Here is a 57,671-nt window from a genome sequence, read left to right as displayed (position 1 = left end):
CTGTCTGGGCGGAGTTGGGGCTGGCGTGGTTAAAACGGTCCCGGAAAAAGATATGCATCCCTTCCCGCCAGTCCATGCCCAGGACAGCCGCCGCCAGTACCATCAGCCCGGCAGAAAGCCTGGCCGGAAGGAAGTTGGCCAGGTCGTCAAGCTTTGCCGCCGCCCGGCCAAAATACAGGTACGCTTCGTTTTTGTACCCCACCATGGAATCCATGGTGTTCACGGCTTTGTAGACCCATCCAAGGACGGGGCCGCCCAGGGCCAGATAAAAAAGCGGGGCGATGACCCCGTCCGAGGTATTTTCCGCCACAGTCTCCACCGCAGCCTTTGTGACGCCTGCCTCTGAAAGACGCTCCGTATCCCGGCCCACGATCATGGACACCGCCCTTCTGGCTCCGGGAAGATCTCCTTTCTTCAGCTCCTGATAGACCTTCATGCTTTCTGTCTGAAGGGATCTGGCTGCCAGAAGCTGGTAGCAGAGGACCGCCGATACAGCCAGGTACAGCCAGACCGAAACCTCCCGGCACAGGGCCAGGAGAGCCCACAGGGCTCCTCCGGTGATCCCGCATACCGCCGCAACCAGAAAAAGGCCTCCCAGAAGAAGCCCTTTTTCCGTTTTTTTACATATTTTCCTTAAAACCGCTTCCAGCCGTCCAATGAGCCAGCCGATGAGACGCACCGGATGGTAAAGGAACTGTGGATCTCCCAGGACCCAGTCCAGCAGAAACCCCAGGGCTGCAGCCCAGGCCCAGATCATTCTGTCCATAAATTCACGTTTTTCCTTTATTTCAGATATTTTTCGTTATTTTTATATGTGATATAAATGGTATACAGAGTCAGCCCTAAAAAGATCACCAGGCATAAGGTGGGAAGGAAGATCTTTTCGTAATACATGGCGAACACGGCCAGATCCAGTCCCCAGAGGATCTTCGTAAAGCCCTCCACCTTGCACCAGGCGGCCCTTCCCTCATCCTCAATAAGGATCTTGGACCGGATGGGAACGTAGATCCCTCCTGTTACCAGAGCGCCGTAGATCAGAAGACCCAGACTGATGATCAGTAAAAATGGAGCTATCATGTTTGCTACCTGCCTTTCTCTTATTTCGTATCCTTAAAGTATACTATATAATTGAAATTTTCGCAACATCTGTCAGACAGAAATGGCCGTTCTCCTCCCCAGTCCGGCAGAGATACCCCGAAAGGCAGCCGGTCTGCCAGGAATAATATTCCCGCTCCGGCCGGCCAAAGGCCTCCAGCACGGCCATGATGGAGCCGCCGTGGATCACGAACACCGCCGTGCCGTCTGTTTTTCCCATAAGGGCACGTACCTCCTGCCGGAAGGCATCTGCGCACCGGCCCTTGAACTGCGCCACAGCCTCGCCTCCCGGGAACCCGTCTGTTCCGCCGGAATCGATGAACCGCTGGTAATCCGCATCCCCGGAAAGCTCCCTGTAATTTTTGTACTCAAACCGGCCAAAGTCACATTCCGAAAGGCCGGGCACCAGACGGACGGGAACGCCCGAAAAGTCCTTTTCTGGAAAAACCAGGGCTGCCGTCTCCAGGCACCGTCTCATGGGGCTTGCGTACACCGCCGCCACCGGGCCCAGAAGCCCGTAAAGAAGCTGCTTCCGCTTCGCTGAGATCTGCCGCAGCCCCTGTATGGCTGCCTCCGTAAGCCCCTCGTCGGTCCTTCCCACATACCGCTTTTCCAGATTGCCCGCCGTCTCCCCGTGGCGGAGAAGAAGGATCCTCATAAAACGCCTCCTGTCTATGAGATCGCCAGATGGCAGACCGCCGCCGCCAGTACCATAAAAAGCTCACAAAGCTGTAAAAAATACCCGGCCAGGTCCCCGGTGACGCCGCCGAACTCCCGGAACACCATCCGCCTGTAATATAAAAATGCCAGGACGGCCCCAAGGACCGCCGCCGCCCCGCAAAGGCCGCCCAGAAGGATCATGGCCCCGGCGGAAACAGCCATATAAAATACCATGGAGGCCGCCACCAGCCGTCTTCTGGAGTCCTTCATGAAATCCGCCAGCATCCCGTGCTCCCTGGCTCCGGGAAATACCGCTGCCGCCAGGCCGCTCAAAGCCCTGGACAGGACGAATCCGGCAGACACAGCTGCCGCCCCCCGGACTGGAAGCTCCGAACAGCCGCCGCAGTATAAAAGCAGGTACAGCCCGCCTCCGGTGACTGCAAAGGCCCCCGCATGGGTATCCTTTAAGATCTGAAGCTTTTTCTCCCGGTCTCCCCAGGAGGCCCTGGCGTCACAGGTGTCCAGAAAGCCGTCCATATGGATGCCCCCCGTTGCCAGAAGCGGCACGGCCGTCAGAAGCGCTCCCTTAAAAAGAGGCCCTGCCCCTGTCCTTTCCATAAAAAGATATACCAGGAAAAATACGGCCCCTGCCAGGACCCCCACCAGGGGAAAGAAGCACATGGCCTTTTTCCGGTCCTCCTCCTCCCAGATAAAATCCGGCACCGGGAGCCTGGAATACATGGAAAAGGCAATCAGAAGGGCCTTCATGGCCGGCCTCCCTTTTTGGCCCCATAGTCCACATAGGATTCCACATGGATCTCCGAAAACGTACTCATGTTTTCATAGACCATGGCTCCCATTTTTAAAAGAGGCAGAAGGGCCACAGCCCCGCTTCCCTCTCCCAGGTGCATCCCGCAGTCCAGAGGGGCCTTTAATCCCAGCTGGTCCATCACCAGACGTCCCGCAGGCTCTGAAGAGACATGAGAGGCCAGGAGGAAGTCCTTCACGTCCCGGCACATGAGCACCGCCAGAAGCGCCGCCGCCGATGAGATAAAGCCGTCGATCACCGCAGGAAGCCTGTACACGGCGGCTCCCAGGAACAGTCCGGCCATGGCGGCGATATCAAAGCCTCCCAGCTCCGTAAGAAGAAGGAGCGCGTCCCGGGGCTCTGCGGAAGCCTCCCAGGAAAAGTCCTTATACCTGGGATACTGCCGGAAAAACCGCTCGCAGGCCGCCTCCACGGCCTTCTGCTTTCTTAAAAGCCCCTGATCCGAGAGACCGGCCCCCCGTCCGGTGACCAGCCTGGGAGGGGCTCCCGTAAGGACCGAGGCCAGGGCGCTGGCCGGGGTGGTGTTCCCGATGCCCATTTCTCCGGAGGCCAGGATCCCATAGCCCATCTGCTTCAGATCCCGGGCCAGGAACGCCCCCGCCAGGAGCGCTCTTTCGCACTGGTCCCCGGTCATGGCCGCCTCTCTCACCAGGTTCCGGCTTCCGGCTCCGGCTCTCCGGTTTAAGAGCACAAAGGGGGCCGGGGCCTCTTTGCCGGAGCCGTCCCAGAGCCGTCCTTCTCCTGTCATGCCCACGTCCACCGGAAACACGTCGGTTCCCGACACCCGGCACATACAGGTCACCGAGGTCTGGCCTTTTGTGAAATTCTCTGCCACGATCCGGGTGACCTCCTGGCCTGTCTGGGTCACGCCCTCCTCCACCACTCCGTGGTCGGCGCACATGACTGCCAGGGCGCTTTTTTCCAGAGGGATCCGTTCTGCGCTTCCCAGGATCCCGGCGATCTTTATAATGTCCTCCTCTAGGATCCCCAGGCTTCCGATGGGCTTTGCCACTGAATTCCACCGGAGCCTGGCCGCCTCCATGGCCTTCTGGTCCGCCGGGCGGATCTCTGAAAGAATCTCCAGAATTTTTTTCATATCTGCCACCGCCTTATGTTCTATGTGATCGTCCGCACTCCCCGTCCCGCCGCCGGGCCGCCAGCTCCAGAAACCGCACCGGCTCATGGCCGTAAAAATAAAGATGGGGAAATCCGGCGTAAAGGCTTTCCGTTCCATAGCCGCAGGACCATTCCCGGGTCCCCACCGGCTTTTTAAAGGAAAAGCAGTCTCCGTTTTCCGGACTGTCCCAGTGATGGAATTCGTGGGCCGGAACGCTGGTCCCGACAGACCCCAGGACACTGTCTCCCATGGCCGTCATGATCCCGTAGCCGAATCTGGAAAGCCGTCCGCTGTCCCGGCTTCCCCCTGGAAGCACACCGCACATGGGCCAGGAGATGCCGTCCGCATCCGCAAGCTCCTGCTTCAGATACAGGTATCCGCCGCATTCGGCGATGCAGGGCATCCCCTGGGCCAGGAGCTCCCGGACGCTGGCCCGCATGGAAGCGTTTTCTGAAAGCTCCTTTCCGTAAAGCTCCGGATAGCCGCCTCCCAGGTAAAGGCCGTCGGCCTCCCCGGGCACCTTTTCGTCATGGATGGGGGAAAAGAACCTGAGCTCTGCGTTCATGGCCTCCAAGGTCTCCAGATTGTCCTGGTAATAGAAGCAGAAAGCCTCGTCCATGGCCACGGCGATCACCGGCTTTTCTCCGTTTTCCTTCCGTATCTGGGGAAGCCTCCGCCTCCGGGCCGGAAGCGGTTCCGCCTCCTTTGCAATGGACAGGATGGCTTCCAGGTCGATCCCTGGCCGGAGCGCTTCAGCCAGCCTGTGGATCTCCTCCCGGAACCCTGGGATCTCCTCCGGCCGCAGAAGTCCCAGGTGACGGCTTTTCAGCCGGAACTCCTCTCCCAACGGCGGCACAAAGCCCACGGCCCGGATCCCCAGCTCTTCCTCTGCCGCCCGTTTAAGGGCCGGGTACAGCATGGGGGACAGCCGGTTGAACAGGACTCCCTTTATATGGCTGTCCGGCCGGAAATTTAAAAAGCCCCGGACAGCGGCCAGGGTGGAAAAGCTTCTGCCCTGGGCGTCGGCCACCAGGATCACCGGCGTATGGGTGCGCTCCGCCACCTCATAGGAGCTGGCCCGGTCCGTACTGCCGCCCAGGCCGTCGTAATAGCCCATGACGCCTTCGATCACCCCCAGGCGGTCCGGCCCGCCATGGAGGCCAAGAAGCTGGATCAGCTCCTCCCGGCTGGAAAAAAAACTGTCCAGGTTATAGGAGGGCACGCCGGCCACCCTCCGGTGGAACATGGGATCGATATAATCCGGGCCGCACTTAAAGGCAGATACCCGGTGCTGTTCCTTTAAAAGCTCCAGGAGGGCACAGGTGATGAGAGTCTTTCCCTGGCCGCTTTTCTCCGCCGCTACCATAAATCTTGGAAACTGCACCTTTTCCATCACTGGTCCTCCCTTCCGGAAAACGCCACGATCCAGACTGGATTGGCCCCCAGCATCAGATGACTGTTTCCTGCTTTTTTCGACCGGGCGGCTGTTACCATGACGATCTCCGGATCTGTCACCGGAAGATCCCTGGGAAGGTCCATGACCGCAGCCAGGGATTCCGGGGTAATAAGGTTCGCCACAAACCGGGTGGTACCATTTTTCCTCAGTACAGTCTCCACGATCCGGCCCATGCTGCCTCCGCTGCCGCCGATGAACACATGGGTGGGGGCAGGAAGCTCCTCAAGGGCCTCCGGGGCAGTCCCGGCCACGATCTCCATGTTGGACAGGGAAAACTGCTGCCGGTTTTTTTCCAGCAGCTCCAGGGCCTCTGGATCCCGCTCAATGGAAAAGACCCGGATCCCGGAGGACAGTCTGGCGCATTCCACCGAAACTGAGCCCGTTCCGGCTCCCACGTCGTAGACCACGGCATTTTCTGTAAGAGCCAGTTTTGAAAGGGACACGGACCGCACTTCCAGCTTTGTCATGGGTGTTTTTCCACGGAGGAAGGCCTCGTCGGGAAGGCCATGGGTCAGAGGCCGGGGGAGAGTCCTCCCTGCCGCCGGATTTTCTGCCAGCACCACCGTAAGCCCGGAGACCTCCCGTTCCCTCATGGTCTCCGGCGTCCCTTCAGAGATCCTCTCATTCGCCAGGGAGAGGTTTTCTCCCACCGTGAGCCGTACCTGGGAAAGGCCCGCATGGAGAAGTCTTTCACATATCTCCTTTAAAGCACTGCTTCCTCCGCAGAGGATGAACACCCGTTTATGAGCCCCCACGGCTCCCTCCAGGTCAGCGTCCCGGCCATGAAGGCTTAAAAAGCAGACGTCCTCCCAGCCCGTTCCGATCCTGGAAAAGAAGTATCCGGCGGAGGAGATCCCCGGGATCACCTTCACCTCAAAGCCGCCATCCCTATTGAATACCTCCAGAAGCCCTCTGGCCCCGCTGAAAAAGCCCGTGTCTCCCGACAGGGCCACGGCCGCCGTATCATACTCTGGATGGTCCTTTAAAAAGCCCAGAATCCTCTCCGGCTGATATTCCCTTAAGACTGGCTTCTGGAAGCCCCTGAGACCGTCGGCCATCCGTCCGGCTCCCGCCAGAACCTGGCTTTCGTCAAAGGCCCGTCTGGCCGCCTCTGTGAAAAGCCCTGGATCTCCCGGTCCCATGCCCACCAGAAATACCTTCCTCTTGTCCATGGACAGGCCAAAAAGCTCCAGAGCCTCCCGAAGGGAGATCCCATCCTCCTTTGGTCTTCCAATTACAATGAGCCCGGCTCCGGCCTGTCCGGCGGCCGATACCTTATCCTCAAAGCCTCCGGCGGTCCCAGACTCCTTGGTGACCATCCAGGCCGCTCCCACGGCATGGAGCATGGCCACGTTCATTTCCACGGAAAATGGCCCCTGCATGGCCACCAGATGATTCCCGTAGAAGCCCAGATCTCCGCAGTCAGACACCACCTGAGGCAAGGACAGCACCCGGGCGTAGATCCGTTCCTCCCAGTCCGGAAGCGCTTTATATTTAGAAAGCTCCTTGCTGCCAGTGGTCACCAGCACATGGCCCTGGGTGCCCTTTAAAAACTCCACGGCCTCCTCCACAGAATCCACGAATACAGGGCTGTGTTCCGTTCCGGCCCCCCCCGCCCTCCAGGACCCCGTATGCTCCCGCAGGATCCGGAAACAGGGGATCTTGCAGACGGCGCAGGCAGCCTTTATGTTTTCCGACACGATCCGGGCAAAGGGGTGGGTGGCGTCCAGCACAAGATCACAGGAAAGCTTGGACAGCTCCTCCCGGATCTCCTCCTGGTCCATCCGTCCTTCATGGACGAGGATGTTCTCTGCCTCCGGCAGACCCTCTCCCCCGTATTCCGTAGCCACAAATACATGGACCTTTACCGGGCCTCCGGCCAGACGCTCTGCCAGGAGCCTCCCCTCTGTGGTCCCGGCAAACAGGGCGGCGGTCCCGATATCATTTACAGGCAGACGGCTCATAGGCGGTATCCTCTGGGCGTTACCATGGATCCGGAAAGCTCCATGGTCTGGCTGTTTCCCACAAAGACGGTAGTAAACATATCCGCCTCATAGCCAGAGAGCTCCCCCAGGGTCATCACCTGGCTTTCTTCGCCCTCTCTTCCGATATTTTTCACCGCCCCGCAGACCGTGTCCGGGCTTTTTTCTTCCATTAAGATCTCACAGGCCCGCCGCAGGTAGCCGGCCCGTTTTTTGCTGGAGGGATTATAGATGCAGACACAGAGGTCTCCCATGGCCGCGGCCCGCAGCCGCTTTTCAATGGTCTCCCAGGGAGTCAGAAGGTCGCTGAGGCTGATGACCGCAAAATCATGCATCAGCGGAGCCCCCAGGACCGCCGCTCCAGAGGAGGCTGCCGTGACCCCGGGAACGATCTCCACAGAAACCTCCGGGTATTCCCTCCCAATCTCCAGGATCAGCCCCGCCATGCCGTATACTCCGGCATCGCCGCTGCAGATCATGGCCGTGGTCCTGCCCTTTGACGCCTCAGAAAACGCCAGGCGGCACCGCTCGGTCTCCCGGCGCATGGGCGTGGCCAGGAATTCCTTTTCTGGATAATACTGCTCTGCTAACTCCACATAGACCGTGTAGCCCACGATAACGTCGCATTCCCTTAGGACCCGGTCCGCCCGGATGGTCATGGAGTCGTGGTCTCCCGGCCCCATGCCCACAACGTACAGCTTTTTCATGCGTCTGTCCCCTTTCTGAATCCTGTGGTAAAGTCCGGCGCATAGAGCCTGGAGTCCGCATAGCCGTTTTCCTCCCTGGTCCCCAGCACGTCGCCGATGAGGATCATGGCGGTCTTTCGGATCCCTTCCCGCTCCGCCGTTTCCTTAAGGGTCGATACCGTACAGCGGACGGCTTTTTCCTCCGGCCATGTGGCCTTATAAACAATGGCTGCCGGAGTGTCCGACCTGTACCCGGCCTCCTTAAGCTCCTCCTCCATCTCCTCCAGAAGCCCGGCGCTTAAAAACACCGCCATGGTGGAGTGATGGGCCGCCAGAGACCGGAAGCTCTCTCTTTCCGGCACAGCCGTCCGCCCGGCCATCCGGGTGATGATCACCGTCTGGGACACCTCCGGAAGGGTCAGCTCCGCTCCCAGGCTGGCGGCGGCTCCGTTAAAGGAGCTGACTCCGGGGCAGACGTCATAGGCGATCCCCATTTCCTCCAGCCGGTCCATCTGTTCCCGTATGGCCCCGTAAAGCGACGGATCCCCCGTATGGAGCCGCACGATGGTCTTTTTCTCTGCCTCTGCCCGCTCCATGACCCCAAGGACCTCCGGAAGGGTCATCCGGGCGCTGTCATGGATCTCACAGCCCTTCTTTGTCCCCTTAAGGAGCTCCGGGTTCACCAGGGAGCCTGCATAGATCACCACGTCCGCCTCCGAGAGCAGCCTGGCCCCCCGGACTGTGATCAGATCCGCCGCGCCGCAGCCGGCGCCCACAAAATGTACCATGGTCTCCTTCTCCTTTATGAAAACAGCACCTGCTCTGCCAGGGCCGCCGCCTCTTTGATACAGTCGTCGCAGCTTTTGATCACCTTGCCGGTCTCGATCCCCTTTAATTCCTTGCAGATCGCCGTTCCGTTGGCCTTTTCAAAGCCGCCCAGGATGGCCCTGGAAAGCTTATAGGACTCTGCCTTGCTGTCGGGCTTTTCCAGATTTCCCGTGCTCCGCTTCATCCCGGCCAGGATGCAGGCTCCCGCCACAGCCCCGCAGGTTCCGTCCATACAGCCCATTCCCAGGCCCAGGGCCTCTGTCATCTTAAACATGGTCTCCTCGTCCACGCCCACCAGGTCGCAGTAGGTGCAGGCCACCGCCTGGGCACAGTTGTATCCTTTTTTATGTCTTTCAATGGTCTTTTCCACCCGAGTATCCATTTCTTTCTCTCCTCTGATTTATTTTTACACTTCGATCTCAAACCCTGTATAGATCTGCTCTGCCATGTCCCCCAGCTCTTCCTTCAGGATCTCCATGGCCCTTTCCCCGGTGCAGTGGCCCGTGCAGATCCGCCGGATCCCGGTCTTTTTGATCCGGTCTGCCAGCTCCCACACCTCCTGGTCCTCGGACCGGAACAGGTGGAAGCCGCCGATAAGGCCGTAGATCTGCTTTCCAGGGAACGCAGCCTCCGCTTCCCGGATGATCACATCTGCGCCGCCGTGGGAGCAGCTGTTGAAGATCACCAGTCCCTCCTTCGTATCAAACACCAAGCTCTGCTCGTGGGAGAAATCGTCAGGCTTCCACCGGCCGTTCTTCTTCACATACATCCCGGCCTTCTTGCCTGTACTGGCAAGGCCCGGCGTCCGGTGGGCAAGAAGCGTCACGCCGGGGATCACCTCCAGGTCTCCGTCGGCATAGACGATCCGGTCCTTATACGTTTCCAGATATCCCCGGCGGATCCCGATGTATTTCTTAAACAGGAAATTTTTCCTGCTGTAACAGTTTTCCTCTGCACTCTTCTGTAAATAAAATTTTGCCGTGGGATTCCTCTTAAAGAACTCTCCAAGGCCGTCTGAATGGTCATAGTGGGCATGGGACAGGACTCCGAACTCCACATCCTCCAGGCGGACCCCCATCTGGTCTGCATTTTCTGCAAAGGCCTCTGTGGTCCCTGTGTCCAGGAGGATCCTGTGGCCGTTGTATTCGATATAGATGGAAAGCCCCCACTCGGCCTTCCACTGGTTTTTTGTGATATTATCCACCAGAACTTTTGCTTTCATAGATACGTCCCCTTTCTGCGCTCTAGTCCCGGCTCCGCTCCAGGATCTCCTCCATGGCCCGGCAGAACAGCTCCAGCCCCCTCTGGTCCTCTTTTGTAAACCGTCCCAGCCTTGGGCTGTCCATATCCAGGACGCCGTAAAGTTCACCGTTTCTATGGAGCGGGATCACGATCTCGGAATTGGAGGCGCAGTCACATGCAATATGTCCGGGAAACTGGTGGACGTCCTCCACCCGCACCGTCTGGTCCTTTTCTGCCGCCGTTCCGCAGACGCCGCGGCCCGGCAGGATCCTGGTACAGGCCGGTTTTCCCTGGAACGGCCCCAGGATCAGGCTCCCGTCCCTCCACAGATAAAATCCGGCCCAGTTGAGCCCCTCCAGGCTGTGGTATAAAAGCGCAGAGGCGTTGGAGAGATTTGTGATCTCATACTCCACATCCTCTGCCAGGGCCAGGAGCTGGTCCCTTAAAAGCGTATAATCCGTCATAGTCCTCTCCTTTTTATATTCCATTATCCGGCCCGTCTTCTCCCGCCGGCTCCTCTCCGGCAGCCAGCACAAGGAGATCCCGGGCGTTTTCAGTGGCTCCCAGGAGCGTTCCTGCGGCGTCGAATACCAGGATGCCCGTTTCCAGGGTCTCCGGGACCCGCCGCCTCATATACCAGTCCATGCGCTCCAGAAGCGCTCCCATGGTCTCCTTAAGGATACCGGCCGCCTTAAGCTCCTCCAGGGCCTGCTCCGTCGTATTGGCCTCCTGGATCCTTTTTAACGTTCCAGTCCCGGCTCCGGCCCGCAGGGCGCAGGCCACAAGCGTCTCCATCCGGCCGTCCCCTTCCTTTGAATGGGTGTTCATGATGCCGCAGCCCAGCTTCACCAGCTTTCCCAGGTGGCCCGCCAGGAGAAGACCGGAAAAGCCCAGCTCTCCGGCCATATCCAGGGTCCTGCCCACAAAATTGCTGCACACCACCGCCGGTATTTTTCCGATCCCCTCCCGCTCCAGATAGGACCAGAGGAACCTCTCCCCCATGTTTCCGGGCACAGCGGCTGCAAACCGTCTTCCCTCAGACCGCAGCACCTGCATATGGGCCCGGATGGTCTCTATGAGGGCTTCCTCGCTCATGGGCTCCACAATGCCGCTGGTGCCCAGGATCGAGATCCCCCCGGTGATCCCAAGAACTGGATTAAAGGTCTTTTCCGCCGTCTTCTCTCCTCCGGGAACAAAGATCAGGATCTTCACTGTCCGGTCCAGCCCGGCCTCCTCTAAGACCTCTGCAACAGCAGTCTCGATCATCCTCCGGGGAACGGAATTGATGGCCGCCGCTCCCACCGGCTGGTCCAGGCCTGCCTTTGTCACCCGGCCCACGCCTTCTCCTCCGTCAATGATCACCCGGGCATTCCCTGTGTTTTCCGGCAGGAACCGGGCCTGGGCAAAGACCAGAAGGCCATCGGTCACATCGGGATCATCCCCGGCGTCCTTTTTTACTGCACAGGAGGCGGCGCCGTTCCCTGCTTTTTTCTCCATCAGCGGGACCCGCACCATCTGGCCCGCCGGGGTCATAAGCTCCGCCGTTTCCGGCCATATGCCAGAGATCAGGAAGGAGACGGCTCCCTGGGCTGCCAGGGCCGCGCAGGTGCCGGTGGTATACCCCCGCCTCAGCATTTTTTTATCCTTATAAACGAGAGCTTCCATGGTCCCAGTCCTCAAGAATTGCTGATAAAAGGCCGTCGGCCGTATAGTCCCTGGCGATCTTCATGCGCCGGATCCCAAAGGCGCTTAAGGCCTCCGCCGTGGCCTTCCCGATGCACACCGGGCAGGGACCTGTTTCCAGGAGCCTTCTTTTTTCATCCGCAAGCTCTCCAAAAAAGCCACGGACGCCGGAACCGCTTTCAAAGGTAAGGTAATGGAGCCTGGAAAGCTCCGAAAGCGCTTCCCTGCCCACTGGCTCCGCCTCCACGTCGTAGACAGGAACATCCAGGACAGAGATCCCCCCCTGGCACAATGCCTCCCTCAGGATGGGGGAGCCCATTCTGGCCCTGGGGATCAGCACAGATTCTCCGGGACGGATCCGGCTTAAGAGCCCCCGGGCCAGGGCCTCTGTGGTATATTCCTCCGGCATATAGTCCGGGAAAAAGCCCTGCTCCTCCAGGGCCTTTCCGGTGCCGCTGCCCACCACGGCAAATTTCACATGGCCCAGGGCCCTGAGATCCATCCGGCCCTCCCTCATGGCCTCAAAAAAGATCCGGACGCCGTTGGTGCTGGTAAAGACGATCCAGGAGACCTGATCCAGCCGGTCCAGGTGCCCGGACAGTCCCTCTTTATTTAACGGTACGATCCTGGAGATTCCTGCCCGGACCACCGACGCTCCCTGGGATACAAGCTTTTCTGAAAGCTTGTTCCACATGCCGTCCGTCCCGGTGATCCCCACCAGGGCTCCGCTTAGGGGAAGCTCTTTTTTACAGGTCATGGAAAAAGCGGCCACCGGGCCCACCACGATGATCCCCGGCGGTTTCAGACCAGCCCTTCGTACAGCCTCTGGAAGAGACGAAAGCGCCGCCCGGACGCACCGGCTGTCCGGCAGGGTCCCGTTGGTGACCACCGCCGCCGGAGTCCGGGGATCCTTTCCGTATTTTATAAGATTTTCCACGATCTTTTCCAGGTTAGAGAGACCCATGAGAAAAATGAGGGTCCCCGGAAGGCGGGCGTACTGGTCAAAGCCTCCGGTAAGACTGTCCCCGTCTCCGGCTCCCACCGCCGTATGGCCTGTGATCACATGGAAGCTCTGGCCTACCCCACGGTGGGTCACCGGGATCCCGGCGTGGGAAAGGGCCGCAATGGCCGACGTCACGCCGGGGACCACCTCATAGGGGATCCCATGGGCAGAGAGGCTATGGATCTCCTCTCCGCCCCGGCCAAAGACAAAGGGATCTCCGCCCTTCAAACGGATCACCCGCTTTCCCTTTAACGCCCACTCCACCAGGATCCCGTTGATCTCCTCCTGGGTCCTGCTGTGACGGCCAGATTCTTTGCCCACATAAATCTTTTCGCAGCCCGCCGGTACCAGCTCCAAAAACTCCCGGGAGGCCAGCCGGTCGTAGACCAGGACCTCCGCTGTTTCCAGAAGCTCTTTTCCCCGGAGGGTCAGAAGCCCCGGATCGCCTGGTCCGGCTCCCACCAGAAATACCATCCCCTTATTCATGATCCAGTCCCTCCGTAACCGCCGCAGCCAGGGCCTCATATTCCTCAGGCGCTCCGGAGATCTCCCGGCGCAGGATCCCGTTCTCCGTCCCCTTCATGAGCTTTATGTGGAAGCTGCCATTTTCTGAATAGCTGTATACGCCCACGGCCCCGGTGCATCCGGCTCCCAGGCGCTTTAATACCAGCCGCTCTGCCGCCAGGGACCGGAAGGCAGCTGGATCGTTGATGGCCGCAAACACATGGGAAAATTCCGTATGCTCCCGGCTTTCCACCGCGATGATCCCCTGGCCTCCGGCTGGGATGAATTCTTTCTCCGGCAGCCGTTCAAACGAAAACTCCGGGTCTGAAAGCAGGCCCATACGCTTTAATCCCGCCGCTGCCAGAAGGATGGCGTCATACTCTCCCTCCCGGAGCTTATTGAGCCTTGTCTGGATATTTCCCCGTAAAAGGGCGCAGCGGGCGTTCCTCATCTCCCGGATCTGCACCTGGCGGCGGGGGCTTCCGGTCCCCACCAGAAGCGGCCCGTCCGGAAGCGGCCTTCCCTTTACAGTCACCAGCACGTCTCCGGCGTCCTCCCTGGGAAGCGCTGCCGCAATGACCAATCCCTTAGCCAGCTCCTCCGGCATGTCCTTGGCGCTGTGGACCGCTCCGTCGATGCGTCCCTCCAGAAGGGCCCTTTCAAATTCTGAGATAAACGCTCCCTTTCCGCCAAATTCCACCAGAGGCCGGTCCAGGATCCGGTCGCCTCTGGTCACAATGGGGACCAGCTCCGCCGTAAGCTCCGGAAAAGCCCGTTCAATGGCCTCCGCCGCTAATCTGGCCTGGGCCATGGCCAGAGGGCTTTTCCTGGTTCCCAGGCGGATCACCTTTTTTTCCTTATTCAACGGCCGGTCTCTCCTTTCTCCTTCACGATCACCAGGGAATAATACCCGGCGTCCTCCGGGATATCCTGGGCCCGGCCAATGAGCCGTTCCCCTTCCATCCCGCAGTTTTCTGCCATCAAAACCTCATACTCCCCGGAGACCAGGGCCTTTTTCACGGCTCCCATCTGTTTTCCGGATTTCATTAGCACCCGGGTGCCGGGGAGGGAAAGCCCCTCCTCCAGGGGAAAGGAGCCCGGAAGGATATGGATGGGCGTACTGCCATCCCCCAGGCTCACAGACAGCCTGGCTGCCGCCGCACAGAAGGAGGTGACCCCGCTTACGATCTCTGCCTCATAGCCCATGGCAGTGAGCCGCCTGTGCAGATACATGTATGTAGAGTAGACGGCCGGGTCTCCCAGGGTAAGGAATACCAGATCCCGGCCCTGGTCCAGGTATCCTGCGGCCTTTTCTGCCAGGCGGTCATGGCTCTCCTTTAACCGTTCCGGATCCCTGGTCATGAGAAATGGAAACGGGACCACTTCTTTTTCCCGGATCTCCTCCACCGCTCCGGCGGCGATCTGGTAGGCCTTACAGGTCTCCTTATGCTCCGCCGGGATCCCGATGACTCCGGCGTTTTTTATGAGCCTTGCAGCTTTTATGGTCAGAAGCTCCGGATCCCCCGGGCCCACTCCGACACCGTATATCTTTCCAGCCATAACTTCTTTATACTCCTTTAAAAAGGAACCGGTCCAGGAGCCGTTGGCCCTCCGGAACCAGGATCCCTGTTTTTTCAGCTTCCTTTTCACAATATGGACGGGACCTTACCGCCTTCCTCCGGCTGTCGTAAAGAAGATACGGCACCGGCCCTGCCGTGTGGATCTTAAGCGCTGCCGGGGTCGCGTGGTCCGGCAGTACCAGGATCCGGAACTCCTCTCCGCTTTCTTTTAACCCCTGGTAAATGGGCCCGGCCACCAGCCGGTCCAGATTTTCAATGGCCCGGATCTTTTCCTCGAAGCTCCCCTTATGCCCGGCCGCGTCCGGGGCCTCCAGATGCACATAGCAGAAATCCATTCCCGCCTCCAGAAGCGCCTTTAAGGCCGCCCGGGCCTTTCCTCCATAATCCGTATCCAGGCTTCCATCGGCCCCGGGCACGGAAAGGAGCTTAAGTCCTGCGGCCAGGGCCAGTCCTTTGATGACGCCCGTGGCAGTGACTGCTGCTCCGGAAAGTCCGGTCTTTTCAGAAAAATCCGGCAGCTCACAGGCGGTCCCGGTACCCCAGAGCCAGAAGCAGGCGCGCTCCCGGGGAAACCTTGCCCTTAGCGCCAGATAACTGTCCTCGGAAAACTTCCTTAGCGCTCTCTGCTCCGGCAGAAAATCCCCGATCCGTTTTCCCATCATCTCATGGGGCGGAACAAGCCCACAGCCGCCTGCGGCATCATTCATGAGGCCAGGGGACTTTAAGAGCCCGTCCTTCCACAAAAGGAGGCACTTCCCGTTTCTTCCCGGGACCAGAGACAGGGCAGACTCTTTTCCCATGGCCTCCTTTACGGATATGTAAGCCTCTTCTTCTTTTCCCGCCAGGGCCCCCGGACCTCCCATCTGCATTTCTTCAAATGCCGGGCCGTCTCCCGAAAGACCCGTCAGATCGCAGCGGAATGCCAGGTCATGAACTCCCAGGCAGATCCCCAGGGCCAGGGCCTCCAGGGACGCCCGGCCACGGTAATACCGTTTTCCTTCGTATCCCAGGATCGAGAGGTTTGCCGTATCGCTTCCGGGAGCCATCCCCTCCGGCACGGTCCTCACAAGGCCCGTCTCTCCGCCGCCGCAGAGCCGGTCAAGGACCGGGGTGCGGGCCAGCTCCAGAGGCGTTCTCCCTCCGGGACAGGCTTCCGGCAGGTCTGCCATCCCGTCTCCCAGGATCACTGCGTATTTCACCAGCGCACCGGTCCTTTGCCGAAGACGGTTCCCTCAAAGTTTCCCTTATATTCCCTGGGAAGCTCCGTTCCCTCCTCCAGGGCCCGGTAAAGCTCCGTCACCATCCGTACTCCAAAGGGGACTGTTTTATAAAATTCCAGCTCCAGGTAATCGGCCACGGTCTTTAGACCCCGGACCGGCCGTCTCCGCATCAGCATGCCGTGGACCTGGTCGTAATGGCCCGCAGCCCGCAGTCCCAGGCATATGAACGTCTTGACAAGCTCTCCGGAATTAACAAAGATCCGCATGGCCGCCTTGAAGCTCATGATGCACTCCCCCACGGTCTCCCGGCTTTCCGAAAGGACCCGGGAGGCGGCCAGCCTGGTCATGGAGGTGTTTTTCACATGGGAGGTCACATCTGCCCGCAGGGGCGTCATCCCTTCCCGGACCAGGAGCCTCCGGTCCAGCTCTGTCTCGATCTCTCCGTGAGTGAAAATGGTGCTGTCATCCGTATGGTTTACATATTCATGAAGGCTGTGATCCAGGGCGAAATGACAGGCAAAGCCCAGCAGGTACGCCTCGATGGCTGCCTTTTTTTCCGGATCCTTCTCCTTTTCCCAGGCCTTTATGCCATGGAAAAACAGCACCCGGGCCGGCTCCTCGTGGAGCCAGAAGCCCTTATGGACGATCCGGTTATCATTTAATGAACGGTAAAAGAACAGGATGTCCGGCCCAAAAAGCCCCAGATAAAAGCAGTCCTTTTCCCTCCGGACCGCCCTCCGGATCCCCGGATCCAGCTTCCTGTAAACCAGACGTCCAAACAGATCATGGGCAAATGCTGCCGGCATATGGAACACCCCTTTCTTAGATCTATTCTGAAAGGGGCCGCTGCAAAAGGAAAGCCCAGAAACCACTCTTTTGCAACAGCCCCGTTTACTTCCTTATTTAATTACTTTCATTCCGCCCATATACGGCTGAAGGGCTTCCGGAATCCTTACAGAGCCGTCGGCCTGCAGGTTATTCTCCAGGAACGCGATGAGCATTCTCGGCGGAGCCACCACAGTGTTGTTGAGGGTATGGGCAAAGTATTTCTTTCCGTCTGCGCCGTTAACACGGATCCGCAGTCTTCTGGCCTGGGCGTCTCCTAAGTTGGAGCAGCTTCCCACCTCAAAATACTTCTTCTGTCTCGGAGACCATGCCTCCACGTCCACAGATTTTACCTTTAAGTCTGCCAGGTCGCCGGAGCAGCACTCTAAGGTACGCACCGGAATATCCAGGGAACGGAACAGGTCCACGGTATTCTGCCACAGAACATCGAACCATTTCTTCGACTCATCGGGATGGCATACCACGATCATTTCCTGCTTTTCAAACTGATGGATCCGGTAAACGCCTCTCTCCTCGATGCCATGGGCTCCCTTTTCTTTACGGAAGCAGGGAGAATAGCTGGTGAGGGTCTTGGGGAGCTCCTCCTCGGGAATGATGGTGTCGATGAATTTTCCGATCATGGAGTGCTCGCTGGTACCGATCAGATACAGGTCCTCGCCCTCGATCTTATACATCATGGCGTCCATTTCAGCAAAGCTCATAACGCCGGTGACCACGTCGCTGCGGATCATGAACGGCGGTACACAGTAGGTGAAGCCCCGGCCGATCATAAAGTCCCTGGCATAGGAGATCACTGCGGAGTGAAGCCTTGCGATGTCTCCCATTAAATAGTAGAAGCCGTTTCCAGCCACTCTTCTTGCGGAATCCAGATCAATGCCGTTAAATTTCTCCATGATCTCCGTATGGTACGGGATCTCAAAATCCGGGACCACCGGCTCTCCGTATTTCTGGACCTCCACATTCTCGGAATCGTCTTTTCCGATGGGAACGCTGGGATCGATGATATTGGGAATGGTCATCATGATCTTTTTGATCCTGGCTTCCAGATCCTTCTCCTTCTCCTCCAGCTCTGCCAGATGATCAGAGGCTTCTGTCACCTGCTTCTTCACTTCCTCGGCCTCTTCCTTCTTTCCCTGGCCCATCAGAGCTCCGATCTGCTTGGAGATCTTGTTTCTGCTGGCTCTCAGGTCATCGGCCTCTTTCTTTACTTTTCTGTTTTCTTCGTCCAGGGCGATCACTTCGTCCACCAGTGGCAGCTTGGAATCCTGGAATTTATTCCGGATATTCTGTTTAACGATCTCCGGGTTTTCTCTGACGAATCTCAAATCTAACATACTGACTGTCTCCTTCTGCTGATTTATCTCCCGCATCCGAACATGGACGCAATTTTACGCTTATGTCCAAATATACCACAAATTACTGTGAAAAGGAAGGGGCATTCTATTTTTTCACCAGTTTCCCCAGAATTTCCTCAAAGCAGACTCCGTTGGCATGGGGGATATCCAGCTCGTCTGAAATATGGATGCAGTCCTTTACAAACCTGGCCGCCTGCTCCACCGCTTCCTTTAAGGAGGCCCCCCTTAACAGCGCCCCGGCTGCTACCGACGCGAACACGTCTCCGGTTCCCGGTCTCTGGCCGCCGGCGCATTTCACCTTCACAAAGGAGGGCGCGTCCATGCCCCGGTCCAGGACCACGTTGGTATAAAAATTTCCCTCCCGGACTCCGGTGATGACCACGGATCTGGCTCCCATGAGCCGCAGCATCATGGCCATGTTAAGGAGCTCCTTTCTGGTCCAGCCCTTGTCCTTATAGGGCGTTCCCGTAAGGATACAGGCCTCCGTCACATTGGGGGTCGCCACATCCGCCCGGCTCACCAGGAGCTTCATTTCCTCGCACATTTCCTCCGTATAGGTGGCATAAAGACGGCCATGGTCCCCCATGACCGGATCCACCAGCACCAGCGTATCATCTCCGCTTAAGCGCTCCACCATGTCGATGACCATGGCGATCTGCTTTTCAGAGCCTAAAAACCCTGTGGCGATACCGTCAAAGGACAGGCCCAGCTGCACCCATTTATCTGCATAGTCCTGCATTTTTTCCGTATAATCGTCAAAAAAATACACGGGAAATTCTGTGTGGCTGGACAGGATGGCCGTGGGCACAGGACAGGCCTGATGGCCCATGGCCGATAAAATGGGAAGAGCCACTGTAAGAGAACAGCGGCCATATCCGGACAGATCATTGATCACTGCGATCTTTTTCTGTTTGTGTGTAAATGTTTCCATGATTGCGTTTTCCTTCTTTTTTCCCCATGATACTCCCGAAGTGGATCGTTCTGAATATCCAGTTTAGGGTTTTTAAACCAGTCCAGTCTCCCTGTCCCTGGACTCCACGCATAAAAGGAGTCCGGACCGGAAGGTCAGCACCGCCTTTTCCTCCAGTACCTCGTTGCTGATACAGAGACTTGGATTTTCCAGGATGGAGATATCCTTTTCCTTTAAGGGATATTTAAACCCCGTAAGTGTGATCCCCTTTACGGTCTCCGTCACCGGAAGGAAAGAGACATACCTTCCGTAAAGATCCTCCCTTTCAAATACCACCTGGAGATCCAGCTCTGCATCCGCCAGGAAGATCTTATTAAAGGCGTCGTAAATGGTCACCCGGAGGCCCTTTTTCCTCCCCTGGGCCAGGAGCTGGATGTTGGACAGCTCATGATCCAGGCGGCCTCCCGTGGCTCCCAGCATATCCACAAGGACACAGCCGGCCTCCAGGGCGTCCCGGAAGGCCAGCTCCGTATCCGTCTCATCCTTTTCCGGCTGATGGACGTCTGCCCTTACACCAGAGCGTTCCTGGTATTCCAGGAGGTGCTCCCTTCCCAGGGTATCAAAATCCCCCACCAGAAGATCCGGACAAAGGCCCAGGGCCTCGCAGGCAGCCAGGCCCGCGTCCACGGCGATCACAAGATCATAGGTGCGCCCCAAAAGGAACCGTCTTCCAAAGGACAGGTCCAGGGGGCCGCCGGTGACCATAAGACAGCGCTTCATCTGCTTCACCGTTCCTGGTACCGGGAAAAGATCTCCAGAAATTCCCGGGTATTGGCCGCCGCATCGTTTTTAAACACAGCGGAACCGGCCACGATCACGTTGGCTCCCGCATCCAGAACGTCCCGCACGTTGGCGGCGGAGATCCCTCCATCCACCTGGATATCCGTGGAAAGCCCGGCTTCATTGAGCATAGCCCGGAGCTTCCTTATTTTTTTCAGGGTATAGGGGATGAACTTCTGGCCCCCGAAGCCCGGGTTCACTGACATGATAAGGAACATATCGGCTTCCTTTAAAACGCAGGAGAGGGTCTCCACCGGTGTCGCCGGGTTCAGAGCCACAGCCGCCTTGCAGCCGCACTCCCGGATCTGGTTCAGAGTCCGGTCCAGATGGCGGCAGGCCTCCTGGTGGACGCAGATCAGATCGGCTCCGGCCTTTTTTATATCAGCCACGTACCGGCCCGGCTCCTCCACCATCATATGAACATCGAACACCTTGTCTGTCACTGGCCGCAGCTTCTGGATCACCGGCATTCCAAAGGAAATGCTGGGCACAAAAGCCCCGTCCATGACATCCAGATGGATATACTCCGCTCCCGCATCGGCTACGGTCCTTACTTCCTCTCCCAGCCTGGAAAAATCGGCTGCCAGTATGGATGGCGCTAAGATATACATATTAATATCTCCTTTTATTCTTTAGTTCTTCATAGATCAGCCGGTAATTTTCATACCGGGAGACGGCCAGCTTTCCTTCCTTTACGGCCTCCTTGACGCCGCACTCCCGTTCGCCCACATGGACGCAGCCCAGGAACCGGCAGTCCGGCACAAAATCCTCAAATTCAGGAAAATATCCCGAAAGCTCCTCTGGCTTCAGGGACTCCACATAAATAGAGCTGAAACCGGGAGTATCCATGACGAAGGTTTCCGGCTCCACAAAAAACAGCTCTGAATGCCTGGTGGTATGACGGCCCCGGCGGATCTTTTCGCTGATGGCCCCGGTCTCCATGGCAGCCTCCGGCTGGATCTGGTTGGTCAGGGAGGATTTCCCCACTCCCGACGGTCCCGCCAGGGCTGTGGTCTTTCCCTTAAGGAGCTCCCGGACCATGCTCACGCTCTCTTTGTCGTTGGCGCTGGTAAAATAGACTGAGTAACCGGCGGCCTCATAGATCTGCCTGAGCTCCCGCTCCCTTTCACCGGTTCCCAGGTCCATCTTATTAAAGCAGATGACCGCAGGCACTCCCTGCATTTCCATGGTCACCAGGAACCGGTCCAGGAGATTTAAATTTGGCTCCGGATCCGTCACCGCAAAAACGATCATGGTCTGGTCGATGTTTGCCACCGCCGGGCGGATCAGCTCGTTTTTCCGTTCCAGGATGTCTGTGATGTTTCCGGTCTGTTCCTTTTCATCCAGAACTGTAAATTCCACATCATCCCCCACCAGGGGCTTTATCTTTCTGCTACGGAATACGCCCTTGGCTTTACATTCGTACACCTGGGAGATTCCATCATGGACGTAGTAAAACCCGGCAATCCCTTTTATGATCTTTCCTCTCATGAACCTCTCTTACACCTCTGTCTCCACAAAGTTTACGTTGTAGGAAGTGAGGACAACGTTGTTGGTCAGGTCCACGATCTCCACTTCCCCAGTGGATACGCCGTCTGCTCCCCGGATATGGTCCAGGCGGATATCCAGCATGGTGCTGGCGGAATATGCCTTGGGCTCTGCCAGCTTTGTGTACGTCACCTTTCCGTTGACGGTCTGCTTTAACCGGATCAGGATCTGTACCTCCGATGATTCCGCTCCAGGTCCAAAGGAGATCATAAGGGGATACGTTACCTGGAGAGAGGCCAGGAACTGGGTCTTTGGCGGCTCCGGCCCCAGGCTCACCACCAGATCCACGGCAGTTCCCAGCTCCGCATCCGTGTCCTTTTCGATGCCCTGGCTGATCACCTGACCCGCAGGCACAGACGCGTCATGGGCCCTGGAGATCTCACCCGTGAGGAGCCCGGCCTCGGTCAGTAAGGCTGCCGCCTCGTTTTCGGTCTTTCCATAAAGATCCGGCACCGGCGTTACCTCCACCTCCGGCCCTGTGCTCACGTAAAGCGTCACCGAATCGCCCAGAGCCGCCTTGTCCTCCGGCTCCATGCGGACGATCTTTCCCGCCTCCACATCCTCGCTGGTCTCTTCCACCACCACGGCCTTTAAGCCCTTGGCTTCCAGAAGGCGCACCGCCGTTTCCAGGGTCATATCCGCGATCCCTAACTCCGACAGCAGGATCTTATCGGATCCGCTGCTGATGGTGACCACCACCTTGGAGTACCGGGATACCACCGAATCCGGCGCGTCAGCCTGTTCCATGACCACGCCTTTCTCCACCGTATCGGAGTTCTTCATGACCACCTGCATAGTAAGATCCAGGGCGTCCAGCTTGGCCTCTGCCTCCTCCTGGGTATCTCCCACCAGCTTCGGCATCTTTACCTCCTTCTGGGACAGGGTGGTCTCCTTCTCCTCCGTATGCTCTGTTTCCTGCCTTCCATCCGTTTCTGTCTCACGGGAGACCTGGGTCTCTGTGGGATCCTTGTCTGAGGGGCTGGTGAACAGGCCTCCCAGCCGGGAAAAGAATACGATGACCACCACCACCACTAAAAGTGCGGCCACCACTCCCAGGCCGGTCAGGACCTTTTCCAGCTGGGTGGTCTCGCTGTCCTCGTCCTGCTGGCGGAATGGGGCTTTCTGCCTGCCGCCGCGGCCCTCCGGAACCTTCCTGGCCTGATTTTCTTCATGGTCCGGTCCGGTCTCTCTCCACTCTCCGGGATTCCTGGGCTTTTTCTGTTCCCGCTGCCCGTCGCTCCTGGTCTTTATGAGATCCAGCTCCTTCCGGCTGATGGGCCTGGTCTCCGACAGCGGATCCTCTTTGAGGATCTCGGCGCCCACCTGGGGATCATCTGCGTTCAGAAGGGCCCGCCGCAGATCGCTGATCACTTCAGCCGCATTCTTATACCGGTCCTCGGGCTTTTTCTCTGTACATTTTAAGATGATCCTCTCAAAGCTGGGAGTCACACCTGGGTTCATAAGGCTTGGAAGAGGGATCGGCTCCTCCAGATGGGCCAGGGCCACGGTCACCGTATTGTCTCCGCCGAAGGGGACCCGGCCTGTGACCATTTCAAACATGGTGATCCCCAGGGAATACAGATCGCTCCGTTCATCGCTGTATCCGCCTCTGGCCTGCTCCGGCGAGATATAGTGGACGGAGCCCACCACTGTGGAGTTCATGGTCTGGGAGGAAACGGCCCTGGCTATGCCAAAATCCGCCACCTTCACCTTGCCGTCCATGGAGATCAGCATGTTCTGGGGCTTGATATCCCGGTGGATGATGTGCTGCTCGTGGGCAGCCTCAATGCCCTGGGCCACCTGGATGGCAATGCCGATGGCCTCCTTCACATCCAGACGTCCCTTTTTTGTGATATAGCTTTTTAAGGTAATGCCTTCCACCAGCTCCATGACGATAAAATGGATATCTCCCTCGTCCACAACGTCGTAGATGCTCACGATGTTGGGATGGGACAGGCCGGCTGCCGCCTGGGCCTCCATCTTAAATTTGCTGACAAAATTGGCATCGTCTGTAAATTCCGCCTTTAAAACCTTAATGGCCACCAGACGGTTCAGTTTATGGCATTTCGCCTTATAGACGTCCGACATTCCGCCGGAGCCGATCTTTTCCAGGATCTCATAGCGGTCCTGGAGCATGGTTCCTGCCTTCAATATCATACGCCCACCTCGCTTACCTGAGGTTCTATGAGGATGACCGCGATGTTGTCCTTCCCTCCATTTTCATTGGCCGCCTGGATCAGCCGGCTTGTCTTTTCTTTTAAAGCGGCCGGAGCAGCCAGGACGCTGCCGATCAGGGATTCCTCCGCCATATTGGAAAGCCCGTCGGAGCAGAGGAGCACGCAGTCATCCTTCTTTAAGGAAACCTCAAAAAAATCTGCGGTCACCGCAGGCCGGATCCCCACAGCCCTGGTGATGATGTTTTTCTGGGACCTGTAAGACTCGCTGTTCCGCTCCAGCTTCCCCAGGGACACCATTTCCTCCACCAGGGAGTGGTCCCTGGTGATCTGGCTTAAGCCGTCCCTGAAAAGATACAGGCGGCTGTCTCCCACATTGGCCACGTACATGGTATCCTGGTCCACGGTAGCGGCCACCAGGGTAGAGCCCATGCCCTCCCGGTCCGGATCCCTCTGGGCCTCCAGGAATAAAAGCTCATTGGTCTTTTCGATGGCCTTTCTGAGGGCCGTCACCGGGCTATCGCTTTTGTACAGTCCCATACAGCGGACCATGGTATCCACCACGAACCGGGACGCAAAATCCCCGGCCTTATGCCCGCCCATGCCGTCGGCGACCATAAAAAGGTTGGAAAGCGGTCCCACCGGCGTTTCGGACAGAAAGATCGAATCCTGATTCGACTTCCGCACCCGGCCGGTGTCTGTCTGGCCATAGGAATTCATCGCTCTCCCTCCTCTTCCTTTTTCAGATAACTTTTTCTCAGCTGCCCGCAGGCGCCGCCGATGTCGCGGCCCATCTCCCGGCGGACCGTCACATTGATCCCCTGCTTTTCCAGATATGTACGGAAGGCGTCGATGGCCTCCCGGCCCGACTGGCGGTAATCCCGCTCCTTGATGGGATTCACAGGGATCAGGTTCACATGGCCGTGCATGTCCTTAATGAGGGACGAAAGCTTCCGGGCCTCGTCTAAATTGTCATTGACTCCCTGGACCAGGCTGTACTCAAAGGTCAGCCGCCTTCCGGTCTTTTCATAATACTCCTTACATGCCGGAAGGATCTCAGAAAGAGAATATTTATTGGCAATGGGCATCAGGGTCTTCCTCACCTGGTCGTTGGGGGCGTGGAGGGAAAGAGCCAGGGTCACAGAAAAGCCCTCCTCCGCAAATTTCCGGATCCCCGGCACGATGCCGCAGGTTGATACGGTGATATTCCTCTGGCTGATGTTCAGTCCGTTCTCATCGCTTAGAAGCCGGATGAACTTCACCAGGCTGTCATAGTTGTCAAAGGGCTCTCCGCTGCCCATGACCACCACATTGGACACCCGTTCCCCTGTGGAGGCCTGGATCCGGTAGATCTGGTCCAGCATCTCTCCCGCCGTCAGGTTCCTGGTGAGCCCGTCCAGGGTGGATGCGCAGAACCGGCAGCCCATGCGGCAGCCCACCTGGGAGGAAATGCATACAGAATTTCCGTGTTTATATTTCATCAGAACGCTTTCGATGATGTTGCCGTCTCCCAGGCCGAACAGGTATTTCCTGGTTCCGTCGATCCCGGATTCCAGCATCTGGACCGTCTCCAGGGACGTATACGTTCCATGCTCCAGAAGACGCTCCCGAAAGGCCTTCGGCAGATTTGTCATATCCTCCAGGGACGGGGCCAGCTTCTGGTGCATCCACTGGTAAAGCTGCTTTGCCCGGAAGGGCTTCTCCCCCAGTTCTGTCACAAAGGCTGTGACCTCGTTTAAATCCATGGATTTCAGATCTTTTTTTTCCATACCTACTCCCTATTTTTTTCAAATGCCGCCAGGAAAAAACCATCGCAGCCATGGATCCCCGGAAGGAGCTGGATCTGGTTTTCCCGGCAGTCTGCCTGCAGGGATCCCGGCAGCCTTCCAGCGATCTCCTTTTTATGGAACGGAAGATTTTCCAGGATCCAGGCGGCGTTTTCCTCATTTTCCGCCCGGTCCACCGTGCAGGTGCTGTATAAAAGAGTACCGCCGGGCTTCACATACCGGCTGGCCGCCGAAAGGATCTCCCGCTGGAGAGATGCCAGCTCCCCCAGATCCTCCTTTTTCAGACGCAGCTTGATATCCGGCTTTTTTCCTATGATCCCAAGACCGGAACAGGGCAGGTCTGCCAGGACCACATCGGCCTTCTCTTCCATTTCCGGATCGAAGATACGGGCATCCCAAACCCTCGTCTCCACATTGGCAAAGCCGCACCGGAACAGGTTCTGCTCCACCAGGGAGATCTTATATTCCGTCAGATCCCGGGCTTCCACCCGTCCGGTCCCCTTTAAAAGATCCGCCGCATGGAGGGTCTTCCCTCCCGGAGCGCTGCAGATGTCCAGGACCGTGTCCCCGGCCTTTATTCCGGCCAGGTGGGCCGCCAGGGCGGAGCTGGGATCCTGGACCGTTATAAGGCCCTCATAAAAGGCCTCCACTGCCTCCAGGTGGTCGTAGCCGGAAATGGAGTACACTGTATCCAGAAAGCCCGTGGGCTCTGCAGCGATCCCCTGGCTCTCCAGACTTTTAAGGATCTCCTCCACCGAAGCCCGGCTGGTGTTGAAGCGGACGGTCAGCGGCCGCTCCTTAAGGAAGGAGGCTGCGATCTGCTCCGCCTTTTCTTTTCCATAATCAGCCTCCCACATGGAAAGCATCCATCCGGGAATGGAAAAGCGCACCGACGGATCCGTAAATTCCAGCTTTCCCTTTTCCCTTGAAAGAGTCCGCAGGACTCCGTTGACAAAGCCGGAAAGCCCCTGGAATTTTCTCTTTTTGGCCAGCTTCACCGCCTCATTGCAGACGGCGGCATCGGGCACCCGGTCCATAAAAAGGATCTGGTAGGCTGACATCCGGAGAATGGTCCGGATCACCGGCTTCATTTTTTCTGTTTTTGTCTTAGAAAAGCGGTCCAGGGCCGCGTCCAGGAGGATCAGACGCTCCAGCGTCCCCTCCGTCAGCTTTGTAATAAAGGAGCGGTCCTGCTTTTCCAGATACTGATACTTGAGGAGCGCCTGATTCAGCACCAGGTGGCCCAGTCTTCCCTCCTCCAGGACCTCCAGAAGGATATCCAGGGTGATCTCCCTGGGATCTGTCTTAGTCATTGTCACGGTCTCTTCCTCCAAACAGGATCACAAGACGCAGAAGCTGTAAAATAGAACCGGCCGCCGCCGCCACGTACGTAAGGGCCGCCGCTTTTAAAACCTTTCTGGTGCCGTCCACTTCCTCCCCGGACAAGATCCCCTGGGAGTCCAAAAGACGCACGGCCCGGCTGGAGGCGTTGAACTCCACCGGAAGGGTCACCAGCTGGAACAGCACTGCCAGGCTGAACATCAGGATCCCCACCTGGACCAGCGGGGAACCCAGGCCTCCGAATAAGATCCCCAGAAGGATCATGGGCCAGGAAAGCTGGGAGCCGAAGTTTGCCACGGGAACCAGGGCGCTGCGGAACCGCAGCGGCCCGTAGCCCTCGTTGTGCTGCATGGCATGGCCGCACTCATGGGCGGCTACGCCGATGGCCGCCACAGACGTGGCATTGTATACAGAATCCGAAAGCTTTACCACCTTCGTCCTGGGATCATAATGGTCCGTCAGTTTTCCGGACACCGGCTGCACCGTCACATCATAGATCCCCTGGACATTTAAAAGCCGCCTGGCTGCTTCCGCTCCGGTCATGCCGGAAAAGCTCCTGACCCTGGAATATCTCGCAAAAGTGGAGTTGACCCGGTTCTGGGCCCAGAGGGATAACAGGACCCCGATGAGCACCAGGAAGATCGTGGGATCCAGCCGGTAGCCGTACCCGTATCCATACATTCCATAACCGCCTAACATATGCATATCTCCTCTCGTCTTATGCTCCCAGGACCGTACCGTCCTCCACCTGGAAGCCTCTTAAGAAAGCGGCTGTATCCATCCGCTTTTTCCCCTCCAGCTGGAGCTCCTTGATGGAAAGAAGATCCTTTCCCGTCTCCACCAGAAGGCTGTCCCTGGAAACCGCAGCCCGTCCGGGAACTCCGGCCCCGTTTCCCGGGACCACCTCCGCCGCCCAGATCTTTACGGTTTTTCCATTTAAGGATGTATAAGCGCTGGGCCACGGGTTTAACCCCCGGATCAGACGCTCGATCTTTTCTGCCTCCATGGACCAGTCGATCTGTCCCATGGATTTCTTTAACATTTTCGCGTAGGGCGTGTCCGGCTCTCCCTGGGGCGTCCGCACCGCTGTCCCGTTCTGGAGCTTTTCCAGAGTGGAAAGGATCAGCTCTCCGCCCAGAAGGCTTAACTTTTCAAACAGACTGCCGCCGGTCTCCTCTTTATCCAGGGGGATCTCCGCCTTTTCCAGCATATCTCCCGTATCCAGCCCCTCGTCCATGAGCATGGTGGTGACTCCGCTGACCGCCTCTCCGTCAATGACCGCCCACTGGATGGGCGCGGCTCCCCGGTATCTGGGAAGCAGGGAGGCATGGACGTTGACACAGCCGTACCGGGGCATTTCCAGGATCTCCTTAGGAAGGATCTGGCCGAAGGCCACCACCACAAAGACCTCTGCATCCAGTCCCTTTAAAACCTCCATAAATTCCGGCTCCCGTACCTTTACCGGCTGGTATACCGGGATCCCAAGCTCCAGGGCCTTTTCCTTCACCGGCGTCATGAGCACTGACTTTCCTCTTCCTTTGGGCTTATCCGGCTGAGTCACCACTGCCAGGACCTTATGGCCTCCCTTTACCAGAGATTCCAAAGTCGGCACGGAAAAATCCGGAGTTCCCATAAATACGATACGCATTATTCTTCACCCTCTTCATCGTTGTCGTGGAGCTCGCCTTCCACCCGTTCCACGTAAAGGATCCCGTCCAGATGGTCGCACTCGTGGAGGATGCAGCGGGCCAGGAGGCCGTCTGCCTCAATGGTATATTCCTCCATGTTCTCATTGAGGGCCTTTGCCTTCACATGCTCCGCCCGGGTCACCTGGCCGTTCTTTCCGGGTACGCTTAAGCACCCCTCGGCCCCGGTCTGGCTTCCGCTGGTCTCCAGGATCTCCGGATTGATCATCACGTACTGGTTTCCGTCGTCCACGTCAATGACCACGATACGCTTGCGGATGCCCACCTGGGGGGCTGCAAGACCGCAGCCGTTGTTCTCATACATGGTCTCGAACATATCCTCGATAAGCTCTTCTGTTCTTTCGTTCATTTCCTTTACAGGCTTGCACGCCTTTGTTAAGATTTCGTCTCCAATGACTCTGATCTGTCTGATTGCCATGTCCTTTTTCCTTTCCTCCTACTGCACCGCCGCCTGGAAGTTCACGTTTTTATACCGTTCGTTTTCCTCTTCCCGCTTCTGGGCAGACTTTCTGACTTTTAATAGTATATCATAACTTTCGCTCTTTATATATAAAATTTTTCTGTATATATCATTAACTTTATACGGGGAACCGTTGACCGGGCCAATGACGGAGATCTCCTCAAAGCAAAATTCCCGCCGGATCCATTTCTGGAGATCCTCCATGGCGGCGGCCGCTGCCTCTTCCTTCCTGGAGCTCAGCTGGATGGAGAGGAGGCCCGCTGCCGGCGGATACCCCATCATTTTCCGGTACAGGAATTCCTGGCGGTAAAACTGGCCGTAGTCCTGCTCTGCCGCCGCCGTAATGGCAAAATGGTCCGGCGCATACGTCTGGATCACCACGTCTCCCGGGAGCTCCCCCCGTCCGGCCCGGCCAGATGCCTGGGTCAAAAGCTCAAAGGTCCGCTCAGAGCTCCGGAAATCCGGTGCATAAAGAGAAAGATCGGCCGCCATGACTCCCACCAGCGTCACCCTGGGGAAATCGTGGCCCTTGACGATCATCTGGGTCCCGATGAGGATATCGGCCTCCCCTTCCATAAACGCCTCCAGGATCTCCTCGTGGGCTCCCTTTTTCGCCGTGGTGTCTGCGTCCATCCGAAGGACCCTGGCCTGTGGAAAGGTCCGCTTTGTGATCTCCTCCAGCTTCTGGGTCCCGGAGCCGAAGGGGGCGATATAAGGAGAGCCGCAGACCGGGCAGACCCTTGGCATACGCACCTCATGGCCGCAGTAATGGCACCGCAGGATCCCGTCCCGGTGGTACGTCAGGCTCACATCACAGTGGGGGCACTTCATGGCCTCCCCACAGGAACGGCAGGAAACGAAGCCTGCATAGCCCCGGCGGTTCATGAACAGCATGATCTGTTCCTTCCGCAGAAGCCGCTCCTCCATCAGTTCCTTAAGCTTCCGGCTGAACATGGACCGGTTTCCCTCTGCCAGCTCCTCTCTTAAGTCCACCACATGGACCCGGGCCAGGCGGCTGTCCTTTTTTGCCCGGCGGCCCAGGGTCAGCAGGCCGTATTCTCCCCGCTCTGCCTTATAAAAGCTCTCCACAGACGGAGTTGCGGAGCCTAAGACCAGGGTGGCCTGGTTCATGGTGGCCCGCATGGCCGCCACCTCCCTGGCATGATACCGGGGAGACAGCTCGCTCTGGTAAGCCCCCTCGTGCTCCTCGTCGATGATGATGAGCCCAAGCCTCTCAAAGGGCGTAAAAAGAGCCGACCGGGGGCCGATCATAATGTCGATATCTCCCCTGGCGGCCCGGGCCAGCTGGTCGTACCGCTCTCCCGCCGAAAGCCTGGAATTGATGATGGAGACCCGGTTCCCGAACCGGCGGTAGAACCGCATGACCGTCTGATACGTAAGGGAGATCTCCGGGATCAGAACGATGACCTGGCGGCCCTGATCCAGCACATGGGAGATCAGCTCCATGTACACCTCTGTCTTTCCGCTGCCTGTGATCCCGTAAAGGAGCCACGTCCTGGCCTCCCCCGCATCCATGGAGGCCTTCACCGCAGCCGCAGCCCTTTTCTGATCCTCATTGAGGACCACAGGAGCCGCAGCCGGAGCATATCCCTTCACCGGGTCCCGGCTTTTTTCCTCGGTCCGGATCTTTAAGATCCCCTTTTCCTCCAGGGGCCTTAAGGAGGCCGCTGTGACCCCAAGCTTCTGGGCCGTCAGCCGGTACGGCAGCTCCCCGTTTTCCAGCAGCGCCTTATAAAGCCGGATCCTGGCCTTATATTTCTTTTTTTCCGCTTCCCTTAAAAGCCCGGAAAGCTCCTCCCGGGACCGCAGGGCCACAATGGTCTTTTCCTCTTTTGGGGCCACAGCGGATTTCACCGGCATCACCGTCTTTAAGGCCTGGTTCATGGTGGCCCCGTACCGTTCCTTCATCCACCAGGCCAGACAGATCATCTGCTCCTGGACGGAAACTGCCCCGGGATCCACCTCCCTCAGGGCTTTGAGCTTTTCCGGGGCAAAGGAGGGCGTATGGCTTAAGGAGACCACATAGCCCTTCCGCAGGGTATCTCCCCGCCCAAAGGGAGCCAGCACCCGGACGCCCACCCGGACCCTGCCAAGAAGCTCCGGCGGGATCCTGTACTGGAAGACCCGGTCCACGTTGGTGACCGAAAGGTCGATGATCACATCCGCATAGACCGGAGCCGTCTCCTTCTCTCCCGGTCCTGCCGTCCTGTCCTTTGTTTCCAGATCCTCCGCCTCTCTTTCTTTCTGTCTTCCGGTCTTTACTCCGGCCTGTTTTCCATATATCTGGCCGCCACCTTAAAAAGCGCCATGGAATTGGCTCCCTTAAAGAGGACGCAGTCCCCGTCCTGCAGGGCCTGATCCAGATAGGCGGTCATCTGGTCTTTATCCGTAAACTCTGCCACAGGTGCGCCGGAGCGCTTTTTAAATTCCTCTGTCAGCGCCCTGCATTCTGCACCCAGGGTCACCAGCAGATGGATCCCGGCCTCTGCCGCAAAGATCCCCACCTGTCTGTGGGCGCTTTCTGTTTCGCGGCCCAGCTCCCGCATCTCTGCCAGGACCGCCACATGGCGCCTTTCCGGGTGAAGCTCCTTAAAGACCTGGAAGGCCGCCTTCATGGATTCCGGGCAGGCGTTGTAGGAATCGTCCAGAATCGTAAACCGTCCGGTCTCATGGACCTGCTGGCGGTTTTTGAAGCCCTGGCCCGTAAGGAGCCCCCTGGCCGCCTCCTCCATGGTCATGCCGCATTCCGCACAGACGGCCATGGCCGCCATGGCGTTCATGACATTATGCTGCCCCATGACGTTTAAGCGCACCCTCTGGCGGTCGGCTCCATGGACTGCCGTAAAGGAGGGAAAGCCGTCCTCAAAGCAGATGTCCACAGCCCGGAAATCACAGTTCTCCCCGGTGCCGTAGTATACGGTCCTTAAGCCCTCCCAGCCCTGGACTCCTTTAAGGAGAGGATCGTCTCCGTTTAAGATCAGAAGCCCTCCGTCCTTCATGCCGTCGGTGATGTGAAGCTTTTCCCTTAAGATATTTTCCTGGGAGCCCAGCTGGCCGATGTGGGTGATCCCGATGTTGGTGATCACCGCCATGTCCACCCGGGCGATGTTTGCAATGACCGTCATCTCTCCCGGCTCGCTCATGCCCAGCTCGATGACGCCCACCTGGTCATTTTCTGTGATCTCTGACAGGGTCACAGGCACTCCCACCTGGCTGTTGCTGTTCCCCGGGGTCTTATAGACACGGAATCTGGCCGACAGGGCGGCGGCGATCATCTCCCTGGTTGTGGTCTTTCCCACGCTTCCGGTAACGCCCACCAGCGGCAGGGTCAGACGGTCCCGCAGATAGGATCCGATCTTCTGCAGCGCCTTTTTCGTATCCTCCACCCGGATCACGGCGCAGCCGGCCCCGCCCTCCGGAAGCATAAGCTCCTGGCTGGTCAGCACTGCCGCCGCCCCCTGGTCCATCACCTGGGGAAGGAAGCGGTGGCTGTCCACCCGCTCGCCCAGCAGGGGCACAAAAAGGTCTCCCGGCTCCACCTGCCTGGAATCCAGGCGGATATGGGAGACAGGCGCTTCCTCACTCCCCGAAACCAGAACGCCGCCGCTTCCAAGGACCAGATCTTTTACTGTTACATGTTCCATTTATCTTATCTCCTTTACCGCTTCTTCCACCACTTCCCGGTCCAGGAAATGATGGCGGACACCATCGATCTCCTGGTAGTCCTCGTGGCCCTTTCCAATAATGGCGATCATATCCCCCGGCTCCGCATGGTGCACCGCATAAAAAATGGCCTCTCTCCGGTCCGGGATCACCAGATACCTTCCGCTGGTCCTTGCCATTCCGGTCTCGATGTCTTTTATGATATCCTCATTCTTCTCAAACCTCGGGTTGTCGGCGGTGAGGATACAGAGATCCGCCATTTTTCCTCCGATCTCTCCCATGGAGTACCGCCGCTCCTTTGCCCGGTTCCCACCGCAGCCAAAGACGCACACCAGCCGCTTCGGGCTGTAATCCCGGAGGGTGGATAAAAGGCTTTCCATGCTCATGGCGTTGTGGGCGTAATCCACAATGACGCTGCACCGCTCCGACACATGGGCGATCTCCATGCGGCCGTCCACCCGGACATTTTCCAAGGCGCGGAGGAGCTTTTTATCATGGCCCTCCTCTCCCAGGGCCAGGCTGCACACAGAAAGGGCCGCCAGGGCATTGTCTGCATTGAACCGTCCCGGCATTCCCACCCGGACCCTTCCGCTTAAAGCGCCATCCATATCAAATTCCACGCCCACGAACTGGTGGTCGCTGGCATAATGGAGGCCGCTTCCGGTAAAGTCTGCGCCGCGCTCCAGGCCATATGTATACAATGTACAGGAAGCATCCCGGACCACCTCTTCATAATGGTCCATGGCCCGGTTGACAACGCCGGTCCGGCAGACCGTAAGAAGCCTGGATTTATAATAGAGATACTCCTCAAAGCTTTCGTGCTCCTTTGGTCCGATATGGTCCGGGGAAATATTGGTAAACAGGCCGAGATCAAAGCAGATGCCGCCCACCCGGTGGAGCATCATGGCCTGGGAGGAGACTTCCATGACCATATGGGTACAGCCTGCCTCCACCATTTTTGCAAAATATTCCTGTACCAGATAGGATTCCGGGGTGGTGTTGGCTGTGGCATATTTTTCCGTGCCGATGACAGCCCCATTGGTGCCGATGAGCCCCACCTTTTTACCGGCGGCCTCCAGGATGGCCTTCACCATATAGCTGGTGGTGGTCTTCCCCTTGGTCCCTGTGATCCCGATGGTCACCAGCTTTTCGGCCGGATAGCCGAATCTGGCTGCGGAAAGCTCCGCCAGGGCCAGACGTCCGTTTTCCACCCGGAGCACCGTCACATCCCCGGGTACCGTCACATCCTTTTCTGTCACCAGGACCCGGCAGCCCTTCTCCAGGACATCCGGGATAAAGGTATGGGAATCCCTGGCGCTCCCTCTGATGCAGACAAATACCGTATGGGGCCGCGCCTTTCTGGAATCGTAGACCACATCCTCCACATCCTCGTCCAGGCTTCCCTGTACCAGGGTGTACGCCAGTCTTCCAAGCCAGTCTCTGATCTTCATTGTCCACTCTCCTTCTGTCAAGTCCAAAAACAGGCGGGGTCCGCCGTATACGGACCAGGGCCCCGCCTGTTCTTCCTTTTACTTAGAATAATCCTGTGATCTTTCCGTTCTCATCCACATCGATGCTGTCGGCTGCCGGTTTTTTCGGAAGACCCGGCATGGTCATAATGGCTCCTGTAAGGGCCACCACAAAGCCGGCTCCGGCGCTCACATATACGTCGCGGACCGTCAGCTCAAAGCCCTCGGGCCGTCCCAGCTTCGTCTGGTCATCGGATAAGGAATACTGGGTCTTTGCCATGCAGACCGGAAGCTCAGAAAAGCCCATGTCTGTGATCTTGGCAATGGCCTTCTTTGCAGCCGGGGAATAGGATACGCTTCCGGCTCCGTAGATCTCCTTTGCAATGGTCTCGATCTTCTCAGCGATCCCCAGGCTGTCCTCGTATAAGGGCTTAAAGTGGCTTTCCTTTGTCTCCAGGGTCTTGAGGACCTTCTCCGCCAGCTCCATGCCGCCGTCGCCGCCCTTGGCCCATACCTCGGACAGAGCGAACTCACAGCCTCTTTCCTCACAGAAGTTCTTAATGAACTCGTATTCTGCCGGAGTATCTGTTAAGAAGGAGTTTAAGGTCACCACCACCGGAACCTGGTATTTCTGGATATTTTCAATGTGCTTTTCCAGGTTCACGATACCCTTTTTAAGGGCCTCCAGGTTCTCTGTGGAAAGCTGGTCCTTGGGAACGCCGCCGTTGTACTTTAAGGCACGGACCGTGGCTACCAGGACCACCGCATCCGGCTTTAATCCGGTCTTCCGGCACTTGATATCAAAGAATTTCTCCGCTCCCAGGTCTGCACCGAAGCCTGCCTCCGTGACGGTGATGTCAGAAAGCTTCAGGGCCGTTCTGGTGGCCATGACGCTGTTGCAGCCGTGGGCGATGTTGGCGAAGGGGCCGCCGTGGACCAGGGCTCCCGAGTGCTCCAGGGTCTGGATCAGGTTGGGCTTTAAGGCGTCCTTTAAAAGAGCGGCCATGGAGCCCACCGCATGGAGATCCTTTGCAGTCACCGGCTCTCCTGCAAAATTATATGCCACAACGATCCTTCCCAGACGTTCCTTCAGATCGTCCATATCTGTGGCCAGGCAGAGGATGGCCATGATCTCAGAGGCAACGGTGATCACGAAATGATCCTCCCGGACAACGCCGTCGGCCTTGGCTCCCAGTCCGATCACGATATTTCTCAAAGCGCGGTCGTTCATGTCCAGGCACCGCTTCCAGAGGATCTGCCGGGTGTCGATGCCCAGGGCGTTCCCCTGCTGGATATGGTTATCCAGAAGAGCGGCTAATAGGTTGTTGGCCGTGGTAATGGCGTGGAAATCACCGGTAAAATGCAGGTTCAGATCCTCCATGGGCACCACCTGGGCGTATCCGCCGCCGGCAGCTCCTCCCTTGATCCCGAAGCACGGTCCCAGGGACGGCTCTCTTAAGGCCAGCATGGTCTTCTTTCCCGCTTTTGTGAGGGCCTGGGCCAGTCCGATGCTGGTGGTGGTCTTTCCCTCTCCGGCCGGAGTCGGGTTGATGGCAGTCACTAACACCAGTTTCCCATCGGGTCTTTCCCTGACCTCATTCCAGAGTTCATTGGAGATCTTGGCTTTATACTTTCCATAGAGCTCCAGATCGTCTTCAGAGATCCCGTACTGGGCAGCCACGTCCTTAATGGGCAACATTTTCGTTTCCTGAGCGATTTCGATATCTGTTTTCATAGTCCCTCTCCTCTTCTTGTTTCATTGTATCTTCACGCCGTTTCCGGCATCCGATCCATCTCCGCGCCTTCCTTCCGGCTAATAGCCTGCCTCTGTGAAGGCGTCAAACTCTTCCATGGACATGAGGATCTTTCTGGGCTTGGTGCCCTCTTCCTCTCCCACGACCCCGGCCTCGGCCAGCTGGTCCATGATCCTGGCAGCCCGGTTGAAGCCGATCTTGAACATCCGCTGGAGCATGCCGATGGAAGCCTTATCCTTTTCGATGATAAATCTTCCTGCATCAAAGAACAGGGTATCCCGGTCACTGCCGCCGGAAGCACCTCCGGCTCCTCCGCCCTGGTTCATCTTCTGCTCCACCGATCTGTCATAGCCTGTATCCTCATTCTGCTCCTTGATATAATCCGTCACCTGGGAGACCTCCTGGTCGGACACAAAGGCTCCCTGGACCCTTAAGGGCTTAGGATAGCCCGACGGATAGAACAGCATATCGCCGTTGCCCAGAAGCTTTTCGGCTCCGTTCATATCCAGGATTGTTCTGGAATCCACGCCGGAAGCCACTGAAAAAGCGATCCTGGAGGGAACATTGGCCTTGATGACACCGGTGATGACGTTGACTGACGGCCTCTGGGTGGCGATCACCAGATGGATCCCGGCTGCCCTGGCCAGCTGGGCCAGACGGCAGATGGAATCCTCCACCTCGCTGGATGCCACCATCATAAGATCTGCCAGCTCATCGATGATGATCACAAGCTGGGGAAGCTTTGCAGGGATCTGGTCCGCAGGCACATCCCCGGCCTCCATAAGGCTCTTCACTCTCGCATTGTATCCCTTTAAGTCTCTTACATTGCTCTGGGCGAACTTCTGGTACCGGTCCATCATCTCTGCCACCGCCCAGTTTAAGGCTCCCGCAGCCTTTTTGGGGTCCGTGACCACAGGGATCAGAAGGTGCGGGATCCCGTTATAAACAGAAAGCTCCACCACCTTGGGGTCGATCATGATCAGCTTCACATCCTCCGGCGAGGATCGGTAGATCAGGCTCATGATCATGGTGTTGATGCCCACAGACTTACCGGAGCCGGTCTGGCCGGCGATCAGAAGATGGGGCATTTTTGCCAGATCCGCCACCACCGGCTGGCCGCCGATGTCCTTTCCCACGGCAAAGGCCAGGCTGGAGGGGTGCTGCCTGATCTCCGGGCTCTCCAGAAGCTCCCGCAGATACACGATGCTGTTGACCTTATTGGGGACCTCGATGCCCACAGCCGCCTTTCCGGGGATGGGAGCCTCGATCCGGATGTCGGTGGCCGCCAGGTTGAGCTTGATATCGTCGGCCAGGGACTGGATCTTGCTGACCTTCACTCCCTGCTCCGGATGGAGCTCATACCGGGTCACAGTGGGCCCGCAGCTGATATTGGTGACGGTGACGCCCACGCCGAAATTCCGAAGCGTCTGCTGTAACTTAATGGCCGTCTCCTTAAATTCCTTTTCTGACTGGCCGGAGGCCGCCCCAGGCCCCTTCTTCAAAAGTTCCAGCGGCGGGGCCACATAGGGCTTTCTGGGTTTTTCCTCTTTTTTCTGGATCTCCTGGCGCACAGCGGCATCGGCAGCCTGCCTCTCTTCGGCAGCCTTTGCTGCCTCCGCCTCCCGCCTCCTCTTTTCCGCCTTCTGGCGGATGATCTCCTCCGCATCGGTCTCGATGACCTTCCCGGCGGCAGTGACGATCTGCTTTTTCTCCTCTGCCTTCTGGAGGACCGGGATCTCCCCGGTATTTTCTGTTTCCGCTCCGGACAGGACCCGGCCGGCCTGGATCTCCTCTGCTTCCGGGAAAACAGGCGCAGGCTCCGGCTCTTCTTTGGCGTCATAGGGCGGCTGGACCGATACAGGCTCCCAGTAATCCTCTGTCACCGCATAAGGCTCTGTATCCAGCTCTGCCAGGGACTCCAGCTCTCCGGTCTGGTCCTTTTCCGCATTCTGGAGGTTCCCGTTCCCGTCATAATCCTCATCCAGCCAGTAGCCGTCGTCCTCCGGCTCTGCCGGAGCATTCTTTGTCTTTCCAGGCTTTGCCATGGTCTCTCCCGGCTCCTCCCAGGGCTCCGTGAACGTCTCAGCCTCCGGAATGGCTTCAGAGGCAGCCTGTGCCGCCGTCTGCTCCATGGACGGCCTTCCTCCCTCCGGGAATACGTCCATATCTTCAAAGTCCCGGCTGCTGCGGCTCAGAAATACATCCTCGTCCCTGTGGGGCCTGGAAAGGGACAGATCCTCGTCAAAGGGAACTGTCTCCTTTTCCGGCTCCTTTCCGGCCATGGTGATATTCCCGCGGAATACATCTGCCGGATCCGGACGCGGCTCTTCCTTTTCCTCATGTACAGGGGACGGCTCCGGCTGGGGAGAAATGCCCAGAGCCGCTCTCCGCTCCTCCCGGTCTCTTCTGGCCGCCGCACGGGCCTTCTCCTCCCGTTCCACAGCCGTTTCCATTTTTTCCTCCGGCTTTCTGTCCGCGCTGAAACGGGCCAGATCCTCCTCTGTCACCGGCATGGCCATATCCGGCGTAAACCGCTCCGGCCGGCCGGCTGAAAGATCCGTAGAGTGCAGATTGACTCCCTGGACCCGCTGCTCCTCCCGCAAAAGCCGTTCTTCCTCTTTCTTCTCCTGGCGGATCTCCTTTCTCCGCTCGTGATCCTCTCTGGCGTACTGGTAAGCCTTTCCGCTTCCTTTTTTAACTGCCATCACAAAGGATCTCTCCGTGATGCAGACCAGGCAGAGGATCATGAACACCAGAAGCAGTATGTAAGAACCGGTGGCGCCCACAGTCTTATGGAGCGCCAGCACCAGTGCGCCGCCGATGACGCCGCCGCCCATGCCGCTTTCCCCGGCTGTTTCATAGATTTCCTTAAAGGTCTGGCCTTCCTGGTATCCGCCGCCGAAGATGAGCTGCGCCAGTCCGCAGAGCACGATCAGCAGCACCTCCACTGCCAGCATCTTATAAACGGCCCGGATATTTCCCTTATTGGAGGCATAAAAGATGGTGCCTAAAAATAAAAGGACAGGCGCCACGTATCCGATGCTCCCGAACACTCCCAGGAGCATGCTGCTGAACATATCCCCCAGCATGCCGCAGATATGGAAATTGCTTAAAAATAAAAATACACAGACGGCAAAGGTCCCCAGGATCACTGCCTCAGACTGTAAAAAGCTGCTGTCCGCCTCCTGTTTCTTTGTCCCTGTCCGTTTTGCCGCCGTCGTCTTCGTTCCCGCGGTTTTCTTCCCGGCTGTCTTTCCTGATGCCGTTGTCTTCTTTTTTGTATTACTTCCAGCCAAAATGAAAGCCCCCTATCTAAAAATCAGGGCAAAAACCCTCATTAAATAGTATACATAAAGTTTCTGGAAATTGCAACTTCTATCTGGGGGATGGGATCCGGGAGCCGGAAAAGCCTTGCCGCAGGCGGAAGGCCCGGGTCCCTCCCCTGCAGCAGGCTCCTGCCAGTTTTATGCCTGCTTTTCCCCGGTCCCCTCTCTTCCGGAAGAACCTGTTTCCCCGATCATCCCGTAAAGCTTTGCCAGGGCCTCCCGGATCCCGCCCACCTGGTCGATGAGTCCCTTTTCCACCGCATCCTTTCCCACCAGCACCGTCCCCAGATCCCGGGTCAGCATCCTGGTATTATGCATCAGCGCCTTTAAGCCGTCGTAGGAAATACAGCTGTGTTCCGACACAAAGCTCAGGATCCTGTCCTGGATCATTTCAAAATAATCATACGTCTGGGCAGCTCCGATGACCATTCCGGTCATCCGCACCGGATGGACCATCATGGTGCCCGTGGGTACGATAAACGAATAATCCGAAGCCACAGCCAGAGGCACGCCGATGGAATGGCTGTCCCCGATGACCAGGGAGACCGTGGGCTTGCTTAAGGACGCCAGCATCTCCGCCAGGGCCAGTCCGCAGCTCACGTCTCCGCCCACCGTATTGATGAGCATCAGGATCCCATCGATGTCCGGATCGTCCTCCACCTTCGCAAGCTCCGGCAGGATATGCTCATACTTGGTGGTCTTAGTGCTGCCCGACAGGTTTTCATGGCCTTCGATCTCCCCGATAATGGACAGCAGATGGATCCGTCCCTTCCTCCCGCCTCCCAGGGTCACCTGGCCGTTTTCCCGGATCCGTTCCTCCTGGTCCTTTTTTTCGCTGGCATCATTTCCCATAAAAAAACTCCTTTCCCACACATTTTTTCTTATTCTGTGTGAAAAAGGAGCTTTCTATGCATTCAGGATCAGTCGCCGATGACGTCCACGATCTTTAAGGGCGTCCGGTAGTTCCAGGAAGAGATCTTGATCCCACTCCTTCTGCTGGCCGCATGGATGATCTGGCCGTTGCCGATGTACATGGCCACGTGGTTGATCTTTCCACGGCTGTTGCCATAGAAGATCAGGTCTCCAGGCCTCATCTGGCTGGATTTGATCCGGGTGCCCCGCTTGGCCTGGTCCCCGGAATAGTGGGGCAGGGAAATGCCGAAATGCTTCATCACTGACATGGTAAAGCCGGAGCAGTCGGCTCCCCGGGTGAGGCTTGTCCCGCCCCAGACGTAGGGATTTCCCAAAAACTGCATGGCGTAGTTTACGATCTGGCTTCTGAGGGAGGCGCTCTCCTCTGCCGGAGAGAATTTAATGGCCTCTGCCAGGGCATACCGCACATCCACATAATCGGTGGAAACGTAGGCCGCAGATACCTCATCGGCCCCGTCGCCTTCTCCGCCTTCGTCGAACTCGATCTTTACCCAGCCGTCTAACTGCTCGGCCACATGGTATCTCTCATTGTTGGAGATCTGGGTCCAGATCTTCGCATCGGTGCTGGGCTCCGTCCGGGCGTTCAGCCGGTCGGTGCTGACAATGGCCATGAGCTCCGCGTGCTCCATGGCCGCCTGGCGGGCCGCATCTCCGGTGAGAATGAACTCACTGCTCACATAACCGGTGATGTTGCCGGAACGGATCTTATACCAGCCGTTCCCCGTATCCTCCAGGATCTCGCAGCCGGCATAGCTGGGGAGCTTTCCGATCACCTTCTCGTCCTTTCCGGCTCCCTGGCGGATGTTTAGGTAATTGGTCACATTGGACACGCCGGGATTGTCATAATAATTAAGGACCATGGCGCGGACATCCAGCTTTCTTGCCTCATTTAAGGAAAAACGCTTTTCCGCAAATTCAGAGGAGATATAGCCGCCGTCGATCTGGTACCAGCCGTCCTCCTCTCCCAGGATCTCATACCGCTCTCCCTCTAAGCACTGGCCCACGATGTTGGAGTCAGTGGAGGGCTGCTCCCGGATATTCAGATTGTCGGTGGTGACCACCGCCCGGTCTGTGACCATGGACAGGGCCTTTTCCTTTGCAGCATCGCCGGTGATCACATACTCAGAGCTCACATAGCCGTCGATCCCGCCGGAATTGACGTGATACCAGCCGTCCAGGGTCTCCTGGACCTCACAGGCGCTGCCGTCCATGAGCTTTCCCACCACCTGGGAACCGGACTCCGGCTTTTTTCTCATATTCAGATAGCCGGACACCTGGACGACCCCGATATTGGCATAGGAATCCACCACAGCCTGGGCGTTGGCAAGCCGCTCCGCATCCCTGGCCTGGCGGGAGGCCTCCTCAGCGGCCAGCGCGCTTTCATCCAGCGTCCCGGCTTCAGGGCCCGTTTCCCCTTCCCCGGAGGTTTCCGTTGCTGCCGCCGGCTTTTTATCCATATATCCCTTTACGGCCTTCCCGCCGAAAAAGATCCCGGCCGCAGCCACGCAGACCACCGCGGCAGCCAGCGCATATTTTCCATAGGGCGGACGGTTCCGTCTCCGCCTCCTGGCCCGGTTTAAGGACGCCATATAATCCGCTACATTTCCTTCATCTTTCATTCTTAAAACACTCCATAGAAATTCATTTGGTTATAAGTTTACCATAAAAGCTCGAAAAAAGCAAAAGAAAAGAATGCGTCCGGGAGCATTTTCCCAGGACGCATTCCTCCATCCTCCATTTTTCCAGCCATCCGGCCTTTATTTCAGGAACTCCCGGTAGACACGGAAAACATTTTTATAGAAGATCTTCTCGATCTCCTCTGTGGAAAAGCCTTCCTTCTCCAGACGGGCCGCCAGAAGCTGCATGTCTCCGGCATTGGTGATCTCCATGGACACGGCCGCTCCGTCAAAATCCGATCCCAGGCCCACGGAATCGATCCCGCCCACACGGATGATGCGGCGGATATGGGCCACCATATCGTCCAGGGATGTTTTCATGGGATCCCCGAATTTTTCCTTATCCCGGAGGAATTCTGTAAAATAGTTGACGCCCATGACGCCGCCCTTTTCCCCGATCCCGCGGATCATCTCATCCGTCAGGTTCCGGCAGTGACGGCAGACGGCTCTGGCACCGGAATGGCTGGCCACAAAGGGACGCTTCGCATGGCTGATCACATCCAGGATCCCCTTATCGCCCAGATGGGACACGTCGGCAATGATCCCCAGGCGCTCCATCTCCTCCAGGAATTCAAAGCCCTTTTCCGTAAGTCCCTTTTCTGTTTCCGGCACGAAGGAATCCTGTCCCGGCCCCAGATATTCATACCGGTTGGGGTACGCCAGCTCGTTGGGGAAATTCCAGGTGAAGGTGAACATACGGACGCCCAGCTCGTAAAAGATCCGGAGATATTCCAGCTTTCCCTCGCAGATGGCTCCCTCCTCCATCGTAAGGAGAGCGGACATACGTCCCTCTGCCATGTTTTTTTCAATGTCCCGGAAGCTTCTTACGATCCCGATCCGGTCCGGATATCTGCGGAGCTCTGTGAAAAACGTATCGATGAGACGGAGCGCATACTCCGGAAGGGGCATTTTCCCCTTAAGGTTCTCCATATGGGCGAATACGGCAAAGTTCTGTACCGCATAATCCCCCCTCTCCATTTTCTCCAGGTCGATGTGCAGGTTGTTTTTTAGGATCCCGCATTCTTCTCCTGCCTGGCGTTTTGCATAGATCTCAGCAATGGTATCGCAGTGCATGTCTGCAACTTTCATTTCCTATGTACCTCCCAATCATTCTGTCTTTCCCCATTATAATCCAGGAATGGGCATTTGTCACCTTCTTTCTCTGTCCCTTATTCGCTCCGCAGGGCGTCGATGGGGTTCAGTCCCGCCGCCCGGCTGGCAGGCATATAGCCGAATACCAGGCCGATGCCCACCGAAACAGAGAAGGAGATCAGTACCGACGAAAGGGTGGGAGGCGCTTCGATGCCCATGAGACCCCCGATCCCGATGCTGGCCAGAGAGCCCAGCAGAATCCCGGCGATCCCGCCGATGGTGCTGGTCACCGCTGCCTCAATGACAAACTGCTGAAGGATCACGCGTTTCCGGGCTCCCAGGGCCTTGCGGATCCCGATCTCCCTGGTGCGCTCTGTGACCGATACCAGCATGATGTTCATGACCCCCACGCCGGCCACCAGAAGGGAGATCCCGGCAATGCCGCCCAGCATCATGGACATCATGGCGATCTGATCGTTCAGTGTGTCCATCAGAGAGCTCATGGCTGTCACCGAGTACAGATCCTCATTTTTCATTTTGCTGTATAAGAATTCCTCCAGAGCCGCCGTACAGGCCTCCGTATCGTTGATATCATAGGATGTGAAGGTGTAATTGCTTATGACGGCGTTTCTGGCGATCTTGGCCGCCCGGGAATAGGGGATCCACACGAAATCGTCGGTACATCCGTCGTCGAAGTCCGCGGCGCTTTCCGTCTGCTGCTCCACAACGCCCACCACTGTATAAATTATCCCCGTTGAGCTTTATTTTCTCGCCCAGGGCTTTTTCCGGGCTTCCAAAAAGCTCCGACGCCACATAGGCTCCCACCACGGCCACCTTCTGGCGGGAAGCCATATCGGAATAGAGCAGGTTCCTGCCACAGGAAAGCTCATAACCCTTGATGGCAAGCTGGTCCTCGCTGTATCCTCCCACGGTGGTGGCGTCCATGGTGTCGCTGCCGTGCTTCACGGTGGCGCTTACGGAAACGCTGGGCGTCATTCCCTGGAACAGATCCTGATTCTCCTCATAAAATTCGTAAAACTCCTCCACATCAATGGTCCTTGATGGCAGGGACCTGTAATTGACGGTGATCTGGTTAACGCCCATGCTGGCAAAGCTCTCCGTCATATAAGACATGTATCCGTTGACGATGCCCACCAGGATGATCACAGAGGCCACCCCGATGATGATCCCCAGCATGGTAAGAAAGGAGCGCATCTTGTTTCCCCAGATACTCTTTAAAGCCATTTTAAATGATTGCAGCATATTCTTTCACATCCCCATCAAAATTGATCCTGCCGTCTATGATCCGCACCACCCGTTCTGCCTCCAGGGCAATGGAGCTGTCGTGGGTGATCATAACGATGGTATTTCCCTCCCGGTTGAGCTTCTTTAAAAAATCCAGAACCTCCCGGCCAGTTTTGGAATCCAGGGCGCCGGTGGGCTCGTCAGCCAGGATCAGCGACGGATTTCCCGCCAGGGCCCTGGCAATGGAGACCCTCTGCTGCTGGCCGCCTGAAAGCTGCTTTGGAAAATTCCTCCACTTTTCTTTCAGTCCTACCCGTTCCAGGGATTCCATGGCCCGTTCCCTCCGGTCCCAGGGATCCATGCCCGCGTAAAGGAGGGGAAGCTCCACGTTCTCCAGAAGGTTCAGCTTTGGAAGCAGATTGTACTGCTGAAATACGAAGCCGATCATGGTGTTCCGGATCTGGGCCAGCTGGTTGTCCGTCATATCGCTTACGTCCTGGCCGTCCAGAAGGTATTCCCCCTCCGTGGGAACGTCCAGGGCTCCGATGATGTTCATCAGCGTGGATTTTCCGCTGCCGGATTTTCCTACAATGGCCACAAACTCTCCCTTTTCAATGGTAAGGGAGATCCCGTCGCTGGCCCGCACCTCCTCGTCCCCCATCTGGTAGATCTTATAGATGTCCTTCAGCTGGATCAGAGGGATCTTTCCTGCGCTCGTGTTTTTTTCCATGGACCGCACTCCCTTCTTATGGTCTGGGGCCGCCGCCCATGCCGCCTCCGCCGCCGGGGCCGCCTTCCATTCCGCCGCCCATGCCGCCGGGGCCCATCATCATCATATCCATACTGGTGCCAGAGCCAGAATCCGGATCCATGTAGACCTCATCTCCCTCGGAAAGCCCGGAAAGGATCTGCACATAATCGTCATTGATGATCCCAGTCTCCACCTGGACGGCCTCAAAGCCGTCGGGAACGCCGGACTGGCCCTGGCCGGAGCTGCCGGACTGGCCGCGAGCCGCTTCTTCGGAGCCGTCTTCTGTTCCTTCCGTCTGGTCTGCCTGGCCGGAGGACGGATCCTTTTTCACATATACCCGGTTTCCCCGCATAAGGGCTCCCGCCGGGATACAAAGGGCATCCTGGGCGCTGTCCAGGATAATGGTGGCATCCACGTTCATGCCCGGAAGCAGGTCTCCCGTCTCTTCCAGGGTCACTGTCACCGGATAGTTGGTAACGCCGTTGGAATAGCTTCCCTCCAGACTTACATTGGTGACCGTGCCTGTGAAGGTCTCCCCCTCCACAGCATCGGCGGTGATCTCCACGGTCTGCCCGGCCTTCACGCTCCCCACATCCAGCTCATCCACCGACATGGACAGGTTCATGGCCGACAGATCATAGATCACAGCCATCACCGTATTCCCGCTGGTCCCCTTGGTGATCTTATCTCCGGCCTTGGCGTTTTTCGTAATGACAGTGCCGGAAATGGGGGCGGTAATGGTATAGTCTCCGATGGTATCCTGGGTATTTTCCAGCTTATTCTCTGCATTTTTCACATTATCCCCGGCAGTCTCCAGGGCGTCCTTAAAGGTTTCCAGATACTTTGCAGCCGACTGGTCCGTGGCCTTAAAGAGGGCGGTCCCGTTGTCCACAGAGGCTCCTTCGGAAACCAGAAGGTTCTCCACCTCCAGGCTTCCCTGGCCGGACAAGTCCGCGCTGAGGGTCGTCTCCGTTTTTGGTACAAAGGTCCCAGGCTCACAGCTGGAAGCCTCTCCCACAGCTGCCGCAGCCTGTACCAGAGTTGTAAGACCTCCGGGGTTTTCCACCTCCACGGTCACAGCCTTTACCAGGCGGCCCCCGGAAAGCGTCTCCTCCATACTGCTGACCACCGTCACGATTCCCTGGAGCTCCTCTCCCGTATCCTCCAGAGTCAGCACTGCCGGACTTCCCACCTGGATCTGCTCCGCTTCCGCCGAAAGGAATGGAACCGTCAGCTTCATGACAGAATCATCATAAATATCTGCAAGCTTTGTCCCATTGGAAACCTTATCGCCCTCCTTGATATATAAGGTCTTTACATATCCGGAGACAGATGCCTTATATGTGTTCCCCGAAAGCGTTCCGGCGGCCTCCTCATAGTCCTCCTGGGCCGACTGCTGGCTTTCCCTGGCCCTTAAAAGGCTGGTTTCCGCAGAGCTTAAGTCCGAATCCATGGAGGAAGCGTCGATCCGGTATAAAACCTGATCCTTTTCCACCACATCCCCCTCTTCAAACAGGGCCTCCAATACTTCGCCCTCCACCAGGGAGGTGACTTCATAGGTATCCTTAGGAGACAGGGAGCTGGATGCCGTCAGCTCTGAGGTGATGTCCATGACGGCTGCCTTCGCTGTCTGCACCTTGTCTGCCGTATCGGATGCCTTGACTGCCTGCTTCTGTTTCCAGAGGAAAAATCCCCCAAGGCCTGCCGCCAGGACAGCCGCCAGAAGGACCGCTGTCCGGATCCCCTTTTTCCTTTTTTTCTTTTTAAAAGCTTTCTTTTCTTCCATGCCCGCTCCTTTTATTCATCTCCCACTACGTCTACCACTGTATACGTGGGATTTTCTTCGGTACCGCTCTTTTCCCAGACGATGGCCACATCGTCACCCACGCCGTAATCGCCATAGACAGAAAACAGATACTGGAGCTCAGAACCGTTTATGGTAAACACGTCCCCGTCCTCCGCATTCTCCTGGTCATGGGAGTTTAACACCACCGACACCGGTGTAAAGGGGTCCGAAGCCGAATAATAGATGGCCTTAATGCGTCCGTCGGTGGCTCCCTTATTTTCTCCATCGCTGGAATAGGCGAAAATCGTCTTTGTCTCCTCATGGTAATAGACTACAGTGGCGTAATCGTTGATCTCCTCCTCATCCGAGGACTCTCCGTTTAAGAACATCACTGCCTTATCCAGGGAAAAGGGCACCAGGTTTTTCAGGTTCCGGCTGGCCTGGTTTAAGATCTTTGGCCCCTTTAAGCTGTTATCTAAGATCGAAGAGGTGTTCACCTCTCCGTCGGAGTTGTAGGTCAGATCGAACACCTTGCTTCCATACTGCCCTCCCTCCTTCATCTGGGCCTTCATAAGGTTATAGAAAAGATGGATGCAGTCCTCCCTGGTCAGGACCTCGTTCTGGTCCCTGAAGATCCCGGAGTCCAGAGACAGGGCCGAAAATTTCGCCATCCGGTTCCCGTTGAGATTTCCGGAAAAATCCTCGTTGGTATAGCCTAGCAGGCCCAGGACGCCTTTGGCCGCATCCCTTAGGGTCACCCCCTCCTCCGGCTTAAAATTGCCGCCCAGAAAACCGCTCATCCATTCATTGGAAGAGGCCGTCCGGATGGCGGAGGCGTACTGGCTGTCCGCAGACACATCGGCGAACACCGCCCCGTAGACCGGAGCTCCGTAGTTCTGCCTCTGGGAGGAGGCCTTTACCAGCATCCCGGCAAACTCTTCTCTTGTTACCTCTGCATTCCGGTCGCTGGTGGTCAGGATCCCCAGCAGGCTCACCACTTTTTTCTTCATTTCAAAGGTGCTTTCCGCCCCGTAGGCCGTTGCAGTCATTCCCGCCGACACGGCACATACGGCTGCCAGCACCGCCATGGCTTTTCCTCGGTTCATACGATCTCTCCTTTTATATTTATTTTATAATCATAAAGGAAACTTTATAAAACATGTAAACTTTACCAGATGAATGTGTTGAATCTGTGAAGGGCACGGCGGGATTTTATGAACTTTCTGTGTTTTTTTGTGTCCTACGGCAGCTGCGGCCAGAAACTCTTCTATGCCGGGCGAAAAAAAAAGGCCCCCAAGGCCAGATCTAAGTCTGACTTTCGGGGGCCGGTTCCAACGGCTCCAGCTTCTGGAAGAACTCCTACATCAGCGGCGCGATCAGCCGCAGGGTCCGTCCCCAGAACCGGTGCATCAGCGGCAGGGATTCATAGGATTCCATGGACATGCGGACACATTTTTTCAGTGTTTCGTCGAAATCTGCCCGGATATCCCCGACCACCGGATTCTTATAAATATATACGGCGCACTCGAAGTTCAGATACTGGCTCCGGAAGTCCATGTTGATGGAGCCCACCACTGCCTTTTCATCGTCACTGACAAAGGTCTTGGAGTGAATAAAGCCGGGCAGGTACTCATAGATCTTCACTCCGGCCTCCATTAACTCCGGATAATAGGAATGGGCCAGCATAAAGGCGTATTTCTTATCCGGGATATGGGGCATAACGATGACCGTATCCACTCCGCGCTTGGCCGCATAGGTGAGGGCCGTCACCATATCGTCGTCCAGGATCAGGTACGGCGTCATAATGTATACATATCGTCTTGCCTGGTAGATGATATCCAGATAGACCTGGTGGCCCACCGGCTCCCCGTCCAGGGGGCTGTCGGAAAACGGAATGGAATAGCCGTCCATGTTTAAGGCAGGGCTGTGGAAATGATCTCCCGTATCCAGGAACGGCCCATAATCAAAGTCATATTCCGGCCGGAAGGCACAGACGCTCCACATCTGTAAAAACATAACTGTGAAGCTTTTCACCGCCTCCCCCTTCAAGCGGATGGCATTGTCCTTCCAGTGACCGAACCGGACCTTCCGGTTGATGTACTCGTCCGCCAGATTGACGCCTCCGGTAAATGCCGTGTGGCCGTCGATCACCAGGATCTTTCTGTGATCCCGGTTATTCTGGCTGGTGGAGATAGCCGGCCGGATGGGGTTGAAGATCCGGCAGCGGACTCCCCTTGCCTCCAGCTCCTTCGGATAATCGTGGGGCAGGTTTGAAAAGGAGTTCATTCCATCATAGAGGACGCGCACGTCCACTCCGGCCGCCGCCTTTTCCTCCAGGATCTTAAGGACACTGTCCCACATCTCTCCCCGCTGGATGATAAAATATTCCAGGAATATGAACCGTTCTGCTGCCTTAAGCTCCTCCAGAAGATCCGGATAAAAATCGTCTCCCAGCGGATAATATTTGAAATTTGTCTTATCGTAAACCGGATAACCCGCCCGTTCCGAAAGATAGCGGCTTAGGTTTGCGTTCCTCCGGTTTTCCTTCATAAGCTTTGCCGTGATGGCCTCATTCTGGTTTAGATAGGAACGGGTACGGATCTTGATGTCTGCGATCCGCTTGGCCAGGATCTTAGTCTCCATCTGCAGCTGCACAAAAATGTAAAACAGGCATCCAAATACCGGAAACAGAAGGACAGGAACCAGCCAGGCCATCTTAAAGCTGGCATTCTGCTTTTCATTTAAGATCCGGATCGCCAGGACGGCGCTGACCAGGCCGAAGGCGCCGTATCCATACGCCTGATACCGGTCGTCCAGCCAGAAATAGATCCAGGCCAGAACGGCGATCTGCAGCGCCATGAACAGGATAAAGAACGTGGTACGGCCAAATATGATCCTTAAAAGCCCGCGTTTTCCCTTTCCTCTCACTTCCTCTGCTACCATAGTTCCTCCTTCCTACTGTTCCAGGGCCTGTCTCAGATCCTCGATGATATCGTCCACATTTTCGATCCCAACGCTTAAACGGATCAGGGACGGATCCACGCCCGCCTCCACCAGCTGCTCATCCGAAAGCTGACGGTGGGTATGGCTGGCAGGATGGAGGACACAGGTCCTGGCGTCTGCCACATGGGTGACGATGGCCGCCAGCTTCAGCCGGTCCATAAACACTCCCGCAGCCTCCCGTCCTCCTTTTAAGCCGAAGGAGATCACTCCGCAGCTTCCCGAGGGCATATATTTCTCTGCCAGGGCGTGGTACTTATTATCCTTTAATCCGGGATAATTGACCCAGGCCACATCCTCTCTGGCAGAAAGCCATTCTGCCACCTTCTGGGCATTCTCACAGTGACGCGGCACCCGTAAATGCAGAGTCTCCAGACCGATATTCAGTAAAAATGCGTTCATGGGAGCCTGGATGGAGCCCAGATCCCGCATCATCTGGGCCGTGGCCTTGGTGATATAGGCCTTCTTCCCAAATTTTTCCGTATAGACCACGCCGTGGTAGGAATCGTCCGGGGTCGTAAGTCCCGGAAATTTTTCCGCGTGGGCGTTCCAGTCGAAATTTCCGCTGTCCACGATACAGCCGCCCACAGTCAGGGCATGGCCGTCCATATATTTGGTGGTGGAGTGGGTCACGATATCGGCCCCCCACTCAAAGGGACGGCAGTTGATGGGGGTTGCAAAGGTATTGTCCACGATCAGCGGAACTCCGTGCTTATGAGCCAGTCGGGCAAATTTTTCAATATCCAGGACCACCAGGGCCGGGTTGGCAATGGTTTCTCCAAACACTGCCTTCGTATTGGGGCGGAAGGCTTTCTCGATCTCCTCCTCCGGTGCGTCCGGATCCACCAGCGTCACGTCGATGCCCTGCTTCTTCATGGTCACCGTAAACAGGTTGGAGGTGCCGCCGTAAATAGTAGCGGCGCTTACAATGTGATCCCCAGCGCTGCAGATATTAAAAACAGCAAAGTAATTGGCAGCCTGGCCAGAGGAGGTCAGCATGGCAGCCGCGCCTCCCTCCAGCTCACAGATCTTTTCCGCCACTGCGTCGTTGGTGGGATTGGCCAGTCTCGTATAAAAATATCCGTCCTCCTCCAGATCGAACAGACGGCCCATCTGCTCGCTGCTGGAATATTTAAATGTAGTACTCTGGTAAATGGGAAGCACTCTGGGCTCTCCGTTGCCGGGATTCCAGCCTCCCTGGATGCAGACCGTTTCCGGATGATGGTTTCTCTTTTCCATGATGTTTATCCTCCTGGTGCCTGATTCTTTTGTCTGTGGCTGCATTTTCATCCGTGCAGCCACGCTTGTTTACACGCTAGTGTATCACAATTCCGTTAAGGATACAAGGATTTTAAGGCTGCACTTGAAAGGCCCTCTCCTTTCATGTATAATGATTCCTTGGGAATCGTGCCGTCCGTGCGGCCTGTTTTCCCTGCACAGGGGCCCATGCCCCTATATTAAACCCTATATTAAATAAGAAGGAGAAGATTATGGAACTTGTCTTCAATATCATCAAGGGCGTCATGATCGGCATTGCCAACGTGATCCCCGGCGTATCCGGCGGCACCATGGCCGTTTCTTTCGGCATTTACGACCGGCTGATCAACAGTATTTCCGGCTTCACAAAGCATGTGAAGGAAAGCCTGGCCCTGCTGTCCCCCGTTCTTCTGGGCTGCGTCCTGGGCATCGCCGGCTTCACCTACGCCATCGAATATCTGCTGGAAAACCATACCTTCGTCACCTGCATGACCTTTGTGGGGCTGATCCTGGGCGGCCTTCCGGCCCTTTACAGAGCCATGAACGAGAAAAAAGCCACCGGCAGCGGAAAAATGGGCGCCGGAGCCATTATAGCCTTCCTGATGGCCTTTGCCGTATCCGCAGGACTGCCCCTTTTAAAAACCGGCGGGGATACCTTGGCGGTCCTCCCGGTCAACGGCTCTACCATGGCCATCCTCTTTGTGCTGGGGATCGTTGCCTCTGCCACCATGGTGATCCCTGGCGTATCCGGCTCCATGATGCTCATGGTCCTGGGCTACTACTACGGCATCATCAACACCATCACCAGCTTTTTAGACGGACTCCGGACCATGGACCTGGCGGCCTTAAAGGACGGCTTCCTGCTGTTAGCTCCCTTTGGCATCGGCGTTCTCCTGGGGATCGTTCTCATTGCCCGGCTGATCTCCTTCCTGTTTGAACGGTACGGCGTCCAGACCTATGGGGCCATCCTTGGCCTGGTGCTGGCCTCTCCCTTTGCCATTTTTTACAACACAGGATTATTTGGAGAGCTTTCCTCCCTGTCCATCTGGGCCGTCCTTCTGGGCATTATGCTGATGATCGGCGGAGCTGTGGTCACCAATTTCGTCGGGGAAAAGTAAATTAATTGTTGTCCTCTTCCGGAGAATGTGATATCATATTAGATGTTCTTAATTTTGTATCACTATTATAAATATTTACTTATAAAAGGAGAATGTTTATGGGCGGTATATTTGGCGTAGCATCGAAGACCAGCTGTACCATGGATCTTTTCTTTGGTATCGACTACCACTCCCATCTGGGAACCCGGCGCGGAGGCATGGCCGTATACGGCGAAAACGGCTTCCAGCGCGCCATCCACAACATCGAAAACACACCCTTCCGGACCAAATTTGACCACGATCTGGATGAGCTGGAGGGAACTCTGGGCATTGGCTGTATCTCAGACATGGATCCCCAGCCCCTGCTGATCCGTTCCCATCTGGGAACCTATGCCCTGACCACAGTCGGGGTGATCCGCAATCCCGAAGAGCTGGTAAAGGAGGCCTATAACAACGGCCACGTCCATTTTATGAGCATGAGCGGCGGAAAGATCAACGATACGGAACTGGTGGCCTCTCTGATCGACCAGAAGGACAGTCTGGTAGACGGACTCCTTTACGCCCAGGAGCGGATCCAGGGCTCCATGTCCATGCTTCTCCTGACACCGGAAGGCATCTACGCCTCCCGGGACCGCTACGGCCGCACCCCCATCACCATCGGCCAGAAGGACGGGGCGTTCTGCGCTTCTTTTGAGAATTTCGCATATCTGAACCTGGGATACCGTCATTATTCAGAGCTGGGCCCCGGCGAGATCGACTTTATCACGCCCGAGGGCGTGGAATGCTTAAGCGCTCCGCGGAAGGAAATGAAAATGTGCGCCTTCCTGTGGGCCTACTACGGCTATCCCACCGCCAGCTACGAAGGCGTCAGCGTGGAAAAAATGCGTTATGACTGCGGAAAGCTCCTGGCCAGAAGAGATAAGGGCGTCACCGCCGACAGCGTGGCCGGCGTACCCGATTCCGGTATTGCACATGCAGTGGGCTATGCCAACGAATCCGGCATTCCCTTCTCCCGCCCCTTCATCAAATATACGCCCACCTGGCCCCGGTCCTTTATGCCCTCCAGCCAGAAGCAGAGGAACCTCATTGCTAAAATGAAGCTGATCCCTGTGGACGTGCTGATCCGGGATAAAAAACTCCTGCTGATCGACGACTCCATCGTCCGCGGGACCCAGCTGGGAGAGACAACAGAATTTTTATATGAAAGCGGCGCAAAGGAGGTCCACGTAAGACCGGCCTGTCCGCCCATCACCTTCGGCTGCCCGTACTTAAACTTCTCCCGCTCCAGATCCGAGTACGATCTGATCACACGACGGGTCATCCGGGACCGGGAAGGAGAAAACGTTTCTGAAGAAACACTGGCCACCTACACCGATCCCGACAGCCAGAATTACAAGGAAATGGTAGAAGAGATCCGGAAACGGCTCCACTTCACCACCCTCCGCTTCCACCGCCTGGACGATCTGGTGGAATCCATCGGCATCGAGCCGTGTAAGCTCTGTACATACTGCTGGAACGGGAAAGGGTGATGCAGAAACGGCCCCCGCCCATTCACGCAAACGGAAGCATCGTGTTTGCGCGAACGGGCGGGGGCTGTTTTGGTTGTGGCGGGGGTGAGGGAAAAGAAAATCTGGCCTGTGAGGCTCTTTTGCTCCACCGCCGCATAAAAAAGGACCCACATTGCCGCAAACACGATGCTTCCGTTTGCGGCAATGTGGGTCCGTCCCCTTAATGGTTCACAATATCCATGATAATATCGGCAGAGGCGTTCTCGATCTCGTTGACCACGTACTGGGCCTCCTGCTCCTCTTCCTTAGTACCGTCCATCTGATGGGCCTCAGCCTCGGCCATGGCCTCATTGGCGGCTACCTTGTTCTTATCCACGCGGGTTCCGCACTTATTGCAGAATTTGGAGTTTTTGTCGATGCGTGCTCCGCATTCAGAGCAGTAAATGCAGCCGTCCATTCCTGTGAGACGTTCTTCCAGCTCTCTCTTTCTCTCCAGGCTGCTGCGGATGGAGGTGAATTCCATAAAGAATTTTTCCTCCTCTGCCTCTGTGGCGTTCTGGAATATTTTTTTTCCCACAGTCGCATACAGCTTCGCTACATTTTCCTTCTCTTCGTTGATCTGGGAGCGGATGGAAACCGCATCGGAGATCTCCTTTGTGCGCTTTGCCACCTGTTTTCCGGTGCTGCTGATGCTTCTTTTCACTTCATCAAAAATAGACATAACTCTGGTTACCCCTTTCCTTTGTATATACGTCTATCTTATCCAATCGGGGCCATAAAGTCAATCCTTTTTCCCAGCCAGGCCCCAGGATGCCTGGTAGGCACCCTCCGGGTCGTAGGAAAACTCCTGGCGGATGAATTCCGGTATCTCATAAGGGCTGAAGCCCATGGTCACCGGCTCTCCCGACTGGGTCCCGTCTGCCTCTGGCGTCAGATATACCTGGACCATAAAGCCTCTCTCGCGGGGCGCCAGGTCGTTGAGATCAAAGAACCAGCTGCGTTTTCCTGCCTCCAGCACCTGTCTGATCTGCTCTTTTGCCTCTGCCGTGCCATCGTTCCGGATCATCAGGCTGCTGGTTTCCTTATCCTCTTCAGTCACCTCCCAGCCTGCCTCCTCGTACTCTTTGTAAAATGTGAAATCCTCATAATGGCAGACGATCTCCATGCGCTCCACGTCCTCTGGCTCCAGCTCCTCTGGAAGAGCGGCTCCCGCCTCTTTCAAAAGCCCCATGGTCTTCGTAAAGGAAGGGTACACCGGGAAGAAGTTCACCCGTGGATCCATGTCCCTGAGGCGGAAGGAGCCGGAAAAATTCTGGGTCCTGGAGGCGGAAATGGCATTCAGATACTCTTTCTCTGCCTCTGTAAGGAACCGCAGGGCCGTCACCGGGATCTCCTCCGTCCGTTCTGTAAGGGACAGCGCCTCCAGCTCTTCCTGGTAAGCCGCCAGAAGCTCTGCTGTCATTTCCGGATCCTCTGTCACCAGGGACGCCTGGTTCCCGTCGGAGATATAGATGCCTGTGGTGGTTTCCGGATGGAAGCTCATGACCGGATATGCGCCCTTTTTATATTCTGCGCTGGCATATAACCGTTCCATCAGGTCCATGGACTCCTTCATGTCGATACGGTAATATCGGTAACGGAGACTTCCGTTTTTCTCCTTAAAGCCCACTTCGATCCGGGCCATGTATGCGTCGTCGCCAGCTGGCTCCTCCAGATTCTGGAACCGGATGGCCTTGGACTCCTCTGCGGCGGCGATCCCCGCCTCCACCAGATCCTTCACCAGGCCGTAATCGGTGATCTCCATGTTTCCGGCCGCATAATCGGATCCGTCCATATATTTCCACAGATATCCGCTCTGCTCCGTTTCCCTTCTTCCGCCTTCTGCGGCCACCGGCAGGCCGTAATCCTGGAAATCTCCCAGGGAGTAGGTAAATACGGATGCAGACTGGAATTTCTCCTCTGAGGGCAGGTAGGAGTCGTAGCCTATAAGGTCATACCGGAACACGCCGATGACCGCCAGGGCCAGGACGGCGCTGATGCCCAGATGGACCGGGTTGGCAAAAAGCTTCCGGAAATCGAAATTGTAAAGGATCTCGATGATGCCGTGGCTGATGAAAAGGGCGAACACGAAACCGAAAGCAGCCCAGCCCAGGCTTTCGTAATACATGTTCCAGAATAAAAGGCACATGAGGATCGTGACGGGCACCACCAGAAGGATCTTAATGGGCGCCTTTGTCATCCGGAAGGCCATGGCTCTTCCGGCCGCCTCTGAGGGACGGAATTTATAAAGAAGCCCGGCAATGACTGCCAGAACAAGGCCCGCCAGAAGGGCCGGCAGGATCCTTCCCATCAGTTCTCCATACCGCGCCATGGGAAGATCCGCTCCTTCTCCCATCAGCGACACATAATAGGGGACTGGGGATCCGTGGATGATCCACTCAGTGATTCCGGAGATCCGCTGATTGGTCGTGACGAAAAACATCTGCATCAGTCCCTGGAACAGGACTGCCACCGCAGGCACATAGCCAAACAGGACGATGCCGCCCAGAACAGAAATGAAGAAGTTTCCGGTGAGCATCACCGCAGCCGTCATGAGCCCGTAGCTCAGCAGAAAGCCCGTCATATGCACCAGGAAGGTCCAGAGCGCTCCGGAAACCATCCCCGGTACTGATGCCCCGGCAGCCCCCAGGATCCCCAGAGTAAACAGCAGGTTCACCAGATACATGGAACCGATGATCAAAATCCCGTCCACAAAGCGGACCGTAAAGAGGATCTCCCGGCGCACGGGAATGCTGTGGTAAAAATCCACCTGCTTTCTGGAATGGAGATACAAAAAGCCTGTAAGGGCCAGGACCAGGGCCGCCGTGATCACAAGGAAGCCCATGACCACATTCTCAAGGCCGATGCTCTCGACTGCCAGCTCCCCAAGTCTTCTGGAAAATTCTGTTTCCGCCGTATTTCCGGCTCCGAAATCATAATTTCCCGCATCTTCCATCCAAAGCGCATACTGCTGCTCCAGGTTTGTGACGCCCATGGCAGCCAGCACAGGCATCGCAAAAAAGAAAGTCAGGAAGGAAAGCCCAAAGGCCCAGAGCCTGCGCTTCAGGTCCTCCTTCATCAGCCTAAAAAATAAGCTTTTTGACGTCATAACCAGCCACCTCCGTTTCACTGATAAAGATCTCCTCCAGGGACAGGGGGATCGCCTCAAAAAATACCGGCTCGCAGGACCGCATGGCGGCCTCCACTTCCTCCCTGGTCCCGCGGACCGTGATCGTAGAAAGACTTCCCCGCCGCTCGGTCTTAAGGATCTCTAAGCCTGGGATCTCCCCGGCCTCCATTCCCGGCCGCAGCACGCACTGGATCTTGTGGAGATTTAATTTCATATCATCCAGATCCTTCGATAACAGGATCCCGCCCTTGTGAAGGATCCCCACATGATCGCAGATGTCCTCCAGCTCCCTTAAGTTATGGGAGGCGATGATGGGCGTTAAATTCCGCTCTGCCATATCATTGGCAAACAGGCTCTTCACAGCCTGGCGCATCACCGGATCCAGCCCGTCAAAGGTCTCGTCACAGAACAGATATTCCGTATTGGCACAGAGCCCCAGGATCACGGAAAGCTGTTTTTTCATTCCCTTGGAGAAGGTGGATATCTTCCTCCGTCTATCTAGGGAAAAGGATTCCAGAAGACCAGTGGCTCTCTGGACATCAAAGGAGGGATAAATACTTTTATAAAAAGCCATCAACTCCTGGGGCGTCCCGTTTCCGAAGAAATACTGGTCGTCGGAAATATAGAAAAACCGTCCCTTGACCTTCGCATTTTCATAAACGTCCTCGCCGTCGATCTGGATGGTCCCCTCGTCCGGCTTAAGGACTCCGCAGGCCATCCGCAGGAACGTGCTTTTTCCGGCCCCGTTGGTACCGATGAGGCCAAAGACGCAGCCGTCCTTGATCCTGGCATCGATGTGGTCCACGGCCACGATGGAATCAAATTTTTTCGTGAGATTTTTTGCCTCGATCACGCCTGGTCACCTCCCTCTCCTTCTGCCGCCTGGTACTGGATCTCCACCATATTTTTTATCTCTTCTCCGGAGATCCCCAGGCGGATCGCCTCATCGATCACCTCGCTGACCTGGATCAGCAGGTCTTTTTTCCGTTTTTCCTTCATAACGCTGTTTTCTGCCACGAAACTTCCCTTCCCTTTTACTGTATAAATATATCCCTGGCGTTCCAGCTCCCCG

The 57,671-nt window shown here is 56.8% G+C and carries 49 protein-coding genes and 1 pseudogene (2 of these 50 cut by a window edge); 2 read left to right on the top strand and 48 right to left on the bottom strand.

Annotated elements, in window-relative coordinates; genetic code table 11:
• The 44 genes and pseudogenes from cbiB to OCV69_RS01190 form a co-directional block, all read right to left on the bottom strand.
• On the bottom strand, positions 1–766 hold the 5' portion of the coding sequence (cbiB, locus tag OCV69_RS01405; RefSeq protein ID WP_262562917.1) for an adenosylcobinamide-phosphate synthase CbiB. It extends 203 nt beyond the left edge of the window; 766 of the gene's 969 nt are visible here — the first part of the coding sequence; the start codon lies at positions 764–766; its stop codon lies off the left edge, out of view.
• Between the two features lie 17 nt (positions 767–783).
• Positions 784–1,077, bottom strand: coding sequence for a hypothetical protein (locus OCV69_RS01400; protein WP_022272769.1), 294 nt, complete (start codon positions 1,075–1,077; stop codon positions 784–786).
• Between the two features lie 43 nt (positions 1,078–1,120).
• Positions 1,121–1,753, bottom strand: coding sequence for a histidine phosphatase family protein (locus tag OCV69_RS01395; RefSeq protein ID WP_158357070.1), 633 nt, complete (start codon positions 1,751–1,753; stop codon positions 1,121–1,123).
• A 14-nt stretch (positions 1,754–1,767) separates the two neighbouring features.
• Positions 1,768–2,523: an adenosylcobinamide-GDP ribazoletransferase gene (locus tag OCV69_RS01390; protein ID WP_158357069.1), complete on the bottom strand. Its 756-nt coding sequence runs from the start codon at positions 2,521–2,523 to the stop codon at positions 1,768–1,770.
• The gene (gene cobT, locus OCV69_RS01385; RefSeq protein ID WP_158357068.1) at positions 2,520–3,680 is read right to left on the bottom strand and encodes a nicotinate-nucleotide--dimethylbenzimidazole phosphoribosyltransferase; all 1,161 of its coding nucleotides are present in this window, start codon (positions 3,678–3,680) and stop codon (positions 2,520–2,522) included. Before cobT ends, OCV69_RS01390 begins: the two co-directional genes overlap by 4 nt.
• Positions 3,681–3,693: 13 nt before the next feature.
• Entirely contained in the window at positions 3,694–5,094 is a 1,401-nt protein-coding gene (locus OCV69_RS01380) for a cobyrinate a,c-diamide synthase (protein WP_158357067.1), read from the bottom strand.
• Positions 5,094–7,121 (bottom strand): precorrin-6A reductase, encoded by a 2,028-nt coding sequence (gene cobK, locus OCV69_RS01375; protein WP_158357066.1) that lies wholly within the window; start codon positions 7,119–7,121, stop codon positions 5,094–5,096. The genes OCV69_RS01380 and cobK overlap by 1 nt, the downstream gene beginning before the upstream one ends.
• Positions 7,118–7,846, bottom strand: a complete 729-nt coding sequence (gene cobJ, locus OCV69_RS01370) for a precorrin-3B C(17)-methyltransferase (RefSeq protein ID WP_158357065.1) — start codon at positions 7,844–7,846, stop codon at positions 7,118–7,120. Before cobJ ends, cobK begins: the two co-directional genes overlap by 4 nt.
• Complete coding sequence (gene cobM / locus OCV69_RS01365) at positions 7,843–8,613, bottom strand: precorrin-4 C(11)-methyltransferase (RefSeq protein WP_158357064.1); 771 nt, start codon at positions 8,611–8,613, stop codon at positions 7,843–7,845. The genes cobJ and cobM overlap by 4 nt, the downstream gene beginning before the upstream one ends.
• A 14-nt stretch (positions 8,614–8,627) precedes the next feature.
• On the bottom strand, positions 8,628–9,035 hold the full coding sequence (locus OCV69_RS01360; RefSeq protein WP_022273651.1) for a C-GCAxxG-C-C family protein: 408 nt from the start codon (positions 9,033–9,035) through the stop codon (positions 8,628–8,630).
• A 24-nt stretch (positions 9,036–9,059) separates the two neighbouring features.
• Entirely contained in the window at positions 9,060–9,875 is an 816-nt protein-coding gene (locus OCV69_RS01355; protein WP_158357063.1) for an MBL fold metallo-hydrolase, read from the bottom strand.
• 22 nt (positions 9,876–9,897) lie between these two features.
• Positions 9,898–10,359, bottom strand: a complete 462-nt coding sequence (locus OCV69_RS01350) for a GAF domain-containing protein (protein WP_158357062.1) — start codon at positions 10,357–10,359, stop codon at positions 9,898–9,900.
• 13 nt (positions 10,360–10,372) lie between these two features.
• Positions 10,373–11,560, bottom strand: coding sequence for a cobalt-precorrin-5B (C(1))-methyltransferase CbiD (cbiD, locus tag OCV69_RS01345; RefSeq protein WP_262562916.1), 1,188 nt, complete (start codon positions 11,558–11,560; stop codon positions 10,373–10,375).
• Positions 11,541–13,055 (bottom strand): uroporphyrinogen-III C-methyltransferase, encoded by a 1,515-nt coding sequence (gene cobA, locus OCV69_RS01340; protein WP_416782428.1) that lies wholly within the window; start codon positions 13,053–13,055, stop codon positions 11,541–11,543. Before cobA ends, cbiD begins: the two co-directional genes overlap by 20 nt.
• A gap of 4 nt (positions 13,056–13,059) precedes the next feature.
• Positions 13,060–13,950 carry a hydroxymethylbilane synthase gene (hemC, locus tag OCV69_RS01335; protein WP_158357060.1) on the bottom strand — a complete coding sequence of 297 codons (891 nt, stop codon included), beginning with the start codon at positions 13,948–13,950 and terminating at the stop codon, positions 13,060–13,062.
• Positions 13,947–14,645, bottom strand: a complete 699-nt coding sequence (cobI, locus tag OCV69_RS01330; protein WP_158357059.1) for a precorrin-2 C(20)-methyltransferase — start codon at positions 14,643–14,645, stop codon at positions 13,947–13,949. Before cobI ends, hemC begins: the two co-directional genes overlap by 4 nt.
• 7 nt (positions 14,646–14,652) lie before the next feature.
• Positions 14,653–15,864 (bottom strand): BPG-independent phosphoglycerate mutase family protein, encoded by a 1,212-nt coding sequence (apgM, locus tag OCV69_RS01325; protein WP_158357058.1) that lies wholly within the window; start codon positions 15,862–15,864, stop codon positions 14,653–14,655.
• The gene (locus OCV69_RS01320; protein WP_022273660.1) at positions 15,861–16,691 is read right to left on the bottom strand and encodes a zinc dependent phospholipase C family protein; all 831 of its coding nucleotides are present in this window, start codon (positions 16,689–16,691) and stop codon (positions 15,861–15,863) included. Before OCV69_RS01320 ends, apgM begins: the two co-directional genes overlap by 4 nt.
• Before the next feature lie 93 nt (positions 16,692–16,784).
• Positions 16,785–18,065 (bottom strand): serine--tRNA ligase, encoded by a 1,281-nt coding sequence (gene serS, locus OCV69_RS01315; RefSeq protein ID WP_158357057.1) that lies wholly within the window; start codon positions 18,063–18,065, stop codon positions 16,785–16,787.
• A gap of 106 nt (positions 18,066–18,171) precedes the next feature.
• The gene (locus tag OCV69_RS01310) at positions 18,172–19,017 is read right to left on the bottom strand and encodes a pyridoxamine kinase (RefSeq protein ID WP_022273662.1); all 846 of its coding nucleotides are present in this window, start codon (positions 19,015–19,017) and stop codon (positions 18,172–18,174) included.
• A 72-nt stretch (positions 19,018–19,089) separates the two neighbouring features.
• Complete coding sequence (locus OCV69_RS01305; protein ID WP_158357056.1) at positions 19,090–19,776, bottom strand: thiamine diphosphokinase; 687 nt, start codon at positions 19,774–19,776, stop codon at positions 19,090–19,092.
• Between the two features lie 5 nt (positions 19,777–19,781).
• Entirely contained in the window at positions 19,782–20,447 is a 666-nt protein-coding gene (gene rpe / locus OCV69_RS01300; protein ID WP_158357055.1) for a ribulose-phosphate 3-epimerase, read from the bottom strand.
• Position 20,448: 1 nt separating this feature from the next.
• Entirely contained in the window at positions 20,449–21,327 is an 879-nt protein-coding gene (gene rsgA / locus OCV69_RS01295) for a ribosome small subunit-dependent GTPase A (RefSeq protein WP_158357054.1), read from the bottom strand.
• Positions 21,328–21,336: 9 nt separating this feature from the next.
• Complete coding sequence (pknB, locus tag OCV69_RS01290; RefSeq protein WP_158357053.1) at positions 21,337–23,541, bottom strand: Stk1 family PASTA domain-containing Ser/Thr kinase; 2,205 nt, start codon at positions 23,539–23,541, stop codon at positions 21,337–21,339.
• Positions 23,538–24,278, bottom strand: coding sequence for a Stp1/IreP family PP2C-type Ser/Thr phosphatase (locus OCV69_RS01285; RefSeq protein ID WP_158357052.1), 741 nt, complete (start codon positions 24,276–24,278; stop codon positions 23,538–23,540). Before OCV69_RS01285 ends, pknB begins: the two co-directional genes overlap by 4 nt.
• Positions 24,275–25,327 carry a dual-specificity RNA methyltransferase RlmN gene (gene rlmN / locus OCV69_RS01280; protein ID WP_158357051.1) on the bottom strand — a complete coding sequence of 351 codons (1,053 nt, stop codon included), beginning with the start codon at positions 25,325–25,327 and terminating at the stop codon, positions 24,275–24,277. The genes OCV69_RS01285 and rlmN overlap by 4 nt, the downstream gene beginning before the upstream one ends.
• A gap of 2 nt (positions 25,328–25,329) precedes the next feature.
• On the bottom strand, positions 25,330–26,658 hold the full coding sequence (rsmB, locus tag OCV69_RS01275) for a 16S rRNA (cytosine(967)-C(5))-methyltransferase RsmB (protein WP_158357119.1): 1,329 nt from the start codon (positions 26,656–26,658) through the stop codon (positions 25,330–25,332).
• Entirely contained in the window at positions 26,651–27,367 is a 717-nt protein-coding gene (locus OCV69_RS01270; RefSeq protein ID WP_158357120.1) for a zinc metallopeptidase, read from the bottom strand. The genes rsmB and OCV69_RS01270 overlap by 8 nt, the downstream gene beginning before the upstream one ends.
• Positions 27,368–27,404: 37 nt before the next feature.
• Positions 27,405–28,334, bottom strand: a complete 930-nt coding sequence (gene fmt, locus OCV69_RS01265; protein WP_158357050.1) for a methionyl-tRNA formyltransferase — start codon at positions 28,332–28,334, stop codon at positions 27,405–27,407.
• On the bottom strand, positions 28,334–28,810 hold the full coding sequence (gene def / locus OCV69_RS01260) for a peptide deformylase (RefSeq protein ID WP_022273672.1): 477 nt from the start codon (positions 28,808–28,810) through the stop codon (positions 28,334–28,336). Before def ends, fmt begins: the two co-directional genes overlap by 1 nt.
• A gap of 18 nt (positions 28,811–28,828) precedes the next feature.
• Positions 28,829–31,033 (bottom strand): replication restart helicase PriA, encoded by a 2,205-nt coding sequence (gene priA / locus OCV69_RS01255; protein WP_262562914.1) that lies wholly within the window; start codon positions 31,031–31,033, stop codon positions 28,829–28,831.
• Positions 31,034–31,131: 98 nt separating this feature from the next.
• Positions 31,132–32,517, bottom strand: coding sequence for a UDP-N-acetylmuramoyl-tripeptide--D-alanyl-D-alanine ligase (locus OCV69_RS01250; RefSeq protein WP_158357048.1), 1,386 nt, complete (start codon positions 32,515–32,517; stop codon positions 31,132–31,134).
• Positions 32,518–33,987 carry a UDP-N-acetylmuramoyl-L-alanyl-D-glutamate--2,6-diaminopimelate ligase gene (locus tag OCV69_RS01245; protein ID WP_158357047.1) on the bottom strand — a complete coding sequence of 490 codons (1,470 nt, stop codon included), beginning with the start codon at positions 33,985–33,987 and terminating at the stop codon, positions 32,518–32,520.
• Between the two features lie 82 nt (positions 33,988–34,069).
• Complete coding sequence (locus OCV69_RS01240) at positions 34,070–35,740, bottom strand: formate--tetrahydrofolate ligase (RefSeq protein ID WP_158357046.1); 1,671 nt, start codon at positions 35,738–35,740, stop codon at positions 34,070–34,072.
• A 78-nt stretch (positions 35,741–35,818) separates the two neighbouring features.
• Entirely contained in the window at positions 35,819–39,055 is a 3,237-nt protein-coding gene (locus OCV69_RS01235) for an FtsK/SpoIIIE family DNA translocase (RefSeq protein WP_262562913.1), read from the bottom strand.
• A gap of 168 nt (positions 39,056–39,223) precedes the next feature.
• Entirely contained in the window at positions 39,224–39,937 is a 714-nt protein-coding gene (locus OCV69_RS01230) for a ClpP family protease (protein ID WP_158357045.1), read from the bottom strand.
• Between the two features lie 68 nt (positions 39,938–40,005).
• On the bottom strand, positions 40,006–41,637 hold the full coding sequence (locus OCV69_RS01225) for a C40 family peptidase (RefSeq protein ID WP_158357044.1): 1,632 nt from the start codon (positions 41,635–41,637) through the stop codon (positions 40,006–40,008).
• 138 nt (positions 41,638–41,775) lie between these two features.
• Entirely contained in the window at positions 41,776–42,783 is a 1,008-nt protein-coding gene (locus OCV69_RS01220; RefSeq protein WP_158357043.1) for a dipeptidase, read from the bottom strand.
• Between the two features lie 80 nt (positions 42,784–42,863).
• Positions 42,864–44,049 (bottom strand): annotated as a pseudogene (locus OCV69_RS16920) (ABC transporter permease).
• Positions 44,033–44,761, bottom strand: a complete 729-nt coding sequence (locus OCV69_RS01210; protein WP_022274673.1) for an ABC transporter ATP-binding protein — start codon at positions 44,759–44,761, stop codon at positions 44,033–44,035. Before OCV69_RS01210 ends, OCV69_RS16920 begins: the two are co-directional and overlap by 17 nt.
• A 16-nt stretch (positions 44,762–44,777) precedes the next feature.
• Positions 44,778–46,568 (bottom strand): efflux RND transporter periplasmic adaptor subunit, encoded by a 1,791-nt coding sequence (locus OCV69_RS01205; protein WP_158357042.1) that lies wholly within the window; start codon positions 46,566–46,568, stop codon positions 44,778–44,780.
• Between the two features lie 11 nt (positions 46,569–46,579).
• A complete protein-coding gene (locus tag OCV69_RS01200; protein WP_158357041.1) occupies positions 46,580–47,674 on the bottom strand; it encodes an S-layer homology domain-containing protein in 1,095 nt (364 codons plus the stop codon).
• A 253-nt stretch (positions 47,675–47,927) separates the two neighbouring features.
• Positions 47,928–49,511, bottom strand: coding sequence for a cardiolipin synthase (cls, locus tag OCV69_RS01195; RefSeq protein WP_158357040.1), 1,584 nt, complete (start codon positions 49,509–49,511; stop codon positions 47,928–47,930).
• 12 nt (positions 49,512–49,523) lie between these two features.
• Positions 49,524–50,807, bottom strand: a complete 1,284-nt coding sequence (locus OCV69_RS01190) for an O-acetylhomoserine aminocarboxypropyltransferase/cysteine synthase family protein (RefSeq protein ID WP_022274670.1) — start codon at positions 50,805–50,807, stop codon at positions 49,524–49,526.
• Between the two features lie 251 nt (positions 50,808–51,058).
• Here OCV69_RS01190 and OCV69_RS01185 point away from each other — a divergent pair, with 251 nt between their 5' ends.
• Positions 51,059–51,943, top strand: a complete 885-nt coding sequence (locus OCV69_RS01185; RefSeq protein ID WP_158357039.1) for a DUF368 domain-containing protein — start codon at positions 51,059–51,061, stop codon at positions 51,941–51,943.
• Between the two features lie 98 nt (positions 51,944–52,041).
• Positions 52,042–53,451, top strand: a complete 1,410-nt coding sequence (locus tag OCV69_RS01180; protein WP_158357038.1) for an amidophosphoribosyltransferase — start codon at positions 52,042–52,044, stop codon at positions 53,449–53,451.
• 199 nt (positions 53,452–53,650) lie between these two features.
• On the opposite strand, the gene OCV69_RS01175 is transcribed toward OCV69_RS01180, so the two are convergent.
• The 4 genes in view from OCV69_RS01175 to OCV69_RS01160 are tightly spaced (at most 60 nt apart) and all read right to left on the bottom strand, a layout consistent with a single transcriptional unit that may run on beyond the window.
• Positions 53,651–54,151: a zinc ribbon domain-containing protein gene (locus OCV69_RS01175; protein WP_158357037.1), complete on the bottom strand. Its 501-nt coding sequence runs from the start codon at positions 54,149–54,151 to the stop codon at positions 53,651–53,653.
• Positions 54,152–54,211: 60 nt separating this feature from the next.
• On the bottom strand, positions 54,212–56,578 hold the full coding sequence (locus tag OCV69_RS01170; protein ID WP_158357036.1) for a DUF6449 domain-containing protein: 2,367 nt from the start codon (positions 56,576–56,578) through the stop codon (positions 54,212–54,214).
• Positions 56,553–57,452 carry an ABC transporter ATP-binding protein gene (locus OCV69_RS01165; protein WP_158357035.1) on the bottom strand — a complete coding sequence of 300 codons (900 nt, stop codon included), beginning with the start codon at positions 57,450–57,452 and terminating at the stop codon, positions 56,553–56,555. Before OCV69_RS01165 ends, OCV69_RS01170 begins: the two co-directional genes overlap by 26 nt.
• Positions 57,449–57,671, bottom strand: the 3' portion of a protein-coding gene (locus OCV69_RS01160; RefSeq protein ID WP_158357034.1) for a GntR family transcriptional regulator. 167 nt of this gene lie beyond the right edge of the window; the window shows 223 of its 390 coding nt (coding positions 168–390); its start codon lies beyond the right edge, outside the window — the gene reads right to left on this strand; it ends in the stop codon at positions 57,449–57,451. Before OCV69_RS01160 ends, OCV69_RS01165 begins: the two co-directional genes overlap by 4 nt.

This window comes from Alitiscatomonas aceti (assembly GCF_025567195.1).
GTDB classification, from domain to species: Bacteria; Bacillota; Clostridia; order Lachnospirales; family Lachnospiraceae; genus Alitiscatomonas; species Alitiscatomonas aceti.
The sequence above is the reverse complement of the archived record's forward strand: the minus strand, read 5'-3'. Positions and strand labels throughout refer to the sequence as shown.

Excerpts from the sequence above, each read along its gene's own strand:
- OCV69_RS01400 (WP_022272769.1), bottom strand. The coding sequence starts at position 1,077 with ATGATAGCTCCATTTTTACTGATCATCAGTCTGGGTCTTCTGATCTAC.
- OCV69_RS01395 (WP_158357070.1), bottom strand. The coding sequence starts at position 1,753 with ATGAGGATCCTTCTTCTCCGCCACGGGGAGACGGCGGGCAATCTGGAA.
- OCV69_RS01390 (WP_158357069.1), bottom strand. The coding sequence starts at position 2,523 with ATGAAGGCCCTTCTGATTGCCTTTTCCATGTATTCCAGGCTCCCGGTG.
- cobT (WP_158357068.1), bottom strand. The coding sequence starts at position 3,680 with ATGAAAAAAATTCTGGAGATTCTTTCAGAGATCCGCCCGGCGGACCAG.
- OCV69_RS01380 (WP_158357067.1), bottom strand. The coding sequence starts at position 5,094 with ATGGAAAAGGTGCAGTTTCCAAGATTTATGGTAGCGGCGGAGAAAAGC.
- cobK (WP_158357066.1), bottom strand. The coding sequence starts at position 7,121 with ATGAGCCGTCTGCCTGTAAATGATATCGGGACCGCCGCCCTGTTTGCC.
- cobJ (WP_158357065.1), bottom strand. The coding sequence starts at position 7,846 with ATGAAAAAGCTGTACGTTGTGGGCATGGGGCCGGGAGACCACGACTCC.
- cobM (WP_158357064.1), bottom strand. The coding sequence starts at position 8,613 with ATGGTACATTTTGTGGGCGCCGGCTGCGGCGCGGCGGATCTGATCACA.
- OCV69_RS01360 (WP_022273651.1), bottom strand. The coding sequence starts at position 9,035 with ATGGATACTCGGGTGGAAAAGACCATTGAAAGACATAAAAAAGGATAC.
- OCV69_RS01355 (WP_158357063.1), bottom strand. The coding sequence starts at position 9,875 with ATGAAAGCAAAAGTTCTGGTGGATAATATCACAAAAAACCAGTGGAAG.
- OCV69_RS01350 (WP_158357062.1), bottom strand. The coding sequence starts at position 10,359 with ATGACGGATTATACGCTTTTAAGGGACCAGCTCCTGGCCCTGGCAGAG.
- cbiD (WP_262562916.1), bottom strand. The coding sequence starts at position 11,560 with ATGGAAGCTCTCGTTTATAAGGATAAAAAAATGCTGAGGCGGGGGTAT.
- cobA (WP_416782428.1), bottom strand. The coding sequence starts at position 13,055 with ATGGTATTTCTGGTGGGAGCCGGACCAGGCGATCCGGGGCTTCTGACC.
- cobI (WP_158357059.1), bottom strand. The coding sequence starts at position 14,645 with ATGGCTGGAAAGATATACGGTGTCGGAGTGGGCCCGGGGGATCCGGAG.
- OCV69_RS01320 (WP_022273660.1), bottom strand. The coding sequence starts at position 16,691 with ATGCCGGCAGCATTTGCCCATGATCTGTTTGGACGTCTGGTTTACAGG.
- serS (WP_158357057.1), bottom strand. The coding sequence starts at position 18,065 with ATGTTAGATTTGAGATTCGTCAGAGAAAACCCGGAGATCGTTAAACAG.
- OCV69_RS01310 (WP_022273662.1), bottom strand. The coding sequence starts at position 19,017 with ATGGAAACATTTACACACAAACAGAAAAAGATCGCAGTGATCAATGAT.
- OCV69_RS01305 (WP_158357056.1), bottom strand. The coding sequence starts at position 19,776 with ATGAAGCGCTGTCTTATGGTCACCGGCGGCCCCCTGGACCTGTCCTTT.
- rpe (WP_158357055.1), bottom strand. The coding sequence starts at position 20,447 with ATGTATATCTTAGCGCCATCCATACTGGCAGCCGATTTTTCCAGGCTG.
- rsgA (WP_158357054.1), bottom strand. The coding sequence starts at position 21,327 with ATGAGAGGAAAGATCATAAAAGGGATTGCCGGGTTTTACTACGTCCAT.
- pknB (WP_158357053.1), bottom strand. The coding sequence starts at position 23,541 with ATGATATTGAAGGCAGGAACCATGCTCCAGGACCGCTATGAGATCCTG.
- OCV69_RS01285 (WP_158357052.1), bottom strand. The coding sequence starts at position 24,278 with ATGAATTCCTATGGCCAGACAGACACCGGCCGGGTGCGGAAGTCGAAT.
- rlmN (WP_158357051.1), bottom strand. The coding sequence starts at position 25,327 with ATGGAAAAAAAAGATCTGAAATCCATGGATTTAAACGAGGTCACAGCC.
- rsmB (WP_158357119.1), bottom strand. The coding sequence starts at position 26,658 with ATGACTAAGACAGATCCCAGGGAGATCACCCTGGATATCCTTCTGGAG.
- OCV69_RS01270 (WP_158357120.1), bottom strand. The coding sequence starts at position 27,367 with ATGTATGGATACGGGTACGGCTACCGGCTGGATCCCACGATCTTCCTG.
- fmt (WP_158357050.1), bottom strand. The coding sequence starts at position 28,334 with ATGCGTATCGTATTTATGGGAACTCCGGATTTTTCCGTGCCGACTTTG.
- def (WP_022273672.1), bottom strand. The coding sequence starts at position 28,810 with ATGGCAATCAGACAGATCAGAGTCATTGGAGACGAAATCTTAACAAAG.
- OCV69_RS01250 (WP_158357048.1), bottom strand. The coding sequence starts at position 32,517 with ATGGAACATGTAACAGTAAAAGATCTGGTCCTTGGAAGCGGCGGCGTT.
- OCV69_RS01245 (WP_158357047.1), bottom strand. The coding sequence starts at position 33,987 with ATGAAGATCAGAGACTGGCTTGGAAGACTGGCGTACACCCTGGTACAG.
- OCV69_RS01240 (WP_158357046.1), bottom strand. The coding sequence starts at position 35,740 with ATGAAAACAGATATCGAAATCGCTCAGGAAACGAAAATGTTGCCCATT.
- OCV69_RS01230 (WP_158357045.1), bottom strand. The coding sequence starts at position 39,937 with ATGGGAAATGATGCCAGCGAAAAAAAGGACCAGGAGGAACGGATCCGG.
- OCV69_RS01225 (WP_158357044.1), bottom strand. The coding sequence starts at position 41,637 with ATGAAAGATGAAGGAAATGTAGCGGATTATATGGCGTCCTTAAACCGG.
- OCV69_RS01220 (WP_158357043.1), bottom strand. The coding sequence starts at position 42,783 with ATGAAAGTTGCAGACATGCACTGCGATACCATTGCTGAGATCTATGCA.
- OCV69_RS01210 (WP_022274673.1), bottom strand. The coding sequence starts at position 44,761 with ATGGAAAAAAACACGAGCGCAGGAAAGATCCCTCTGATCCAGCTGAAG.
- OCV69_RS01205 (WP_158357042.1), bottom strand. The coding sequence starts at position 46,568 with ATGGAAGAAAAGAAAGCTTTTAAAAAGAAAAAAAGGAAAAAGGGGATC.
- OCV69_RS01200 (WP_158357041.1), bottom strand. The coding sequence starts at position 47,674 with ATGAACCGAGGAAAAGCCATGGCGGTGCTGGCAGCCGTATGTGCCGTG.
- cls (WP_158357040.1), bottom strand. The coding sequence starts at position 49,511 with ATGGTAGCAGAGGAAGTGAGAGGAAAGGGAAAACGCGGGCTTTTAAGG.
- OCV69_RS01190 (WP_022274670.1), bottom strand. The coding sequence starts at position 50,807 with ATGGAAAAGAGAAACCATCATCCGGAAACGGTCTGCATCCAGGGAGGC.
- OCV69_RS01185 (WP_158357039.1), top strand. The coding sequence starts at position 51,059 with ATGGAACTTGTCTTCAATATCATCAAGGGCGTCATGATCGGCATTGCC.
- OCV69_RS01180 (WP_158357038.1), top strand. The coding sequence starts at position 52,042 with ATGGGCGGTATATTTGGCGTAGCATCGAAGACCAGCTGTACCATGGAT.
- OCV69_RS01175 (WP_158357037.1), bottom strand. The coding sequence starts at position 54,151 with ATGTCTATTTTTGATGAAGTGAAAAGAAGCATCAGCAGCACCGGAAAA.
- OCV69_RS01170 (WP_158357036.1), bottom strand. The coding sequence starts at position 56,578 with ATGACGTCAAAAAGCTTATTTTTTAGGCTGATGAAGGAGGACCTGAAG.